Raw genomic sequence first — 50,910 nt, forward strand, 5'->3', positions numbered from 1 at the left:
GCGGCCATGTCGCGTCCTCTGGGTCGGGGAATTCAGGTTGACCCGCTTGATAGCCAAGCGGGACGGGCGGGGCAAGCTGGTGCTTTGGCGAATTTCTGGCTGGCCTTATGCGCCGGCCGGGCCGGACTGGGAAGGATGCTGGGAATGCCGGAACTTGCGCAATTGGTATCGGGTTGGGCCAAGGCGGGACGGATCGAATGGATCGGCGTCAGACCGGGGCGACGATTGGACATGATGGCGCTGGGTCAGGCGATGATCCGGGAAGACGGGTTTGAGGGCGATCGGAGTCGCCCGGGGAAGCGTGCGGTGACCCTGATTCAGCACGAGCATCTTGCCGCGATCGGCAGCTATTTGGGACAAGGTCCGGTCACACCGGACGTACTGCGGCGCAATCTGGTGGTTTCCGGCATCAATCTGGGCGCTCTCAAAGGGCGCGAGGTTCAGGTCGGCACAGCCATTTTGCGGATCACGGTTATCTGCGCGCCTTGCAGCAGGATGGAAGAGGCGTTGGGCAGCGGAGGCTACTCTGCCGTGCGTGGGCATGGCGGCTGGTGTGCCGAAGTGGTGCGATCGGGGATGGTCGGTTTGGGCGATGCTGTGCAACCTGTTGATTGACAAGGCTGCCGAGTTCTGGACTACAGCAGGGGATGTTGCGAAGCGCGATACCATATGCGCGGCCCGGTCAGGTCGTGGGGCTGTTCGGGGGATCGTTTGATCCACCGCATCAGGGGCATGTGCACGTTACACTGGAGGCGATGAAGGCTTTTGGGTTGGATCGGGTCTGGTGGTTGGTGTCGCCGGGGAATCCGCTGAAATCTCGCGGCCCGGCTCCGATCGATCAGCGTGTCGAGGCCGCACGGTCCATTATGCGGCATCCCAAGGTTGAGGTGACTGACATAGAGGATCTGACCGGCACCCGCGCCACGGCTGACACACTTGCTGCCTTGCGGCGGCTCTATCCGCAGGTTCGGTTCGTTTGGCTGATGGGGGCTGACAACCTGGCCCAGTTTCACAAATGGAAGGACTGGCGGTTGATCATGGACACCGTTCCTGTGGGCGTGGTGGCGCGCCCCGGAGATCGGATTTCGGCCCGCATGTCACCGGCGGCGCGTGTCTATGCCAAATACCGGATTGACGGAACGGCGCGGCATCTTTTGGGTCGGGCCGATGCGCCTGCCTGGTGTTTCGTGAACGTGCCGATGGTCGACGTCAGCTCGACTCAGATACGCTCCAAAGGCGGCTGGACCTGACAGGTGTTGCCTGAACAGCCCCGATGGGCACATAATTCTGGTGCATGGTTGTTTGCCTGTGATCTCTGGGATTTTATTTGACCCATGACTGATCGTATTTCGAGACGTTTCTTTCTGGCCGGCGCCGGTTCGCTTCTGATCCCCACCGCGGGTTTTGCCGGGGCGCCAACGGTCTCGTTGCGGCCCGTTGCCCGTGGCGCCGAGTTGAGCGGTGCCGAACGCATCATTCAGGCGGCGCGATTGAAAGGCGAAGTGGTCTTCGCCGTGGCCGACGTGAAAACCGGCGTGCAACTGGAGGAATTCGGCGGAGCCAGCGGCTTGCCGCCGGCCAGTGTCGCCAAAGCCCTCACCGCGCTTTACGCGCTGGACGTTCTGGGCCCGGACCATCGGTTCGAAACAAAGCTGATCGCAGATGGTCCGATCGAAAACGGGATCCTCAAGGGTGATCTGATACTGGTCGGAGGCGGCGATCCGGTATTGGATACCGATGCTCTGGCCACGATGGCCGCCAACCTGCGCAAGGCCGGACTGACCGAGGTTCGGGGTGCGTTCAAAGTGTACAGCGGCGCATTGCCCTATGTATTCAGCATAGACCCCGGTCAGCCTGATCATGTGGGCTATAGCCCTGCGATCAGTGGAATTTCCCTGAACTTCAACCGTGTGCATTTCGAGTGGAAGCGCCAGGGGGCCAGCTATGACGTGACCATGGACGCGCGCAGTGCCAGTTATACGCCGTCGGTGGACATGGCCACGATGCGGATCGAAAACCGCAACCTTCCGGTCTACAGCTATCAACCCAGCGCGCGGCAGGACCGCTGGACAGTTGCCAAGGGCGCGCTGGGCAGCGGCGGCGCCAGGTGGTTGCCAGTGCGCAAACCGGGTTTGTATGCCGGAGATGTGTTCCGCACTCTGGCCCGGGTCAACGGCATCGTCCTGGGGCGGGTTCAAGTCACGCGCGAGGTCCCCAGCGGCACCGTTCTGGTCAGGCATCAGAGCGATGAATTGACCAGCATCGTGAAAGGGATGCTGAAATACTCGACCAACCTGACGGCCGAGATGGTGGGGCTGGCTGCGACCGTTGCGCGGGGTAGGCAACCGCAAACACTGGCAGAGTCCGCGGATGAGATGAATCGCTGGTCGGCTCAGACCTACGGCGCGTCCGGTATTGCGATGGTGGATCATTCGGGGTTGGGCGATGCTTCGCGAATGGTACCGTCTGGTCTGGTCAAGGTTCTGGTGGCCGCACAGCAGCATGAAACGCTGCGACATCTGTTGAAGCCGTTTACCCTGACCGACGCCAAAGGCCAGCGGATCCAAGGGCACCCGATCAAGGTCGACGCCAAAACCGGGACCCTTAACTTTGTATCTGGCTTGGGCGGGTATCTGACCACCGCCGGGGGATCAGAACTGGCCTTTGCGATATTCACTGCCGATCTTCCGCATCGGGCGACCATCGCGCGTGAAAGCCGCGAACGCCCGGAAGGCGCGCGCAGCTGGAATCGCAGGTCCCGCAAACTGCAGCAGGCCCTCATCGAGCGCTGGGGCGCGCTTTACGGCAGCTGAAACCAATCAGACGGTGTGACGCGCCCGTGCGCCGCGCTCGATCGCTGCGGCGTGCAGCCGATCGATCTCCAACTCATACCGGATCTCCTCCAGCAGCCGCAGTTCGGTCTCGGCCAGCGAGCCATCGGCGGCGGCGACATCGCAGGCCAGAGCATAAGCCGTTTCGTTCAACCGCTCAGGCAAGTTGTCCCGGATCAGGCCAAACAATGCGTCCAGACCATCTTCCTGCTCGAACAGGTCAAACACGATCTGCGAAACCCGGCGCATACGGTCGATATCGTAGTCGGCAAAAACAGGCAGCATGTTCACGGCTGTCTCGATCTTGACCAGTTCGACGGTGCGGATGTTCTCGTCCGAGGCTGAAACGGCCACCATGATAGCCACAAGGCAATCCTGCGGCGACATCGGGTGGGAAACGGGTTGGGTCATGGGAACGTCCTGCTTGGCTGTCTTTGATCGCGCACGATATGGGGCGGGGCGCGCGGGTTCAACATATTGTTTCGCCAGCCACCTTAGTCTGGAATTGCAAGTACGGCGAATGCGTTGACCAGCAGAGTTGCGCGTTTGCCGCCTATCGGTCACAACATGGTAAGTGTTTCGTAGTCGGTCCGCGCAGGGGCCAATTCACCCTGAGCAACAGATCTGGCGGAAACGGTTGAACGAACGTCATTGAGCAGCAGAAAAATCAGGAAACTCTTTGGAAAGGCGCCGACGGACCCAAGGCGATTCTTGACTCAATGTATGACTACCAAATCTGCGGGCGCTGAAATCGGCGTCTGGATGGACAATTTTTTCGGAGATGGTTCTGAGTGCGGGCAGCATCGCAAAATATTTTCTGGTTGATCCATACGAGTGCATGCCGCAATTCCCGAACAGGATGTATGGGGGGAAGGTCGCGCAAAATCAGGGCGACATGGACGAAATTTTTGAGTGGACGCAGTCTAGACGGGCACATTTGCCTAACGAAAAGATCTTTGTTCGGAAGAGATCCGCGGAAGCGGCATCCGCGGTGCCCGACAAAAGCCTGGATTTTGTCTACGTTGACGGCAACCACTACTATGACGGTGTTCAGGCGGATATATTGTCGTACTTGAGGAAGCTGAAAACCGGTGGTTTTCTTATCTTCGATGACTGGAACTGGCATGATGACGAGGGGAAAGCCTCGGTGAAGCAGGCCGTCTGCGATTTTATTGCAGCCAATCCTGGATGTCTGCAGTTGGTCGATCTGCAAGCGGGTCAGACCGTGTTTCTGGTCACGAGCAACCGTCTGAAATCGTAGTAGGGGCGGCGTTTCTCGCCTGCGGTCATTGACTCACGCTGCATCTGCACAATAGGAGATGCCGGTCGGTCGCATTGAGCGACCGTCGCTGATTTCCTGATGGAGAACGAACGAAATGTCTGAACTGCGTGAAACCGCCATGACGTCAAAGGCCTGGCCTTTCGAAGAGGCGCGCCGGTTGCTCAAACGCTATCAGAAGTCTCCACCGGAAAAGGGCTTCGTTCTGTTCGAAACGGGATATGGCCCGTCCGGCCTGCCGCATATCGGCACTTTCGGTGAGGTGGCGCGGACCACGATGGTCAAGCGCGCCTTCGAGGCCCTGTCGGACATTCCCACCAAGCTGATCTGCTTTTCGGATGATCTGGACGGGATGCGCAAGGTCCCCAGCAACGTGCCGAACCCAGAGGCCCTTGAAGCCTATCTGCAGCAGCCGCTGACTTCGGTCCCTGACCCGTTCGGCGAGTATCCCAGCTTTGGTGAACACAACAACGCCATGCTACGTCGGTTCCTTGATACGTTCGGGTTTGAATACGAGTTCTATTCGGCGCGCGACTTTTATCGTTCGGGTCAGTTCGACGAGATCCTGAAGCGTGCAGTCGAACGTTATGACGACATCATGGCCATCATGCTGAAAAGCCTGCGGGAGGAGCGTCAGCAGACCTATTCGATCTTCCTGCCGATCCATCCGGAAACGGGCCGGGTCCTTTATGTCCCGATGAAAAAGGTGTGCGCCGAGACTTACACGGTCACCTTCGATGATGAAAATGGCAAGGAGTGGACGCTGCCCGTGACCGGCGGCAATGTGAAGTTGCAGTGGAAGCCGGATTTCGGAGCGCGCTGGGCGGCGTTGGGCGTCGATTTCGAGATGTATGGCAAGGAACATGCGACCAACGAAAAGATCTATGACGCGATCTGCCGCGCGCTGGGCGGCCGTGCGCCCGAGCATTTCTCGTATGAGCTGTTCCTCGATGAAAACGGGCAGAAAATCTCGAAGTCGTCCGGAAACGGTGTTTCGATCGACGAGTGGCTGACCTATGCACCGACCGAGAGTCTGGCCTATTTCATGTATCAAAAGCCGAAGACGGCAAAGCGGATGCACTTTGACGTCATCCCCAAGGCGTATGATGAGTACCATCAGCAGTTGCGTGCCTACCCCGGGCAGGATCTGAAGGCTCAGTTGAACAACCCGGTCTGGCACATTCACGGCGGTGACGTACCGGAATCGACGTTGATCGTACCCTTTGCAATGCTGCTGAACCTCGCGTCGGTTTCAGGTGCCGAGGACAAGGAGACGCTGTGGGGCTTCATCCGCCGCTATGCGCCCGAAGCCACGGCCGAAAGCCACCCGGACCTCGACAAAGCCGCCGGTTTTGCAGTGCGCTACTTCAACGACTTCGTGAAGCCGACACGCAAGCATCGGGCGCCGACGGAGCAAGAGCGCGAGGCGCTTGAGGCCCTGAAGTCCGCGCTTGAAGCGTATGACGGTCCGGTCGAGGACGAAGCTCTGCAATCGGTGGTCTATTCCATCGGGCGCGAGCGCTTTGACCCGATGCGCGGCTGGTTCACAGCCCTTTACGAGGTGTTGTTGGGCGCCAGCCAAGGCCCTCGGTTCGGCGGCTTCATCGCCCTTTATGGCGTCCCCGAAACGATTGCACTGATCGACAAGGCCTTGGCCGGAGACCTGGCCTGATTTGACCACATACTGCATGGGGCTACCTTTCCGGCAGGAGGTGGCCCCATGCGTCGACTTTTGCTTGCAGTTTCCTTGAGCGCCGGTTTGGCAACAGCCGCAGTTGCCCAAAGTGGCGACATCGAAGCCAATATTGCTGCGCAGATTGAAGCCTTCAAGGCCGATGACTTCGCCACGGCCTTCACCTTCGCCAGCCCCAACATCCAGACAATGTTCCGCACGCCTGAGAATTTTGGCGCGATGGTGCGCAACGGCTATCCAATGGTCTGGCGCCCAGCTGAGATCCGATTTCTGGAATTGCGGCAGATTTCTGGTTTCTGGTGGCAGAAAGTGATGGTGGTGGATGCGAACGGCCGGGTTCACATCCTGGACTATCAGATGGTCCAGCTGGAAAACGGCTGGAAGATCAACGGAGTGCAGCTGCTTGGCAACTTCGACCCATCGGCCTGATGCAACACCCACCGTTACGATGATTTGAGCGACGGTTAATCCCTTTTCGATACTCAGACCAGCGTGTCCGGGCGGCTTCCGGATCCGGAATTTGGCATGCGCCATAGCCTGAAGAGTGGGCGCGTTTGGGAAAGGGTATTCAATGAACAAGGCAATCACCGACGGCATCGTTTTCACGCCGCCGCAATTCGCGAATGGTCTGGATGTGTGGTCCAGCGGCGACGGCACTCCGGGCTCACCGACCTATGACGGATCGGGGACTGGAGTGTTCGTGCCTGCTGATGCGGAGTTTGGCGGTTGTCTTGAGATACTGAAGGTCAATGCCACGCAGCAACTGAGGTACATGGGGCGGACGCCGCTTCTGCCGGGCTGCTATTTGCAGATCAAGGCGCGGGTCAAAGCGATCAGCGGGCCATTGCCGCAGGTCCGGATCGCTGGATGGGCCGGAGGGGCCGGCGACGTGCACCTTTCCGGACTGACCGAGAAGGGCCCGGCCATTCAACTGTCGGCCTATGGCGTGGTGCACGAGGTCACCGCCATCGTTGGGATTGGGCAGCGGCCGGGCGTGGACATGCCTTGGGGCATTTCGGCCCTATACGGGCATTTCGGCCTCGATATCGAGGGGGCAAACGGCGCGCTCGTTCGGATTGATGATATCGAAATTACCGATGTCACCGGGGTCTTCTTGCGCGATATGATCAGCCTTGTGGACGTGCGGGACTATGGCGCGATTGGAGATGGTGTGACCGATGACTCGGCCGCGTTCGAGGCGGCAGACCAAGCCGCGGGAGGTCGCCGCATTTATGTGCCGCAGGGAACCTACCACCTGGCACAGGATGTTGGGCTGGACGCGGAGGTCGACTTTGAGGGCACGGTCACGATGCCTGATGACAAGATGCTTCTTCTGACCAAGAATTTCGATCTGCCGACTTACATCTCCGCCTTCGGCGATGAAGCCCTGGCCTTCAAAAAGGCGTTTCAGGCGCTGCTGAACAACTCGGATCATGAATCGCTGGACCTGGGCGGCCGCAAGATCTCGGTGTCCGAGCCGATCGACATGCAGGCCGCCGTGCCCAATCGCGGCAGCTACTCCACTCGCCGCGTGATCCGCAACGGGCAGTTCGACGTCAAGAGCAGCGCCTCATGGGACACCGAGACCTTTACCTCTGTCGCAACATACGACCCGGCGGATCCCTACAAGTTGTCCGGTGTGGCCAACGTGGCCAATATCCCGGTCGGGTCGTTGGTTCAGGGCAGCGGCGTTGGACGTGAGATCTATGTTCGGTCCAAGGATGAAGGTGCCGGTGAGATCACCTTGAACGCACCCATCTATGATGCGGCTGGCACGCAGACCTTCACGTTCGTTGATTTCAAGTACCTGTTGGATTTCTCGGGCTTCAGTGCGCTCCAGAAATTCGCCATGGAAGACATCGAGTTTCAATGCAACGGGCGCTGCAGCGCGATCCGCCTGTCGCCGGGCGGGAACACGTTCGTTTTGAAGAACTGCTTTGTCAGCCGCCCGTTGGACCGCGGTATCACTTCGATCGGGGTGGGGTGCCAGGGCATGTTGATCGACGGTTGCCAGTTTCTGTCCAGCGAGGAGTCTCTGGACGTGCCCGACCGCAGTTCGATTGCCATCAACGCCAATGCCAACGACGTCAAGCTGCGCCACAACAGGGCCGTTCGTTTCCACCACTTCGCGGTTCTGGGTGGAGACAACAACCTGGTTCTGGGCAACCATTTCTTTCAGGGCGACAGCGTGTCGAACGGTGTGCGCAATGCAGGTTTGGTGATGATCGGGGCCTACAACAGCTCTTCGATCGCCGACAATTATGTCGACAACTGTTTCATCGAGTGGAGCAATGAGCGCGATGCCGAGCCCGACTACACCTCGGGCTATTCCTTCAGCGCCATGAGCATCACCGACAACATCTTCTATTCAAGTGATGTTGCCCCGTGGTTCGCCTATATCGTCGTGCGCCCGCATGGCGTCGGGCATTTCCTGAACGGAATGACGGTCACGGGCAACAAGTTCCGAACGGCGAACGGGTCAATCGACCGCGTGGAAAAGGTTGATACAACTTTTGCCGATCTGAATCCTGATCGGCATGTGAATGTCACGTTCGCAGACAACACGTATCACAACGTGACACTCAAGACCGCGAACCCGCTGCGGGTCCGACACGAACAGAATACGGCGGCCTCTGCCTGGACGGTAGACTCGGATGGTGCATTCCCCTTTGGTGGGCAGGCCCGCAGCTGTGACAGCGTCGTCGTGCTGGACGGGCTGAGAACCGCCTTTGGAACCCTGCGCTATTCGGCCCCCTATGTTCAGTTGCAGCAGGGGACAAACCAGGACCAGATCAAGTTGCGTTGGTCCGAGGCCTTGAGCGGTGAAGTTTCGGTGATCATGCGGATCGAGGTCTGATCCGGGTCGGCCGGTCGCTTTTGGAGCGGCCGGCGCGCTGCATTCAGAACTCGCGCCACAGCGCGAATCTCAGGCCTTGCCCGTCCTCGGCGGCGTTACGCTCGACCCCGATTATCCAGGTGTTTGGGCCGCTTTCGGATCGAAACATCGCCGAGGGCCGCGCGCTCCAATAGAGCGGGCGGCCAGGTACATAGGACGTTTCGATCTGGAGCAGGGGATTGACCCGACGGTGCGACGACAAACCCACTGTCAGGTCCAGTTTGCGGATCAGAGCGTCATGGCTTCGGTATTCCAGCGCGGCATCAGCCGCCAGCCAACCACTGCCATATCGGGCCTGAAATCCTTTGCCCCAAGACAGGGTTGCTTTGTACATCGCCCATGCGCGGGTTTCACGGTGATGCGCGCCGACACCCAACTCGGCCGCCAGCCGCCCACCGTTGGAAAATTCGGCAACCGGTAGGCGCGCAAACACCACGGCATGACCGTAGAGGTCCTGATGCTCTTCCGCGTCCAAACCCAGCGTCAGGTTTGGGCGCATGCCCCATTCCCCATAGAGCGAGGACTTGAAGCGGATGTCCTTCCCGGGCTCGGAAAACGCCGTCAGGGCCAACGAGGTGAACGAGGCGCCTTTTTCACGCAGCCACGCCCCGGCGACGGCCGGAGTCGAAAACACAAGGCTTGCACACAGGAAGGCGATTAGGCGGGCCATTGGCGCAGGATCATCAACCTTGGTTAACGGAAGGTTAGCGCTCGGTTCATTTTTCGGAAACTTTTTCGCGCCAGCTCAACGAAAGGCAGGACGTTTGAAAAACCTGTGCTAGGCTTGGGTCAGACAAGGGAGATGACCGATGCCGAAGATATCAAAAGACGCCAGTGTTCAGACCGTTATCACCACTTTCGAAATGACCCCCGGAACCTGCCAGGACCTGCTGGAAGCGTTGACCGACGCCTATGCGAACTTCATTTCCAAGCAGCCCGGTTTTGTCGCGGCCGGACTGCACGTCAACGATGCCCAGACCCGCATCGCGAACTATTCGCAGTGGGAGCGGCGGGAAGACTTTCTGGCCATGCTGCGAACGCCTGAAATGCGCGAGCGTAACCGCAAGATCAACGAATTGTGCAAAAGCTTCGAGCCGGTGATGTACGACGTGGCCGAAACATTTGACTGATCCTGACCTGAATCAAGGTCAGAAGACTTTGACTACTGCTATCTGAACGCGAAACTCAAGGAGGCGCCAACCATGTATCACAATATTCTTGTCCCGATTTCCTTCGATGCCGAGCGTGACACGTCGGGGCCGCTGAAGCTGGCCAAGTTGTTGGCGACGCCAGATGCCAAAGTGACCCTGTTGCATGTTGTCGAGCATATTCCGGACTACGCAATCTCTTACATGCCGGCCGAATACCTGACCGAGGCGCGGCGCGCGATCCAAGATGAACTGAACATTCTGGCCGCCAAGCTGCCGAACGCCAAGGGCGTTGTGGTCGAGGGCCATTCGGGGCGCACAATCCTGGATTGGGCGGAAACCAACAAACCTGACCTGATCATCATGGCTTCGCACCGACCGGGGATGCAGGATCTGTTGCTCGGCTCGACCGCGACACATGTGGTGCGCCACGCCAGCTGCGCAGTTCACGTCGTTCGCTGATCTGATGGTGGGCAAAGGTCTTCGCGTGTCATCTTCCACGCTTTGCCGAACCCGCCATTGAGAAGCCCATCGACAATCTCAAAACGCACAAAACGGAAATCCGCGAAGTCGACATATAGTCCGGCCTTCGGGCGCTGTGACAAGTAGCGTGCCCGAAGCGCGGTATGCTCCTCGGTCGCCCGTGGAATCGGGCGCGCCGTGCAGTGCAGGGTCAGCCGGGGATGGGTCAGTGGATCACCTTTGTCAGCGGGCTCGCCGATCAGCAACGCGCAGGCCGGATTTGCCTCCAACGCGCGTGAGTGCTCCGCCAGATCCGAGATCAGGGTGAGCGGCCATCCAACACTGTCGGTGGCCAATGCGATGCGGCTGATCGACGGCAGTCCGTTGTCCGCATGCACCACGGCAAGCGCCGCAAAACGGGCCTGCGCAATGAGATCAAGGGCCAGTTCCCGCGCAGTCTCGTCGACCGGGCGAAATGGGTTTCGTGTGTTCACGTGGCGCCCTCGCTGGATTGCGTCATTCCGATGCCTCGGCTTTGCCACATAGTTGGTGTATCGCCAAGCTTATGAAGCTGAAGACAACCGTATACAACGAACCCGCGCAAGATCCGCGCTTGGCACGTCGACAGCGCAAGGCTGATGCCCTGCGCCGACATGCGCTGTCCCCGCTGCGCATTCTGCTGATGGTGCTGGCCCTGCCGCTGACGACGGGGATGATCGCGCTGGGCGTATATCTCCGGACCTCGGATCTGGAGCGGACCGAAGCCGTGATGCACCTTGTGGCGCTGGTTGGTTGCGACGCGGCACGCTCCGTTGGTCTTGGACCGATGCGCGAGGGACAGCTTGGGTACCACAAACGCAACGACCCTGACGGCGACGGGATCGCATGCGAGTCCAGTGTCCGGGCCGCGACGCGGTCGGCTGTGCCGGTCCAGGCACCTGCGTCCACGCAAAGCGCGGCGCCCAAACCCCGGGCTGTCGGAAACGCCAAATTTGTCCGCCCCTGAAGGTCCTTGAAGACGCCTATCTTCATGGTTGAACCTTTTCTCGCACATGATCGCGTTGCCTGTGTCCCTGCGTGATTTGGGCAGGACGTGGTAGGATCATACCGTCCGCTGGCAGTTTGCCGCGGTTCGGGGTCTGGACCCCATGTGAGGGAGGATAACTATGTTTGCACGCGTTACCCAGTTCAAGATGAAGCCCGGCACCCGCGAGGCCGCCACGGCCCGAATGAACGATCTTAAGGATCAGATCATGGGCATGCCCGGTATGCACTGCTTTACGAATGTGATGAACGAGGATGGCAGCGGCTATGTGATCTCGGTCGTCGAAAGCGAGGCGGCATCAAACGCAAACGCCCCCAAGGTTGCCGAGTTGTGGGGCCAGTTTGCCGAGTATCTTGAAGGAGCTCCGACGCCGATGGGGTATGATGTCATCGCCCATTGGGACAAGGGGTGACATCGGCCGCCACTCGGGGATGGCCTGATGCCTTACAAGATCACACCGCGTATTGCCGCCGAGCTTATCTCGCACGAAGCGATCGTGCGCGAGGCCTATCTGGATTCCGTTGATGTCTGGACCTGGAGCGTGGGGGTCACGTCGGCCTCGGGCCACACGGTCTGGCCGCGCTATCTGGACAACCCTCAGACCTTGCGGCGCTGTTTTGAAGTGTATGAGTGGGCTATCCGCACCAACTATCTGCCTGCTGTGGAAACGGCCTTTGCCGGCCACGCCCTGACCGAGGCGCAGTTGGGCGCGGCCTTGTCCTTTCACTACAACACCGGGGCCATAGACCGGGCCGTATGGGTGCGCAGGTGGAAGGCCGGGGATGTGGCCGGCGCTCGACGCGCGATCATGTATTGGCGGCGGCCGCCTGAAATACGCCCCCGACGGCGCAAGGAGCGCGCTCTGTTCTTCGATGGCGTCTGGTCGGGCACGGGCACTGGAACCGAGTACCAGGTGCGAAAACCGTCCTATCGGCCAGACTGGTCCAGCGCGGCGACGGTTCAGATCGGCGACGTTCTGCAAGACCTGTTCGGTTAGGCCCGACAGGTCATGCTTGCTTGCGAAATCCTTGCCGGCCGGTCAGGATCGGCGTCATGACCCGAGACGAATTCAACGCCTTCTGCGCCTCTCTCAAGGCCACAAGCCACGTCGTGCAGTGGGGCAATGCGGATGTATGGAAAGTGGGCGGCAAGGTGTTCGCGATCTGCGGCTGGAACGACGGCAAGGACGCCTTTACCTTCAAGGCCACCGATCTGGCCTATGAGGTGCTGCAAGATCAGGCCGGCATCCGCCCCGCGCCTTATCTGGCCTCGCGCGGCATGAAATGGTTGCAGGTTTACGACGAACGCGGGATGAGCGATGCGTCACTGAGCGACCACATCGTGACGTCCTACGAGATGGTCGTGGCCAAGCTGACGAAAAAGATGCGGGCCGAACTGGGGCTTTAGCCCTTCATTGCCTGCAGCAGTTCGATCAGCCGCTTGCGATCATCGTCATCGGCATAGTCGCCCGCGGCCAACCGTTCAGCGATGCGCAGGCGCAGCCGCTCGTGCTGGGTGCGTACCTCTTCGCCCGCGGTTTCGGCCAGGGTTTTCATGATCGTCGCCACCGCCTGCTGGCGCTTGGTGGTGGGGTTGGCGATGTAATCGACCAGGCTCTGCTGTCCAGAATCGAGGATGTTTTCGGCCAGCGCTCGCAACTGTTCGCCATTCGGCAGCAGCGGGGCGGGGGTGCCTTCGGGCGGCAGGATCTCGGGCGCGCTGCGTGGGGTTTCAGCCAGAGCGTTGGCGCCGTCGACGAAGGCCTCGGTGATCATCCGGGTGATCTTGATCGCGCGCGGGTTCTTGAACAGGGTCGAGGCGATGGCCACGCCGTAATCGGTATAGACCCAAGGGTTGACCCGCCGCCCGCCGCGGCCTTTGGGCTTTGAAATCACATTCCGTGATATCAAATCGGCCACCTCGTCGTCGGTCAGTTGAAAGCGGTAGCCCTCGAACAGGTCCTTGTTGCGCGAGACGGCCTGATTGAAGGCGCTGACGGATTTTCCGTAGAACCGAGCCAGATCCTCGGCCAGCACCACGCGGGTTCCGCGCACCCGGTGAATGGCGCTTTGGACCTCATGCGTGGAGGGCAGGGTGTCGGCGTTCGTCATGGCAATCGTTTGGAATCACAATTTGTGATTTCAACCGTGGAGGAGGGAGGGGTGGGGTGCAAGGGATGAGTGAGGGGCATAAACTAAGGGGCGGACAAAACGCAATAACAGAAATTCTAAAGAAAGGGCTCTTTATGGAAGCAATGTCACCTCTATTGCGGGGTGTGCAAAACTTGCTATCAATCTCTGTATGATTGGGTTTGCTTTCTTGTTAATTTTTTCTTTAGCAGCGGTGTTATTGTCGGTGACGGCTTTCGGTCCGGTCATAACACTTCCAATGTTGGCCGGGGTCGTCGGTTCAGTTCTGGCAATTATACTATTATTTAGAACCAAGCTGCGCAAACAAGCCAATTGGGTCGTGATAGACGGGTCAAATGTTCTGTATTGGAATAACGACAAACCGGACCTGGACTCTGTGAGAATAGTAATTGACGAGCTGATCTCGGAAGGGCTTGAACCTGTAATCTGGTTTGATGCAAATATCGGTTATTTGGTTGCCGGCCGTTACCTAGATCCCGCGAAGCTGTCCAAAGCACTTCGGTTTCCCGCACGTCGTATTTGGGTTGCGCCGAAAGGAACGCCTGCTGATCCGCTGTTGATTGCGGATGCTCAAAAACTGAACGCGCGGATAGTATCAAACGACAGATATAGGGATTGGGAACAGCAGTTCCCGAATATATCTCAGAAGGATGTCTTCGTGCGAGGCAAAATAAAGGACAACCGTGTCGAGTTCAGATAAATTCACCGCTTCCGTCGCTTGACATTACCACCCCGCTGCCCCGGCCTGCCAGCCGTTGACCGTCCGCGCGATTTCACCGCGTCTTCCGAGGCTTTCTCGACCGCCCATTGCCGCGCCATGGGGTCGTCGGCGACGGCCAGATCGACAGCTTCCAGACGCTTGATTTCGTCGCGGATGCGGGCGGCTTCTTCGAATTCCAGGTTCTCGGCCGCTTTGCGCATCTGGTCGCGCAACCCGTCCAGATGAGCCTCGAGATTGGCGCCGTGCATCGGTTTGTCGATGGTGGCGGTGACGCGGTTCATGTCCACGTCGCCGGCATAAAGCCCGGCCAGAACGTCCTCGACATTCTTCTTCACCGTCTCGGGCGTGATGCCGTGTTCCTCGTTATAGGCGATCTGCTTGGCGCGGCGGCGGTTGGTTTCCTCCAGCGCGCGCTCCATGCTGCCGGTGATGCGGTCGGCATACATGATCACGCGGCCCTCGGCGTTGCGGGCGGCGCGACCGATGGTCTGGATCAGCGAAGTTTCCGAGCGCAGGAAGCCCTCTTTGTCCGCGTCCAGAATGGCGACCAGACCGCATTCGGGAATGTCGAGCCCCTCGCGCAGCAGGTTGATGCCCACCAGCACGTCGAAGGCCCCAAGCCGCAGGTCGCGCAGGATCTCGATCCGCTCGATCGTGTCGATGTCGGAATGCATGTAGCGGACCTTGATGCCCTGTTCGTGCATGTATTCGGTCAGGTCCTCGGCCATGCGTTTGGTCAGCGTGGTGACCAGCGTGCGGAACCCCTTGGCCGAGACCTTGCGCACCTCGTCCAACAGGTCGTCGACCTGCATCTCGACGGGGCGGATTTCGACCTCGGGGTCCAGAAGGCCCGTGGGGCGGATCACCTGTTCGGTGAAGACGCCGCCGGTCTGCTCCAGTTCCCACTTGGCCGGGGTGGCGCTGACGAAGACCGACTGCGGGCGCATGGCGTCCCATTCCTCGAACTTCAGCGGGCGGTTGTCCATGCAGGAGGGCAGGCGGAACCCGTGTTCGGCCAGCGTGAACTTGCGCCGGTAGTCGCCGCGATACATGCCGCCGATCTGCGGCACGGACACGTGGGATTCGTCGGCAAAGACGATGGCGTTGTCGGGGATGAATTCGAACAGGGTCGGCGGCGGCTCCCCCGGTGCCCGGCCGGTCAGATAGCGCGAGTAGTTCTCGATCCCGTTGCAGACGCCGGTGGCCTCCAGCATCTCGAGGTCGAAATTGGTGCGCTGTTCCAGCCGCTGCGCTTCCAGCAGTTTGCCCTCGCCCACCAGCTGGTCGAGGCGCTGGCGCAGCTCCTTTTTGATGCCGAGAATCGCCTGCTGCATCGTCGGTTTCGGCGTGACGTAGTGCGAGTTCGCATAGACGCGGATCTGCTCCATCGTGTCGGTGCGCTCGCCGGTCAGGGGGTCAAACTCGGTGATCGCCTCCAGTTCCTCGCCGAAGAACGAGAGTTTCCACGCGCGGTCTTCCAAGTGGGCAGGCCAGATTTCCAGGGAATCGCCCCGCACCCGGAAGCTGCCGCGCTGGAAGGCCTGATCGTTGCGGCGGTATTGCTGGGCCACCAGATCGGCCATCACCTGTCGCTGGTCGTATTCTTCCCCGACCTTCAGATCCTGCGTCATCGCCCCGTAGGTCTCGACCGAGCCGATGCCGTAGATGCACGAGACCGAGGCCACGATGATGACGTCGTCACGCTCGAGCAGCGCCCGGGTGGCCGAGTGGCGCATCCGGTCGATCTGTTCGTTGATCTGCGATTCCTTCTCGATATAGGTGTCGCTGCGCGGCACATAGGCTTCGGGCTGGTAGTAGTCGTAGTACGAGACGAAATACTCGACCGCGTTGTCCGGGAAGAAGCCTTTGAACTCGCCGTAAAGCTGGGCCGCCAGCGTCTTGTTGGGGGCCAGGATGATGGCGGGGCGCTGGGTTTCCTCGATCACCTTGGCCATGGTGAAGGTCTTGCCGGTGCCCGTGGCACCCAGCAGCACCTGATCGCGCTCGCCGTCCAGGACACCGGCGGCGAGTTCCTTGATGGCCGTTGGCTGATCCCCGGCCGGCGCAAACTCCGTATGCATGACGAACCGCTTGCCGCCCTCGAGCTTCAGGCGGGCGCGGACATCGTCGACGGTCAGCTGGGTTTTGTCAGAATGTGCATAGGGCATCGGCAGGCTCCGCTTGGGCTTCTTACATTTGTTCTTATTTTGTCCGCATGCAACCCCTGCAGCGCCGGTCATTTGCATGGCCCTGCGGCATTTGCAATCTTGTCCCCGCCCGCACTCTGACGCATAAACGGTCGCGACCAACCGAGTATGGAGAGGCGACATGCGCGCACGGATTTACCAGCCTGCAAGAAATGCGATGACGTCGGGTATGGCCAAGACCCGCAAATGGGTTTTGGAATTCGCGCCTGCGTCGGCGCGCGAGGTTGATCCGCTGATGGGCTGGACATCGTCTTCTGACATGCAATCCCAGGTTCGCCTGAAGTTCGACACCAAGGAAGAAGCGTTGGACTATGCCAAGGATCATGGCATCGAAGTTCTGGTCAGCGAACCGCACAAGCGCAAACCCAACCTGCGCCAGCGCGGGTATGGCGAGAATTTTGCAACAGACCGCCGCGGTCCCTGGACCCACTGAATGATTGACATCCGCGAAGCGGATCCGACTTCGGCTGCCCTGCGGCCGGTGGTCGAGGCGCATTTCGCGCACAGCGAAACCGCGGGACCCGCCGAAAGCAATCACACAATGGATGCCGAGGCGCTTTCTGGGCCGGATATTCGGTTCTGGGCCCTGTTCGACGACGACGAGCTTGTGGGGTGCGGCGCATTGAAGGCTTTGCCGGACGGGACGGCCGAGGTGAAGTCGGTCCATATCCTGGCCAAGGCGCGCGGGCGCGGTTTGGCGCGGACGATGATGAACCACCTGGCCGAATGCGCACGCGCCGACGGAATATCTGCTCTGGTTCTGGAAACCGGCGCGGCCCATCTGGCCGAGTACGACGCCGCACGCAAACTCTATGAAGCGTTGGGATACAGCTATTGCGGTCCGATCTTTGGGTATCACGACGATCCCAACAGCGCGTTCATGCGCTTGGCTCTTGAACCCCGGCTCTAAACCGATCAAGAAGGGCCCAGCGGTCCCGTAGCTCAACTGGATAGAGCAGCTGACTTCTAATCAGCAGGTTGAGGGTTCGAGTCCTTCCGGGATCGCCAGTTCCTGATCCTAGTTGACGTTTGACATCCAAAGTCCGTTTTTGCGACAAAAAACGGTTTTTTGAATTGCCCCCGAATCTACCTTCCTTTTAGCGCAGTTCTTTCAACAACTTGTGTGTCGTGCATCGGTTCGTTCATTCCGGCCGGGTTCGATGGCGCAACCCAACCAGGATGCGTTGACACACAGCACGTTAGTTGTTCCCTAATCGTTCCACAGGTTCCGGAACCTTTCATACCCATCAGCCCGCCCGCCCCGGCGGTGTGGACACCAGCGCGGCAAGCCCTGTCGCGCCTCGAAAGGATTCTGCGATGCCCCGTGCCACGACCACGATTCCATTTCACGCGCTGCGTTTCGAAGACGACCTGCCGACGCTGCACGAGGTCGAGCGGCGCCTGAAGACATTTCTGCGCGGCCTCCGCAGGCAACGCCAGGCGGCGCAGACCGGTGACGATGAAGGCGGCCGCGACAAGATGGATCAGTTTTTCGACTATCTGAATGAGGCCGAGCGGCGGAAGATCCGGCGTCGCGCGCACCGGTACGTGCAGCGGCTGGACGCCCTGTCTGATCTCAGCGAGGAGAACCGTGCGAAGCTGACGCCCATTCGTGGCGGACTGCCGGTTACCCGCGTCACCTCCGAACACGAGGCGGACGAGATCGCCGCCGCGCTCCACGCCGAGATGCCCTGGATAGCGCCCGCCACCGAAGCCGTCTGGCACGGGCTGCGGGCCTCGGCACGCGAAGGCCTGCCCGGTGTCCGGTTCACCCCGCTCGTCCTGATCGGCCCGCCCGGCGTCGGCAAGAGTTTCTGGGCCCGGCGACTGGCCCACCATCTGGAGGTGCCCGGGACAAAGATTGACGCAACGGGCGAGCCGGCGTCGTTCGCGCTCACCGGATCCCAGCGCGGCTGGGGCAGCGCCCATGCGGGCAAGCTGGTCAACACGGTCCTGACCCACCGGCATGGCGGGCCGCTGGTGATCATCGACGAGATCGAGAAGGCCGACGAGGTCCGCTCCAACAAAGGCACGCGGCACACGCTGACGGATGCGCTACTGCCGCTGCTGGAGCGGATGACGGCGGCGACCTGGGAATGCCCGTTCTTCCAGGTCAAGATGGACATGTCCTGGGTCAACTGGGTGATGACGGCGAACAGCCGGCAGGGCCTGCCGGAACCATTCCAGAGCCGCTGCGTGGTGCTGGACTTGCCGGATCTGACCACGGGGCAGTTGAGGGACTTCGCCATGAACGAAGCCGCCCGGCGGCGACTTCCCGCGCCTGCTGTCGACGCCCTCGCCGCCATCTTCGAGACCGGCGCATTGTCCCACCGCCGCCTGAGCCTGCGCACCGTCGCCCGGATGCTCGACCGCGCCGAGGCGCTGGCGAAGCACCCCGTGCTGCACTGAGGCGACCGCCGTGACCCATGTGACCATTCCGTATCAGACCGGTACCCTTGTGGTTCTTGGTGATCTGCATTTCGACGGCTATCAGCGCCATGGGCTCGATCCGATCAAGACCTGGGGGCTCGAGGACATCGTTTGGGAGGCCGATGCGCTCATCCTCGCGGGCGACCTGACCAATGGCCCTGCGCGAAACTGGGCCGATGTGTTTCAGTACCTCTCCACCTTCTTTCCGCCGCAGCAGATCTATGCGCTGCCCGGCAACCACGACTGCTACCACGGCTGCTTTGACGACGATCCGTACCTGGCGGATGCGGCTCGAAAGGCCGGGGCGCAGTTCGTTCAGAAACAGGTTCTGCAGCATGGCCACACGCGCCTGCTCTGCTGCACGCTCTGGACCGACTTTGCCCTGTCGCAGAATCGGCCGGGCGCGATGCGGATGGCCCGGCGGGTGATGCGCGACTACGATCTGATCACGGCGCCGGAGGATCCGCAGCTGTTCCTTGCCAAGGACGGAACCATCCGCCCGCCCCGGCGGATCCGGCCCATCGACACCCTGAACGCCCATCTTGACCACCGCGCCTGGCTCGAGAGTGCTCTTGGTGAACCGCACCCCGCGGGTGCCGCCGGGTGCACCGTTGTCGTCACCCATCACGGTCCGCACCCGGCCGTCGCAGGCAGGATCGATGGTCTGACGGCCAGTTTCCATTCCGACCTGAGCGACCTGTTGAAACGTTTCCGGCCAGAGGCCTGGTTCTTCGGCCATTCGCACCGCAGGCTCCGCGGGCACGTCCACGGCACGGACATTCGCAACGTTTCGATCGGATATGCCGGGGAGTTGATGGATGAACCCATCTCCTATCTGCGTGAGGCGTGCGTCTGGGAGAGTTCTCCTGCGAAGAGTCTGGGGCAGGAATCATGAGAAGTACATCCGGGTCGCGGCCGCATAGCCGCCCCCGCGCAGCGGTGCTCGATCTGAGGTCGCCCGCGCCCCTGAACTATCCATTCCCGATGCCGAAGGAACCGCAGGTTCGCGGAAACCCGGAGTATGACTTCGAAGGCATAGATCCAGCCCGAATATGGATGGGCACCGGAACGGGCGGAAAGTGTGAATTCGCGGCCGTGCAGCGTGTAACAGAGGAGATCGCAAAAGGGGACCTTCATTCCCGCGACCTGTGGCCCGTCCTGCCCAGAGATAGTGCGTACAAGGCACACCCAGAAAGGCCTTCTCGGCTTTCAATCCCTAAGAGCCGACAAAGTCTTTTCTTGTAGTTTCTCCGCCGGGCCAATCTGGGATGCGAGCGGTTGAACGGGCGCACTCCATGATGTGACGAACAAAAGTACTCCGACCACGGTCACACAGGTCGCACCGGCGACTTGGGCAACGCTTTCAAAGCGTTGGTGGGTGGCTGCATTCGCACCGATCCGCTGCGCAACCTTCGCGCGCCCCCAGATGGCCGCGACGCCGATCAGAGACATAGAGATCGCCATGCCCAGCGAAATCGCGGCCACCATGGCGATCGCAGGCAATACAAGGTCATTTGCAAACCCGAACAGCATTACGATCAGCGCGCCGGTACAAGGCACAATGCCCACTGCAGTAGCAAGCCATCCGTCGGATCGGCTGGACGATTTTTCGGCAATTGCGCAGGCAGCGCAGCCGCTGTGGGTATTGTGGTCATGCGGGTGCGTGTGATGCGGACCGTGTTCATGGGTCGCCGAGGCCGTTCTTCGGAGGTCATGAATTGTCCGAAGGCTTTTCCAAAGCATCAAAAGGCCAATTGCAATGATCAGCGCATAGCTGCCCAGCCGGATGAGCCTGTAATCGGAGGGTGCCCCGCCGGTGGTTTGCCGGATCGCAAGGTCGAGCAGGAATACAGCCGCAACGGCCGAAAACACGTGTACGATGGCGATGCGAACCCCCATCCCAACACCGCGGCGCAGGTTACCCCCTTCACCGACGAAATAGGAAATCACGACGGCCTTGCCGTGCCCCGGCCCAAGCGTGTGCAGGACCCCATAAAGAAACGCGACAAGAAGAGCGAACGCTACCGTCGCCAGCGACTTGCCCTGATCCATCGACGTCATTGATGTTGTGAAGAGATTGCTGATCCAGACCTGAGTTCGCGCAACGATATTTCCCTGAACAGGCGCAGCGGCGGACGCCTTGATTTCACCCGGTACGCCCCAAATCTGTGCCTCTTTCAATGAGTAGGATGCTTCGACCATCCTCTGCCCATCGACGAGGAATAGATTGCTGACAGACGGTTCATGTTCCAGAACGCCGCGCAGCCGAATTGCGTGAAACGCTTCGTCTATTTCGATGCCTTCAGGCACATCGACACGGACCATCTGGTTGGGCGGCGGCGGCGGCGTGTGAATGCAGGCCCCCACCCACGGCACCAGCAAAAAACTGAATACGCGCCCTTTATCCCCGCGCAGCGGCAGGACGTATCCATCAAGCGAAACTTCGCGCCCGAGATACTGCCCGGTTACGCCGGTCGCCTCTTCGCGCCGTTTCTCCATCACCACAAGGCGCTGGGTCAAAAGCTCGTCCGCGTCATAGCCTTGGTCGCGCAGCCGCACACGGGCCTCCTGTGCCCGCTGGCCGAGTTCGGCGTCATCCACGCGGCGCGCGGCATCCAGGATCGTTCGCAGGTCATCCTTCTGCTTGTAGGACATCTCGAGGAACGGATCGTCATAAGGCGCCGTTGACGGCGCCAGATCATGCCAATCTACATGCGGGGGCTCATTGGCCAGCGCGGCCGAAGGGTGCAGCCCCAGCGCAAGCAATAGCAAAAGCACCATATGCCTGAAAAAGGTGATGACTTGTTGCGCGTCCATAGCAGGCCTTTCCATGTCACACCGCGTTCTTGAAGTTGACGCTGCCCATCATGATCAGATCAATGTTTCCCCACGGGTTGGCGGCCAGCCTCAAATCCTCGAGAGGGTTGACGACAACCATGATCAGGTCTCCGTCGGTTACGAAACTGGTGATGTCGATCATCTTCGCGGACAACCCGTCATGGACATTTGCGTGTATTATGATGATTGGACCGGGGGGCGTCCCGCGCCCCCGCGACCGAAGCCGCGAGGACGAAAGCAAAGGTAGTCAGCGTTCGGCCACGCATGACCGGTCACTCCATGTCGAACTTGTAGATGGTGCCGTCCTTCATGATCATGCCGAAGTTCGCCTTGGCATCGCTGATCAGTTGCAGATCCTCCAGAGGATTGCCGTTGACGAGGATCATGTCCGCATAGGCGCCTTCCTCGATCACGCCGAGCGGGCCGAGCGGATAAGGGGTCACTTTTTGCGACATCTTCAGCAGTTCGGCATTGTCGCAAGTTGCCATTTTCAGCGTTTCATACGGCGTGAACCAACGTTCCATCTTGGCCAGCACCGCGCCCTGGCGTTTCGCGAGGTCCGCGCTGAACAGCGTATCGGTGCCGAAGGCGATCTTCATACCCAGTTCCTTGGCGGTCTTGTAGACGAAGTCGGTGCCATCGGTGACAAACTTGTACTTGGCCTTCTGGAACTCGTTCAGAGCCGGTGCGTCTTCATCATCCATGAACGGCTGCATGCTGAGCCAGACATCCTTGTCCTTCATCATCTGCAGGGTCTCACGGGTGGCCATGTGGCCGTGTTCGACGCTACGCGCGCCATTCTCGACTGAGTGCCGAACCGCTTCATCATTGATCGCATGGGTCGTCACATAGGTGCCCCAGGCTTCGGTCGCCTCGACGGCGGCCTGGAATTCCTCGTCGGTGAACTGGATGACATGGATCGGGTCATAGGACGATGTCACGCCGCCACCCGCCATTAATTTGATATGGGTAGCCCCCTGCATCAGGTTTTCCCTGACGCGCTTCAGAACCGCCGGAACGCCATCCGCGAGATAGAACATGTTGCCTTCTTCGAAAGAGTGCAACTCACCCAGCGGAGTTGGCACGTCCCGGGTGATGCGGAAATCCTGGTGGCCGGCGGTGATTGACAAGGCTGGCCCTGATGGAAAGACCCGCGGCCCGTCGATCAGCCCCTCGTTCGTTGCACGTGCGATGTCGAACATCGGTCCGGCCACGTCACGCACTGTTGTGAACCCGCGCGACAGCGCGTTGTTCTGGGCCTTGGCGGCCAGAAGGTTCCAGTAGCCCTCGCCCGTCAGGGCCAGTTGCGCGATCGTCGCCTCGGCAAAGACCCCATGCCAGTGGTTGTCGATGAGACCCGGGATGAGCGTATAGCCCTCGGCATCGATCTCGAAAGCGCCTTCGGGTGCCTCAAGATCGGAACCAATGGCGGAGATCAACTGACCGGAAACCAGAACGTCAACATCCGCGAGTTCTTCGTCACACCCGTTGAAGACCTGTGCGCCCCTGATCAGGACATTGTCGAATTTCATCTTTACGTTGGTGGTTTCAATTTCACCGACGACACCGGCCGGGACGACCTCATGGTTGGCCTCATGCGCCAGAACGCTGACCGGAGTCGCGGCGAGCGTCGTGCAGAGCAGATAGGTGAGTGTTCTGTTGGTCATGATGTACATCCTCATTTTCAAGCGATGAATGAATTTGGTTTTGGTCGCGCAAACCTGTTTTTTGGGTGCGCAGCCTGGGTTTTCAAAAATTGCGGATCGCGGTGAGTGGACCCGCTGGGTTTTCTTGTGCTCCCGCGGCACTGAAATGTTCAGTCACATGAGGGCGTGAACAGACCCAAGAAGTCAACAGCGACATCGCCCGCATCAGAAGTTCAGCACCTTGTATCCAACCTGGACAGACCACTCTGCCGGCCTGTCGCCGCCAAACAGAATGCCAGGCTTGATGAACACTTGACCGTCACCGCCAAATGCCTTGCCCGTCAGCATGCCCGCGGTCACCTGTAGGCTGCCGAACGTCGCGTCCGTTTCCCAATCGTGGATGATGGCCGGATCGAAGGTCAGGTAGAAACGCGGATTTTTCAGCTTGGGAACATAGTAGAAGTCGATCGTGGTCGTGTTCACATTCTGACCTTGATCATTTCCGCCCTCCAGTCCGAATGTCTGAACCCAGGCCGGGGCGAAAATTGCTCCGTTGTTGAGAAACCACGCGTAGAAGGCCGAGGTTTCACCGGCAAATTGACCATAGCCGGCGGCTTCGGTTTCTGCTGTGTCCAGAAACAGTTCAAAAGTGAAAGCGGCCCCGTTTTTCTCGGTAAGGTAAAAAACGTCAATGTAGGTAACGCTGATGTCGCCCAGCGTGAATTCAACCCCTGGCTTTCCGCCGAAGATGGGGTTTGCGTTGAACGGGCTGTCCGATCCGGGCACGGTGATCCGGAAGGCCCGTTTCCCACCCTCACCAAAAGGCTGCGTATAGAAGGCCTCGAACAGACCGGTGTTCAGGTCGGAATTGATCTGGTTGAACTGATACTGAAGCCCAAACTGCGTCGTGAGCAGCGTTGGATTTGTTCCGTTGTTGATCTCGCTGAGGTCTTCCTGAGCTTTGGCAGGTGGTGCAATGGTGGCTGCAAAGAGAGCTACCATTGCAGGTAATCTGCGCAGCTTCGGTGCAAGCGATGTGCCCGAGGCTCGATACAAGGATTTGATTTCGACGGTGTCCACTCGGCTGTTCCGCATCTCGAGTTGGTTCTGATCTCGTCAGCCTTTCGACACGCGCTGACACTCTCGCATGAGACAAGCCCAGATTTCGAATTGCAACCTGAAAAAATTTTCATACACCATGAGGGATCATGAGGGATGATGTGCTACCCAACGCGTCCTCGACCGTTGTCAGATTTTCTGCCGATCTGGCCGGAGGTTTCTGTTCCATTGATCTATGCTGCCAGTTCGGCCACAATACTCAAGTCCGTTTCGACGACCTTGGCTGTGAGAATGGTCCTATTGATGGGTTTTAATTGGACACGGCTATCCAAAGCCGGCCTTCACCCATAGCCGGGCACCGGCGGTTGGGTCCGCACTGTGTAATTCGCCAATCCGCAGATTTAGCCGTAGCAGCGAATATCAGGTTCGGCGGGCCGCACCGCAGCATGCCGTGCTACGAGTGAACGGCAGGTCTGGGCCGAAACCTTCTAAACGCCTTTCATGCCGGGCAAGACATTCTGCAACATTGCGATATAGTTGCGCTCAACTTAAACGAACTAGGATAGTGCCTTGACGTCATTGAATGACGAAGACTTGCCTCAGCTACAGCAAGAAGTTCAGCGATTGCTGGGGCGGTGTATGTTGTGGCTGCAGCAGTATGAGCGGCTGATCAAGATCTTGGTCGCGCATCATAGCCTCTCAGGACCGATTCATGACTTGGAGCGGGTTCGCACTGCACGAATTGACGGCACGGCCCGCAAGACACTCGGCTCCTTAGTTAGCGAGCTCATCGGATCGTATGTTGTGCCAGATGAAATCAAGCCGACTGAAGACGCGATGACCGACACGCCTGAGGCCCCTGTGTCGTTCGCCATGTATATGACGGTTCGCTATCCGTTTACAGACTTCGCGCGATTAGAGCGTGAACTGAGGGAAATGGTCGATCTGAGGAACAATCTTGTTCATCATTTCATAGACCAACACGACATCGGGAGCTCAGATGGATGCCGTGGAGCGCAAGATGCCTTGGTGGCGGCCTACAGTAGCATCGACAGGCACCTCACACAGCTTCGGGAATGGGTTGAAGATATGGAAAAGCTACGCTTGGCGGCGGCGGAAGTCATGCAGACCCAAGCCTTCAGAGACTGTTTCATCAATGGTATTTCTTCCGACGGATCCGTAAACTGGTGTGCCTCGGGCATAGTAAATGCTTTGCGAGAGGCATTCCAGGAATTGGCTGGAGATGGATGGGCCTCGCTGGCAGAGGCTGTGAAATGGATCACCGTACGGCATCCCCAGCAACTGCCTTCCAAGTATGGATGCAAGAGTTGGCGGCAGGTTGTGCATGAGGCACCGGCCTTGGAACTCCGGTATTTTGTGGTCGACGGAGAACGCTCTGCCTTCTATCGGCCAAACACAAATCCATAGAAATTACGTTGAAACATGCGCCTCGAATGAACGGCATGCCTCACTCCATGGCAGTTTGCGATTAGCCGCACGGCAGCATGCCGTGCTACGAGTGAACGGCAGGTCTGGGCCGGGCTCCACCGTTGCCAAACAGCGCATGACTGCAGGTCATGCGAGAAATCGTGAAGTAGTCACTCATTGCTGCGCCGCACAAATGTCAGGGCACAACCCAGGGTGATGAGCAACCCTCCACAGGTCCGGTCGATCCAGCGCGCGCCCCGGTGGCTCAGAAATTGCATCGCCTTTGCCCCAAGACCGGCATAGGCCGCCATAGTGGCCACGTCGACCGCGATGAAGACGAGAGCGAGCAGGGCGTATTGCGCCAGAAGCGGTTCGGACGGGTCAAGGAACTGCGGCAGGAACGCAGTGAAAAACAGGTAGCCTTTGGGGTTCGTAACGGCGACCAGAAAGCTCTTGCGGAACAGTGTCAGTCTGCGCCCGGTTACGCCCGAGATTTGTCTATTCGAGTGCGCCGGAAAAGATCCCAACTCCCCCGAGGACCGCAACATCTGAACGCCGAGCCACATAAGATAGCCGACGCCAATCATTTTCACGACGGTGAACAGAACCGCGGATGTGGCTAGTATCGCGCCCAACCCCAGACCAGCCGCGGCGATCAGAACACCGTCGGAGAGTGCGGCGCCCGCGATCCCATAGCCCGCGGACACAAGGCCGTAGCGAGACCCGTTGGACAGGGCCAGCAAAACCGTCGGTCCGGGTGTCATCACGACGACCAAGGCCAACAGGGCGAATGTCACAATCGAAATTTCCATCAGGTCGTCTCCGGTTTCAGGGCATGAATTGCGAGGCCGGTCAGGATCAGGGCCAGTCCGCTGACAAGGGTTCGGGTCGTATTCCAGATCTGCCACGGCGCGGAATAGTCCTTCCAGATTTGGGCGGCGTCCGCCCTGTCCGTCGGTACCGGCACTGTTGCAAGGGCCTCATTCATCGGCACGTTGATCAAAACCGTGACCAGAAATGCCCCGATGAAATACGCGACAGCCCCTGCCGCGAAGAGAGCGGCTGACCTCGTCCTTTCCTGTCGGACCGCGACAAACGCGGTCAGCATCAGCATGACCGGTGTCAGAAAGAAGGCCGGGAAGAACACCGGATTCCGAACAGAGGCGTTCATCGCCTGGATTGCCGTGATTGCGATTCGGGGGTCGGTCGCATCGAGGCCCACATGGTCGAGCAGACCCAAGCATAGAACAAGCATAGAAGAAGCCGAAAACAGCGCCGATGTTCAAAAGGGAGAGCATCGAGATCGGCACGAGTAGTCGGGCCATCAAACCTGTCCCGTAGGTGCGGCCGGGCGTTGGCGTGTTTCATCAGCTTGACGGGACGCATTTAGGACGCGGACAAAGATCACGATGGCTGCAAACTGCCCGAGCACCACGGCGGGCCAGATCAATGCGAACTGCGCGTCGAAATACTTCTGCGGCCCGAACGATACCAGCGCCATCAGCGCAGCCATCACGCTCAGGCCACGCCCGACAGCGTTCGTGAGCGGCTGCACGATCATTGCCGACAGCGCGATTGATACCGAAGCGCCAAGAAACGGGGCGATGCCAAACAGCGGAGTCGCAATCGGCGGATGGGGCCGGATGCCGGCATAAAGCGCGGAAAGCATGATGAGTTGCAGCAGGATCAGCGTGGCCAGTGCTGCAAGGGCCTGTCGGTCGTGGTGAGACATTTTTCCTCCAAAAGCGTAATTTCAGTTACGGTTGCAAATATCCGTAATTGCCGTTACGGACTATGTCAACACGCAGGAGACATGAATGCGCAAAGAAAAGAGATCACTGCGCCAGCGACAGATCGAAGACGCCGCCTATGAGGTGTTGGAGGCCAAGGGCTACGGCGGCACATCGATGCGGGACATTGCGAAACAGGCGCGGGCGTCGAACGAGACGCTTTACAGATGGTATGGCGACAAGCAGGGCTTGTTTCAGGCCCTTGTCGCGCGCAATGCGGAAGAGGTGAAAGACCATCTCGCATCGGAATTGGAGACCGACCACGACGCGCTGTCCATCCTGCGCACGCTTGGCCCGAAGTTGTTGACCCTGCTCACTGGAGACAGGGCCGTTGCACTGAACCGGGCAGCGGCGGCAGACAGTAGCGGAGAATTGGGCGCCGCGCTGTCAAAGGCGGGACGCGAGGCGGTGTTCCCGCTTTTGGAACAGGTGTTTCTGCGCGCCCGGGAGGAGGGCGTGCTCAACTTTGAGCACTCTGGCGAGGCTGTGGCGCTCTATCTCGATCTCTTGATTGGCGATCAACAGGTCAGGCGCGTCATCGGGCGCCTGCCGAGTCCATCGAGAACCTTTTGCCAAGAACGGTCTGAACGTGCCGTCAAACTCCTCTGTAAACTTCTGGGCTAAATTCAATAAAAACCAAAGGAATTCAAAACATGACGACCCTCATCGCGCCCAAGGCCTGCCAGACCATGACCGATCTTCGCGCGCAAATCGACGCAATCGACGTCGAACTCATAAACCTGCTCGCCACGCGAAGCCTCTATATCGACCGGGCAGTGGACCTCAAGAAAATCGAAGGTCTGCCGGCGCGTACCACAGATCGTGTGGCTGAGGTGCTGGACAAAGTTGGCTCAACCGCGTCCGAAAAGGGTCTGGACCCGGACCTCGCGCGCAAGCTTTGGGCCGAGCTGATTGAATGGTCGATACGGCGCGAAATCAGTGAGCTTGGTGAATAGAGCCATTCGGAAAGACCAAGGGCGAAACTGGTGGGGGCGGCCATTTGAAACTATTCCGGAATATCAGAGCCGCGGGTGTCTTCCACAAGGCTGTGAAGTCAATGCAGGCTGGGGATTACCCGGCTGTTCTTGACCGCTTGGATGGGTTCCAAGCGCAACCATATTTCATGGCCAAGGCGGAACTGTTTCGCGCAATGGCGCGGCATCGGCAGGAAAGGTTTGCAGATGCGGTTCACCACTATGACAATTTCCTGATCAATCATCTCGCGGACATGCCGCGAAAGGACCGTCCCTACGTGGAAGAGTATGCGAAATTCTTCAGAAGCCGTGCCCAAGCGAGAATTGATCCGTCAACGCCGCTGTATTCATCTCTTGAAGAACTGAGAAAGCATGCGGCCTCGGCACCATTCCTTACCAGGGCTGAATTCTCAGTCTAAACCCCGGGCAGGTGCCGACGGGTCTTGAAGGAGCCTGACCTTCGATTGAATGCGTCAAAAGGAACCTTTGCCTGCGGGCCGGGGTTCCGCGCTCGCGAACAGGTCTTTTCCAACAGAATCGGCCGTTTATGCCATTTGGTTGCCGATTTCGAAGCAGCAGCTTCGCCTCGTATGAGTGACCATCACAATTTGCGGACAACTCAAGGCTTTTATGCCATCGAAACTGAACGATCGAAGACCACACGAAGAGGCGTGCGTCACGGATGATGCGCTTGACCTGCTCTTCGTCATCTTTATCGCCGAGTACCACAACACGCCGCACCGGGGACTGAATGGAAAACGCCTGCGACGGCTTGGGAAGAACTGACCCAGGATATCGCTTATGATCCAATGCAGATCCCAAGTCCGCAGGACCTTCGTGAAGCTAGTGGGTTCTCGACCACTGCAAGGGTAACGCATGAATGCATTCGCTTCGCCGGTACGACTTACCTCAATGAATTTATTCGGAACGATCGCAAAACACGGGTAGCAGATCGGGTCGCCGCTCCAGATGGAACGGTGGAAATCATCGTCGATCCGATGGACATGGGTGCCATCTCCGTAGTGGGTCATGGTGATACGATTTCCGTTCCTGCATTGGACAGCTCATTGCGTGGGAAGACCCTTCGGCAGTGGCAGGAAGAACGCCAGCTGAGGCGTGCCGAGGCGGCTTTGGACGGCCAACGTCGCAGTGGCGCGCGTGACGAAGCACAGCGGCTTCGCGCGGAACTCGTCGGCAAGATTATGCGTGGCAACGACATGGGCATGACCGGCTACACCCAAACCGAATTGGATCGTGCGAGCCTCGAGTTGTCTTTCGGAAAGGGCTCGAATGAGGAACCTTTCGTCGGACGGGATGAATATCAAGATCCTGTCCACGGGGACTTCGAGATTGCCGCCGATGACATGCATGATGAAGGAGAATTGGCGCAGGAAGATGCCATCGGAGACGAACACAGGGTCAACTCGGTGGTTCTCCCGGACGAGCCCGGAAGTCTTGATCGTTTCCGGACCAGCAAGAAATTCTCCCGGTAGATGTGAGGGGAGGGATAGTCATGCCATCGACAATCGACGCAGAAAAATTCGCCGCACTGAGAAGCAAGGCGCGGTCAAAGATCGACTTTGAAACCGAGTTTTTCGAAACGGAGGACTTCAAAAAATTCAGGGATCGTATTTTTAAGGTTTTGGTCGAACGGGAAAAGCGGCTTAGCCGCGGGTATACCGAATTGCGCGGCGCAGCGTTGATCGGTCCGCCGGGAATTGGCAAGACGCGCATGGTCAGGCGCATTGCCGCCGAATTCAAGGAAGTCGTCGATGCCACAGGCGGGCTGAAATACGGGTCGTTGATTTGGAGTGTCACGGTACCAAGTCGGGCAACTGTAAGAGAGACCTGCGAACTGATTTTGCACGATCTGGGCTATCCGATCTCCGCTCGTCGTGATGAGGGCTACCTTGTCAGTTTGGTTGTAAATAGGCTCCAACAAAAAGGGATTGCAGCGCTTCATCTCGATGAGGTTCAAGACAGCGGTCGCTATGTGACAAGCGATAGCATGAAGCACTTTACCGGTAGGTTCCGCAATTTCATGCAGAAAGAAGCTTGGCCAGTTTCAGTAATCATTACTGGCACAATGGAAGCAAAAACAATCATCAATCAGGATGGGACATTGCTACGTCGGGTCGAGCCGATCGAGGTTCTTCCGATGACCTTTGGCAAAGACGGTCCGCTAATCAAACGCTCCATCAAAGAACTGTTGGAGAAAGCGGGGCTTGAAGATGACGGCTTGCTGGACGAAAGCGAGTTTATCAAGATCCTGATGCATGCATCGGCACAGCGTTTTGGCATGGCGATCGAATTGTTTATCGGTGCGACTGGCATTACGAAGAAATACGAGAGCCAAAGGCTCGGTATCGAGCATTTCGCGGAGGGATACTACGAAAGGATGAACTGCGATGATGCGCTTAATCCCTTCCTCAGCCATGATTGGCGAAGCATCGATACGACGATTGCGATGGACAGACACATCAAAGAATCACGGCAGACCCGCAGGAAACCGCGGCAGAGATAACCCGCCAAGATCAAAGCTATTCAAGCCGCTCAGGGATGAGCGGCTTTTTTCTTGAGAATATCGAAGAAAACGAACGGTTCACAAATGTCGCAAGACAGAATCTAGGTGTCGTGGGGCCGGAAAAGAGAATGACGCACCGAAAATATTATCGTTTTATTACAATGGGGTGATATTTATTAGGAACGGACTTTGGATGTCGAACGTCACCTAGTGGGTGGCAAATGCCCTAGAATCGGTAGGTTGCGCCAATCACCGGGCCGGATTGGTGGAAGCTGAAGTCATTGCCATTGATGTCGTGATCAAAGGAAATGTAGCGGTACCCGCCACGTAGCAGCCAGCGGTCGTTGATCGCATAGTCCGCAGTCAGCAGGACCTGCCAGGTTTCGCTGTCGCTGCGGAACCCGCCATAATCCAGGAACCCGGTTCCCGACCATTTGTCCGAGAACGCGACCCGGGCACGGACGCCGATCACCGGATCGGTCCAGCTGCTGTCGACCGAGGTCTGATTGCCGGGCGCTGTTCCGGGCAACAGGTTGAACTTTGTTTCCGTGCTGAACCATCTGAACCCGCCAGCCAGATCGACGCTGGCTGTTGGCGTTTCGAGGACGCGGTAGCCGACATAGCCACTCAGGAACTGGGTTTTGAACGAGGTGTCCAGACCCGAACTTGCCGGTCCCGGAGTCTCGTTCGAGAAGGACAGGTTCGTATAGTTGTAGTCCGCAAGGAACGACCAACGGCCGTTCGACGCGGCAAACGTGCCCATGAAAGCAAGGTCTAGGTTTTCCAGCGCGTCAGAGAAGCTGAGCGTGCCATCCAAGGTTCCGGCGGGTGTGTCCAGCGACACTTCGGTTTCAGGGGTGAACAGGTAGATCGTGGCCGAATAGGACCAGTCGGATTGCTGAGACAGTGCCGATGTCGCTGCTGAAATCGCCAGCGACAGGCCAAGCATCAGGGGTTTCGCGATCCGTACCGTCTTCATGATGTCCCTCCGGTGAGCCCGTTTTGGCTTTGACCCACAGTAAAGGAGGTTGCCGGCAAACCAAAATAGTATTTTGATTTGTGCATGCGTCGGGGGCGCGCCGGAAATGGCAGGTCATACCCGCACAAATACTGAAGACGGAGAAGAGGTTGGGATGGTGGGTGATGAGAGACTCGAACTCTCATGACTTCACCGAAAAGTCCTTTTTTTAAAGCGCTTTCCAGGCGCCGCCTTGATGATGATGTACTACTCAAATGTACCGACGGTCAACATTCGTCGGCTGGCCAGCATCAACAATCGAAAGCGCGTAACCTAACCAGATAAGACGCTTAGGGGCTTTGTGAGGAACGTAGTTCAGTCCCGAACCCACTGAAAAATGGCTTAACTGAGGGTGTTCCCCAGTATCTTTGCAACTCGAGATTTGCTGCTAAGTATCCATTGCGACAAGTTGCTGCTTGGCTCTGCTTATCAACAATTGTTAGTCTCACTTCGAAACCGTTTGAGAGTTATTGCGATATTGCTTACTTTCAGGTTTCAAAAAGCAAAAAGCAAAACTTGGGATAGTGGAAAATGTTCAAGCGACTAGTTTTCGCCGGGGTACTTCTAGTGCTTTCGGGCTGCGCTGAGTCAATAATGCAATCATATGTCGGGCGAGACATTACAGACGTAATACTCGACTACGGTCGGCCAGATAACGTGGTAAAGCTCCCAGATGGACGTTTTGCGTTTCAGTGGAGCAACACGACGTCTTACACGGCACCAACGACAACAAATGTATACGGCTACGGAAACAGCGCCACTGCCTACACGTACGGCGGCGGAACGACTTATTCGGAGTGTCTTTACACTTTGTTCGCGAAACCAAATCCACAAGATAGCTTTACAGTGATCGGCTATCAAAAACCGACGTTGATGTGCGCTTAGTGCGGGCTGTATCGCTAGAGCGGAACTGCTAAAGTACAGGTGGTCCCATTTAGCTTTTTGGCACTCGCAAAAAAGTGTCAAACATGGTGGGTCGCCTGTGTGGCTGACGCGGGAGGCGCGTTGGAGGAAGGCAAGCCTGTGCTGCGCCAATCACGTATCCGAAGTATCGGCGTGGAGGGCAGTTTCTAGTGTAAGCCTCGGCTACACTGTGAAACCACAGTGTGAAAATTGGTGTCGTCAATACGTCTTAGCAGGCTCAAAGAAATCATCGGTTAAACTCACATAGCAGAGTAACTTGTGGCTTGGAGATCGACGAAGGAGTACTAGCACGTTGGAATACCCTAAGTTAGCGATACTATTGTTTTTTTGGACACTTTTGGCTTCTGCTGCCGGAGCGCAAACTGGCAAGGTGCCGAAATCTAATAATCACATCGCGGGTGGTCTCTCGATAGTTGAGTGGAACGGCGTCAAGGCGCTGAAACTATCTGGCCGAATAGAACATGGAACAACTAAGAAATTCAATGAGCTGTCCGAATTTGCGGAACCCGCGGCGCATGGTCTACCCATACTCTTATTAGACAGTCCCGGTGGAAGTGTGATGGAAGCGCTAATTTTGTCGGCCGCTCTGAGAAATCGCCCATTTCATACTATTATTCCAAATGGTGCGAGTTGCGCATCGGCTTGTGCGTCAGTTGTATTCATTGCCGGCCAATATCGAACGATGGAACCTTTTGGTATGTTTGGTCAGCACTCATGCGCGGTGGACGATTTGCCAGATCAAGAGTGCAACGAATTACTTGCTCAACATGCATTTCAACACGGCGTTTCACATGGTGCGGTGGCTGCATTTGTGACTGCAACTCGACCAGAAGACATGCTTTGGTTTTCAAGGGAAGATATCGATGGATGGGGTATTTCGAGATACCCTGGAACAGAAAATACTGACTTCGAAAAAAGCGAACCAAGAGCGATACAAGCGTTTCTCGGGAAGAAACCTGAACCACAAAAATTCTGGCGACTGGACAATTGGTTCCGAGGGTGGAGAGCTTTCTATCGTCCCGTTGCCGATGACGAGCGAGAAATGCAGATCAATCAGTTCTGCATTGAGGAAGTTCCTGGGACGCTGTTTCTCTCTATGGAGATTCACGGTCCTTTAGAAGCAGTAAAGCAGGCTGTGAATACTGTAGAGTTGAAGTCCAGTGCTTTCGCCCTTCAGTACGATAGGCCCTATGTCTTTGAGATGGACAAGCGTGTAAGCGCAGTCAGTATTGCGATCCCAACTGAGTACGTTAAGAAATGGCTGTTGGAGGTTTCAGATTTTGAGTTTCGTATTAACACTAACGAGCCTTATGATCCGATCGTAGCCTGGGGAAATCTTGAAGGTAGCAGGGAAAATCTCATTTTTGCCGCCAACCATTGTGATTACAAAGAGTAATCAGGACTAGGTGCGCTTGGTATTAGATTTGTTCAAGCTGGCGAAAGACTTTGAATAGTTCCGTAAGAGTAGCTTTGGAGCGTTCCCTTGGGCGGTTATTCTACGGTGATGCGTTACGAGTTCAGGCACGGCGGTCATCGACAGCCATCTTGATTTTCATGGCATAGGCTACCTCAGGCAAGGATCGCTCCTCCTTGCTGGCGCTAACCGTCGCAACTAGCGTTCTGAGCGCCTCCTTTCCCGCCGTCAACGAAGCAGCCCCTAATCCGCCTGACAGATAAGCTGCTCCAATGGTGGGTACTCCTTCCTTCCAGAACGAGTAACCAGCCTTTCGGAGCTGCCGAGTGGTGTGTGAAGATACTGCCTCCTCAATGAGCCGGGCCTTGGGAGCCAATTTAAAAGCAACCTCGCTTTCCGCCCACCTCAGTGCGTCTTCATAATCACCCTCTTTCAACCTATCGTATGCCTGTTGCGCTAGAGCTGACGCTACCTCAAGATACTGTAGTCGTTCGTCACGAAATTCTTCTTTCATCCTTTTGATTTCCTCATCTGCGAGTAAGTCAAAGGACACATTCGGCAGCATGACATCTAACCCGACCGAGGCTAGACAAAGAATAGCAGTTTGCGCGTTAAGCCCGTTGTCCGCTAAGTGCGCTTTATGGATTAACGGTGATGGGGAGAGGACAAACTCTCGATTAGGCACAACCAAGCCTGACATTGCACCCGTCTCAGGGTCTACGGGTTTTTCCCATGCCCCTTCCTCCAAGTAGACTAAAGCGGGTTGCTGGGGGGCATTTGATTTCTCTGGGTAGAGGTTACGCTTTTTCAACAATTCGATCTGCGCCGGCAAAAGATCATCGACGCTAATCCCTGCGTCTTCCAAATTCCGGTGCTTTAACCATTCTTCGTTGAGGTAGAAAACAGCAGGAGTGCAACTGTCGGCGACAAACCGTACACAACTGTAAAATCTGGGGTCTGGCTTTTTGTGTCTATCGCTTATGTCCAACGCCGCTCTGTGGAACATGTAGACTTCCTCATTTCATCTTTCGTTCCAGTTGTCGCAGCTCCCGCACAGACGCTCAACTCCTGACAGTGTAAATAGACGGGACACAAAAAGGCCCCGCTGTCCTCAGTGGAGCTTATCTGCCCACTTTGCCAGCCCAGCCTCGGCTGCCGCAGGGTCTTTCCTTATTCGAAGGACAGTTTGGCGTGTCAATCCGGTGACCTTACTGATCTCTGATGCACCGGCCCCTTGGCCCAGCATTTCCATGACAACTTCAAACATCACCCTGTCATAGCTCGGCTTCTTGCCCCGGTATTTGGTGCCGTCCTGCGTTGCAGCGGCTATGCCAGCCTTCTGGGCCTCCTTGGTTGCTTCCGCTTGCGCCTGTGCGGTCGCGGCCATGAAGGCAATAAGCGCGTCTCTCACAGCTGCTTGCATGGGGTCCTGCGTGGTGCCATCGAAGGTCAGGCCGTTGATCACGGTCTGCACTACGACACCCTGCCTGATGAAATGGCGGATCGTGTCTGTGACGTCTTGGTAGTTGCGACCTAGACGGTCAACCCAGCGCACCACTAGCGTATCCCCATGGCGCAGCTTGTCGTACAATCGCTTGCCCTCTGGTCTTTCCTGCAGCGTCGTACTGACACCTGACACCCCATGGTCGGACACCACCTCGTCAATCTTAAACCCAGCAGCCTCAGCTTGTGCCCGCTGATGGTCAAGTGTCTGGTCAGTAGTCGAAACTCGTGCATAAAGGATGGTCTTGCTCATGTCGCCTTGGTGTCCGTTTAGGTGCTGTACGTTGATAATTGTGTACGTTGAAGTAAGTCAACCCTTACGGACAGTCTTTTTTCAAGACGCGCTGGTGTACGTGGAGGTATACCCGTAAGGACACATGCTGACCGTCGTACTGCTATTAGGAGGATAAGAAGATAGCCTGGTTGTGGTAGCTTATGCTTGCGTCAGATATGCAATGACCGACTGCGTTTTTCAGAAGTGACTTCGAAAGAGTGATACACCCAAAGTCGAGCATGGCATGATGGTTTGGGCAGACCACAACTATGTTGTCGGGAGTGTCCGGCCCATTGTGTGGAGCGCCTAAGGGAATGATGTGATGAGCCTCGACGTACTTCTGGCCATTCGGAAGCTCGATGAAGCCCCCGCACATCTGGCACTCGTTGTTGTGAAGCGCCTTCACCTTCTTCGTCATGTCCGTATCACGGATGATGCGGTTCGTCGTGACTTCGAGCCGTACGGCTTCTCCGGTCGTTTCCGGTAGCTCAATGTCGTGAGCAAGCGGAGTTTCCGATATGAGCGCTCTAAGACCCCAAACGCCCATACCTATCCCGTGAACGCTGTAGAATAGGTCTCTATCGCCTTGCCAATTCGAAGAGTCCGAAGAGTTGTATTCAAGTTCTTTGCGGACGACTGCTTCAAGGGATTTGGGGGTGGTGTCATTGTTGCTCACGCGAATTGCGCGGACTTCTTCATACAAACGATCAAGGCTGGTGCTGCCGCCTAAGTTCTGTAACGCAAGTTCGACTGAATCCCGCCATTTCATTTCAATGTCCTTGTGAAAAAAACAAGTTACCGCAATGTCCTACGCAGATCACAGTGAACGCTGCAGTGTCAACGATGAGTAGGAAGTAGCTGCGCCAGAGCGCCTCAGAGCCTCGGTAACGTGCAGATGTGCATTTGCCGGTTCCTTCAACGTCGCTGTGTGGGGCGATCACCCTCTGTCAAAGGCATAGTTGGTAAACGTGTCGCAACCCATTTCGCTCTACCATACGACCGAAGACCCGGTATGGGGGAACTATCGACGACCACGTTATATGGGTAAGGCTCTCAGATTTTTGCAGCGGTTTTGCTTGGCTGACCGATGCCAGCTCTATCGCTGCTGACACTAGCGTCAATGTCGTCGTGGTGGTCAAACTTCAAGTTGTCTGCAGCAGGCATAGCTTGAGCTTTGAGGATGTGGTTAATGGGTCTTTCCTCCACGACGAGGACGACCCAAGCTTCAGCAATAGCTTAAGCTATCAAAGCTACCTAGCTTCAGATGCATCCCCAGATGCCCCCCTTACCCCCCAAAGCTATCGGCTAAGTGATCGGCAAGGGAGGTCTGGCGACTAGCATCGAAGCTTCAGCTTCAGATTGCAGTTGCCCCAGAGAGGCCCCCGCAGCACGTATTTGTCTGCAATGGTGGCACCCAACTCCAAACCGACTGTAGAGGCTCTGAGCGACTCTGTGAGGCTCGATTGCGGCTCTCGGCACCCTACCCAGCTGAAGCACCTGAAAGGCCACTCAGTGACTCTCTCAGCGGCTCTATTGGGGCAGGAATGAAGGCAGCTTACGCATCTCTGCCGCCAATCCGGGTAGCATAGCGTCGCTCTTGCCATACCCTTCAGCTGACCGCCCAGTCGATCGTCCTGTGATGTATGTCTTCGCGCTATCCGAGATACCCGCCCTCAATGCCAAGTCTTCGAACAGATGCCTCCACCCATGGTTGGGTGCTAGGTCTTTTCTTTTAAGCTCAAGCTTGCCTCGTACCCACCCAGCTACGTTCCCTTGTGATCGCCGGGGGAACAATCTTTGAGTGGGGTTGCCGCTGTGCGTCTGCACGAACTGGATCAATCCCTCAGTTATGAGGTCAGGGTGTACGGGAACAGTCCTCTTGCTGTGTTGGTTCTTCAGTGTTTTCCCGCCCTTCGTCGTGATCCGGTAGAACCAGTCGTCAGCGGACTGGAAGAAGTCATCAGGCGTTAGCTGCGCAACCTCTTCAATCCTAGCGCCCGAGTAGGCGCACATCCACGGCAACCATCTAAGCTCCGGCTTCGTCTCACACCTCGCCGCTTCCAGGACCAACTTCGCCTCACTCAACCGATATGTCCGATCAGCGCTGTTGACCCCTTGTCGCTGCGGTAGCTCAACTAGTTCCAAGGGGTTGCCGTCGGGGAAAAGACTACCGAGGGCATGACGACGCGCCCACTCCACAACCGTCCTTACGTTCTGCAAACGCTGGGCTATCGTCGAGTTAGATAGCTTTCCCTCGTCCAGCATGGTCCACTTCCAATCATCAGCCTGTCGTGCTGTCAAAGTGTCTATTCGTTTGCTCTTTCGGTGTTTCGCAAACTCGTCAACGGCTCTTCGAAACTTACGTTCTGCACTGGAGGACATGGGTTTGGCATCTCTGCCTGTGGATCGGCGACGTACTTCCTGGTCGATCACGTCGTCGAACGTAACTCCTCCGTGCTCATCGCGAACGCCCGGGTGTTGTTTGGGTTTCGGCACGTATTTTGGGTACTTCTTGAGAGTATCTATTTCCGAGTAGTCGCCCAATGCCCTTGCTAAATTGACCCGGCTGACATCTTCCATGGACACAGCTATGCGTTGAATGAGGCGGTCGCGAGACTTTTCATCCACTATCAGACCTCGCCTTGCCAATTGAGCATCCGCTAACCCGCCAAATCGATACTCAATGTCTTTAGCCTTGGTCTGAGGTGTCGGGATTGCCAAGGGATTGCTCATGCCTTTTTTGGCGTGGGCATCTAGGTTTGCCACCCGTTCCCAAATCTCAGGTGATCCGGGTTCTTCTTCCAGTACTTGTAGGAACGTAGCTACGACTTCACCTGCCAACGCAACGGTTTCCTTATGGCTCAAGCTAACTGGCCCGTTTCTCAGGGAATCCCAGTATGTCTCTAAGGCGGCAAGAGCTGCGGCGAAGCGTTTCTTGGCCTCTGGCCAGTCTTTCGTCCGCAGCGAGACTTTGGCGTGAGTCGTTAGCTTTATCTGACAGGCACTATCGCCAATAGGCAAAACAACTGCGGAGCCTGAAGCAAGTTTCACAACGTCCCGTGGGACATGAACTCGTAGATAATATGTCGATCCGATCAGTACAGGCTTAGGCATCGCGTGTCTCATCGTGTACCACCTCTATGTACCAGTTGAGGCGGCGCAAGACCCTGCACAGAAATAAATATTGCAAGATCAATGAGTTGGGATGGTGGGTGATGAGAGACTCGAACTCCCGACATCTTCGGTGTAAACGAAGCGCTCTACCAACTGAGCTAATCACCCGTGAGGGGGGATTTAGCCAAGCTGGTGGGCCGGCGCAAGAGGGTCTTTCAGAATTTCTGCGCCGGTGGCTGTGTGTCTCAGGGATTCATGTCCTTCAATGCGGTCAGCAGCTGCGCAACTTCGTGCTCGGTGTTGTAGTGGCACAGCGAAATCCGGATGCAATCGGACAAGCCCAACGGGTTCAGCACGTTCCCGCTGTAATGGTCGGCCTTGCGGGTGTGGGTTCGGATGCCCTGCGCGTTCAGGCGCGAGACCACGTCGGCCGAGGGCATGTCGCGGACCACGATCGACACCAGTCCTTCGCGGGCGGGGTTGTCTTCTCCGGCCAGAATCGCGACGTGATCCATATCGCGCAGGCCGGGCAGGTTGCCCACGCCGTTGATCATCGCGTTGGTCAGATGGGTCTCATAGGCATGAATCGCCTGGCCGGCGGCCTCGATTCTGGTGCGTTGGTCAGGGGCATCCGACACCTGGCCGCCCAGCCAGTCGAAATAGGCAACCACGTCGGACATCGTGGCGTAGGCGCCGGTATCGCGCGTGCCGAATTCCCAACCATCAGCTGGCGCGTCAATCAGTTGGTCATGGGGCAGGGCGGTCAGCCGGTCGGAGATCCAGGCAATGCCGTAGCCATGCCGGGAAAACACTTTGTAGGGTGAAATCGCATATCCATCGACTTCATAGCTGTCGATATCCAACTGTCCGTGTGCTGCGTGCTGGATGCCATCGACAATGATGAAACAATCCGGCGACACCGCCCGGATCGCGCGCGAGATTTCAGCCACGTCCATTCCCATTCCCGTCACCGGCGAAGCGTGCAGGATCGTGGCGACCGCGACGTCCGGTGTCATGTGGGCCGAATAATCTGCGGCAGTAACCAAACCTGTCGCGTCGTTATGCGGCACGTTCACATAGTCCAATCCGGCAAGGCCCGCCCAGCGGCGCGCGGCGCTGCGGCTGGCGGGATGTTCGATCGAGCTGCCGATCACCTTTGCCCCTTTTGGCGCATTCACGCAGGCCGTGCGGATCATGCGGAACAGCAGCTCTGTTCCGCTTTCACCCACGAAGAACTGCCCCGAAGGCGCATTCATAAACACGGCAAGATCTGCTTTGGCACGGTTGATGATGTCGACCAACGCGTGACTGGCGGGATTGTCCCGCCCCTGATTGTCCGGGATGGCCGCAAAACGGGCCGAGGTTTCGACCACCGAGTTCAGGGTCAGTGCGCCGCCGGCATTCTCGAAAAAGATGCGGGGACCCTGAAAGGGGCAGTTGTCCACATGGGCAAACCGCGCGCGAACGGTGTCGATCAATCCCGGGGTTTGGTGCAGCATGGTGTACGTCCTGTTTGGTTCATGCCCAGACTCGTCTTGCGAGCGCGCGACATCAATTTCATTTGCGACAGATTGCGGGTTTGGGATGCCGCCTTTTTCTCTGGGCTTACTCTTTCGACGCCGGAAAGACCAATTGATTCCGGACTCTGCATAGCACGCCGGCGGGAATACACCTTGCCTGCGGCCCGCTGCCTCCGATATGCCAAAAGCAATGCGACCGCCCGAACAGGAGAGCCGGGGATGCAGTTCGACACATGCCGCCGTCTTGTTGCGGTTGCCGCCCTTTGCGGCGCGTTGGTTGCCCCGGTTCGGGTTGCGGCGGCTGAGGTCCTGGTGTTCGCGGCGGCCAGTCTCAAGACCGCGCTGGACCAGATCGCTCCGGAATTCGAGGCCGCGACAGGTCAACAGGTTACGGTTTCCTTCGCAGCCTCTTCCGTTTTGGCCCGGCAGATTCAGCTGGGCGCGCCGGCCGATCTGTTTATCTCTGCCAATACCGCCTGGATGGATGTTCTTGAGCGGAACGGAGACATCGACCCGGCGTCGCGCGTCGATCTTGTGGGCAACGGGCTGGTGCTGATTGCGCGCGCAGGGCAGCCCAGCGAACAGGAGCTTACGCCGAACTTCGATCTGAGAGGCCAATTGAAAGGCGGCTATCTGGCAATGGCTCTCGTTGATGCGGTTCCCGCCGGAAGCTATGGCAAGGCCGCGTTGACTGCTCTGGGCCTGTGGGACGATGTTCAGGATCAGGTGGCTCAGGCCGATAACGTGCGCGCGGCGTTGGCGCTTGTCGCAAGTGGCGCGGCACCAATGGGTGTTGTCTACCGATCCGATGTGCAGGCCGAGGCCCGGGTGGATGTGGTCGGAGTTTTCCCTGAAGGCACGCACCCGGTGATCGTCTATCCTGCGGCCCTGACCGCGACCGCACGGCCTGAGGCGCAGGTCTTCCTCGACTACCTGCAGAGCGAACCGGCGACCGGCATATTCAAGGCGCAGGGTTTCACCCTGCCGCACGGATAGCGCCATGGGTTGGTTGGGCCCTGCCGAGATCGAAGCGTTGCGACTGTCTCTGCGCGTCTCTTTCTGGGCGACGATCGTTTCGCTGCCACTCGGTATATTCGTGGCCTACGCACTGGCCCGCTGGAGGTTTCCCGGTCGACAAGTGCTGAACGGTCTGGTGCATCTGCCGCTTATCCTGCCACCGGTCGTGACCGGTTATCTGTTGTTGCTGACCTTCAACGTACAAGCCCCGGTTGGTCGGGTGCTGGCTGATCTGGGCGTCGTTGTGGCCTTCCGCTGGACCGGAGCCGCACTGGCCGCCGGGATCATGGCATTTCCGCTGATGGTTCGGGCAATCCGCCTGTCGATCGAGGCGGTTGATCCAAAACTGGAGCAGGCGGGAGCGACGCTTGGGGCATCGCAACCTTTTGTCTTTGTCACCGTGACTTTGCCTATGATCTTGCCGGGGATCATTGCAGGGGCAATCCTTGCCTTCGCAAAGGCGATGGGCGAGTTCGGAGCCACGATCACCTTCGTGTCGAACATTCCGGGCCAGACCCAGACCTTGCCGTCGGCGGTTTATGCTTTCCTTCAGGTGCCGGGCGGCGAGAGCGCCGCGATGCGGCTGGTCATCATCTCGATCGTCATCGCCATGGGGGCGCTGCTTCTGTCGGAATATGTGGGGCGTCGCGCTGCGGCCCGGGTGGCCGGAACATGAGTCTGTCCGTGCAGATAAGACACCGCCTGCCGGGCATTGACCTGGACATCTTGTTTCAGGCGCCGCGGGGTGTGACGGTTCTGTTCGGACGATCGGGGTCTGGCAAAACCACCATCGTGGATGCCGTGGCCGGTTTGCTGCGCCCCCAGGCTGGGCGGGTCGCGGTGGATGATTGGGTGCTGTTCGATACCGAGCAAGGCCATTGGCTGCCGCCGCATCGCCGCCGGCTGGGTTATATCTTCCAGGAAGGCCGCTTGTTCCCGCACCTGACCGTGCGCCAAAACCTGTCGTACGGCCGGTGGTTTGCTCCCCGGGACGCGCGCCGTGAAAACCCCGATCACGTGATAGAGATGCTGGGCATCGGCCACCTGCTGGACCGTCGCCCCGCCCACCTGTCGGGCGGTGAAAAGCAGCGTGTCGCCATTGGCCGTGCTCTGCTGGCAAGTCCGCGGTTGATCCTGGCCGATGAACCTCTCGCTGCGTTGGATGAAGCGCGAAAGGCCGAGATCCTGCCCTATTTCGAGCGATTGAGGGACGAGGTCTCGGTGCCGATTCTCTATGTCACGCATTCTGCGGCCGAAGTGGCCCGCCTTGCCACCTCGGTCGTGGCGCTGCAGGACGGCAAGGTGCTGCGGCAGGGACCGGCCTCCGAAGTGTTGGCGGATCCTTCGGTTGCGCCGACAGGTGTGCGGGCTGTGGGTGCGGTGCTTGAGGTCACTGTGGCCGCGCATCACGAAGACGGCCTGACGGAATTGGCGGCAAACGGTGTCCGACTGTTCCTGCCGCGCATCCCGCATTCGGTTGGCGATGCGCTTCGGATCCGCATCCCCGCCCAGGAAGTCATACTGTCGGACCGAAAGCCCGAGGGCCTGTCGGCGCTGAACGTCCTGCAGGGCACCGTCGAGACCGTGCGCGCGGGCGAAGGGCCAGGGGCGATCGTTTCGGTCCGAACACCGGCGGGCACGCTGCTGGCCCGTGTGACGCGCCGGTCGGTCGATGCCCTGGCGTTGCAGCCCGGCAAACCGTGCCACGCGGTCGTCAAGACCGTAGCGCTGGCACCGCAGGATGTCGGTGGACGGGTCGCCAAATCTTAGGCGGCAGGGTCAATCACCCTGTTCTTTCAGAAGCTGCGAGAACTCTTTTTTCCGGTACAGTTTCATGTGGACCTTGCCGGCCTCATCCCGGGTCCATTCGACGATGCGGTTTCGGGTCATGTCGCTGTCCATGCGGTTCGTGCGCACCCTCGGATGCGGAATCTCGCGTTTCAGAATCTCGACCATCTGGTTGGTCTGTCCGAAAGGTGCGACCAAATCGACGATTCAGAAAGATGAACCGCTGGTGAAATCAGTATCCATCAAAGGCTTTTCCTGCACCGCATATCGGTATTCCGCTTCAGGGCTGAGCCCGGCAAAGGTCACGAAACCGCGCGGGAATCCGTTTTGGCGAAAGATGTGATACTGCCCCAGCCGCAAAGGCGTTTCGAATGCTTACAGAACCTGGGCGAGGCTGCGTTGCTGGTGGGTTTTGGTCAGCCCGGCAAGGTAGAAGAGCGCGCCGAAATCGGCGTATTTCTCGGGAGAGACATCAAACCAGTCCTTTGGAAATTTTCTGCTCAAACCTGACCTCAACCCCTTGGGACATCGGCAGTATATCGGGCAAAGTCTTGAAATGGTACTTGTTTTCTGTCGCCGCCGAAGCTGAGAGGGCGTGTGGGCGCGGCCTGTTTCCAAAGGTGACCGGGTTTGGCTTTACTCAATGGACATGCGGCCTATGATTGGCACAACCCGGTTTTTTGGCGGATAGTTTTGATGAAGCATTTGATTTCAGCCCTGGTTCTGTCTGCAACACTGTTGGCTCCAATTGCCGCACAAGCTGTCGGGTTCGGCATCGGCGTCCGCCCGACCTACCGCACCGAGATAAGATCCGTAGGAGACGGTGTGTACGAGGTCAAGGCAATCGGGTCGTCAGCCCCTGTCAACTACTGGTGCGGGATCGGCGATTTCGCCATTCGGCAGTTGGGTGTCCCCGGTTCGCAACGGATCTACATCTGGAGGGCTTACGAGCCGGGTGTCCGAACCGTGCAATTCTCGTTGAAGCCGCCGCCGGGCGTGGATACCACCCCCGGCTATTCAATCACCGTCAAGCGGGTGGGCGAGAACATGTCAGCGTCCTCAGCGCAGAACTACTGCTACGACAACTTCATGGATTTCGGGTTCTAACGTCTCAGACCCACTTGGCCAGCGGCGGCAGGCTCATCAGCACGGCGTCGGGGTCATGCCCGGTTTCCAGGCCGAATTTCGTGCCCCGGTCATAGACCAGATTGTATTCGGCATAGAGCCCGCGGTGCACCAGCTGGGTGTTTTTGTCTGCCTCGGTAAAGGGTTGGGTCCGCCGCTTTTTGATCAGCGGCAGAAAGGCCGGCAGGAAAGCGCGGCCAATGTCCTGTGTCAGCGCAAAATCCGCCTGCCAGTCGCCGGTGCAGTAGTCGTCCATGAAAATGCCGCCCACCCCACGCGCACGCTTGCGGTGCGGAATGTAGAAATACTCGTCTGCCCATTCTTTGAGCCGCGGATAGTGACCCGGCCCGTGCGGGTCTAGATGCGCTTTTTGCGTGGCGTGGAAATGGGCCGTGTCCTCGGCATATTCGATGCAGGGGTTCAGGTCTGATCCACCGCCGAACCACCAAGCATGCGGGGTCCAGAACATGCGGGTGTTCATGTGAGCGGCCGGTGCGTGCGGGTTTTGCATATGCGCCACAAGGCTGATGCCCGAGGCCCAGAACCGCGGGTCGTCTGTCATCCCGGGGATACCCTTGCGCGCGGCCATTGCCTGTTGCGCCCTTTCGCCGAGCGTGCCGTAGACCGTCGAGACATTGACACCGACCTTCTCGAACACGCGGCCGCCGCGCATGACCGACATCAGCCCACCACCCGCGTCCGAGCCGTCCTCGGACTGGCGTCGGGTCTCCTTGACCTCGAACCGTCCGGCGGGGGCATCGGAAAATGGCCCCACCTGGTGGCTGTCTTCCAAAGCCTCGAAGGCCGCGACGATTTCGTCGCGCAACTGGCGAAACCAAGTCGAGGCGGTGGATTTTTCCGTTTCAAACATCGTCAGGCTCAATGCGCGGGAGCGGCAACCGGGTCCAGAAGGGTCCGTCCACCGTCGATTGTGAGGACTTGCCCGGTAATGAACGCAGCCGCGTCCGAGGCAAGGTATTGCGCCGTTTCGGCCAGCTCGGCCGGGGCGGCAATGCGGGCCAGTGGGGTATGATCCTCAATGTCCCGCCGATAGTCCCGATTGTCTTTCAGGGTGGCCTGCAGTGACGCGCTCATGACCGACCCCAACGCAATCGAGTTCACGCGGATCCGATGAGGCGCAAGCGCCACTGCAAGGGACCGGGTCAACTGGTCCTGCGCGGCGCTGGAAACCGAATAGGCCAAAAGGCCTGGATGCGCGCGCTGACCGGCGATCGAGGACAGGTTGATGATCGAACCATTCGGCCCGTCTTCCTGATCCTCGGATTGTTTGATCATCCGCTTGGCCACAAGCTGGCTCAGCCGCAGGGCTGGCATCAGGTTCTGGTTCAGAAGGGTGCGAACCGAGTCGTCTTCCAGGTCCAGCGGATCCGTCGAGATGACCTGTCGCGCTCCGTTTACAAGAATGTCGACCTGATCGAATGCATCCAGAGTGGCCGAAAGGAGGTTGGCGATCGTCAGCTTTTCGCGCAGATCACCGGCGAAGTAGCGGACGTTGCTGTCATCGGCCTGTTCGCCCAGTTCTTCGGCCAGACGTTTCTCGTCCATGTCGGCGAACATCACGTTGGCGCCCGCGTCGGCGAAGTGACGGCCGATGGCAAGGCCGATGCCGTTGGCGCCTCCGGTGACGATGGCGGTCTTGCCGGCTATGGAAAAGGACATGTGTTTCCTCCTGAGTCGCGGCGCAGGTTAATCGGCTTCACCGCCGAGGGCGAGAGGCGTGGAATACCTTGAACCGGTTGTCGCCTGCAATTTCCTCGACCCGCGCGAAAGCGTCAGTCAAAGTCGTTTCGTAGGGGAGATGCCGGTTGGCGACCATCCACAAGTCGCCCGAGCGGGACAGGTTGCGCGCGGCGGCGGTGATGAACCCGCGCCCCAAGCCGGGATCGGCGCTGCGCGAAGTATGAAATGGCGGGTTCATAACAACGGTGTCCATGGGTTCTGGTGCAGACCATGTCACCGCATCTGCCCAGTGGAACTGTGCCCTTGGGTCGGGCACGTTGATACGTGCGCATGTCAGGGCAGTATGGTCGGCTTCGACAAGATGAATCGTGCGTACAGTGTCACCCTGCAGCAGCCCGGCGGACAAATAGCCCCATCCGGCACCCAGATCGGCGACCCGAGGTCCAAGCCCTGACGGAAGGGTCTCGCGCAACAGTGCCGAAGCAGGATCGACCCCGTCGGCCGAAAACACCCCGGGCGCGGTTTGGAAGCCGTCCGCCATCTGTCCTGCGGGCGCGGCCCAGTCTGCAAATGCGTCGGGGTCGGCCTTGAACCAAAAGATCTTGCCATGCGCCTTGGCGATGGGGCCCTCGATCTCGACCCGCTTGCGAATGTCCTTCAACAAGCTGTCCACGCCATCTGTCTTGGCGCCATCCACGACAACCGTTCCCGAGGCCCGGCTGCACGCATGATGTATCATGGCGCGTGCCTGTGCTTTGGCGCGGGGCAGAAACAGAACCACGTCTTCACAAGCGCTGTCGGTTTCGGGCACAGTTGCAAAGCCGCGGTCCCGGAAATGGTCGTGGAACGGTTTGAAAGGTTGAACAACCTCGACACCGTTCGGCAGCGCCGACAGGTCATGATCCGGCGTCGGTCCAACGACCGATATCGGTTCCGACAGGGTCAGGCCCGAGTCGAGGGCGAGAGACAATCGTGAGGACATCAGAGCGGGTTGAAGGGGGCAGAGTCGCGCGTCGCGGCCCTACTCCTCTTTCTCCATGGTGCACTGAAGCGGGTGTTGATGCCGACGAGCGAAATCCATCACCTGCCCAACCTTGGTCTCGGCAATCTCGTGGCTGAATACGCCGACCACGGCCACACCTTTCTTGTGCACGGTCAACATGATCTCGAAGGCCTGCGCATGGGACATCCCGAAGAACCGCTCGAGCACATGAACCACGAATTCCATGGGCGTGTAGTCGTCGTTCAACAGCAGCACCTTGTACAAGGGCGGTCGTTTGGTCTTGGGCTTGGTCTGAACAAGGATTGACGTGTCGCCATCGTCTTCCGATTTGCCAGCCATCATCCAACGGGCTTCAATCATGTCGCGAGATTTTCCGATTCACACTTCGGGTCGTTTCAGGGCTTATATAACGTCGACCCACCCAGAGGAAAGAGCAACCGGGCGGATTCGAAATGGATGAAAACCTGACCATCGTCGCTTTCGACGCTGACGACACCTTGTGGCACAACGAGCGTTTCTTTCAGCTGACCCAAGCGCATTTTGCTGCGCTACTGGCGGATCATGCGGACCGTGTCCATCTGATGGAGCGGTTGTTGGCGGCCGAGAAGCGCAACATCCGCCACTATGGGTATGGCATCAAAGGTTTCGTCCTGTCGATGATCGAAACCGCAATCGAGGTGACGGAAGACAAAGTCCCGGCCAGGGTCATCCGCGAACTGATCGAAGCCGGGCAGGAGATGCTGTCCCACCCGATCGAGCTGTTGCCTCACGCGCGGGAGACGGTCGAGACAATCGCAGGCACCCATCGCATTGTTCTGATCACCAAGGGTGATCTCATTGATCAAGAGCGCAAACTTGCCCAATCGGGATTGGGTGAACTGTTCGACGCGGTCGAAATCGTGTCGGAAAAGACGCCCGATACCTACCGCGAAGTCTTTCGGCGGATGGGGCAGTCACCTGCCGGTGCCATGATGGTCGGCAATTCGATGCGGTCGGATGTGGTCGCGCCGATCCAGGCGGGGTGCTGGGGCGTGCACGTACCGCACGGTCTGGTGTGGGAGATCGAGCAGGCCGAGATCCCGACAAGCCATCCCCGTTTCCGGGAGATCCGCGATTTGGGAGATCTTCCTGATCTGGTCCGGCAGATTTCCTGACCTGTGACAGATTGGCCCCAGTTTCAAACTTTTACGACGAAGCCGCGCCAACTTTTTGACATCTTCGCCGTTTTGGTGGCGGCCATCCGTTGGGCCGCAACATCTAGACGCCACCGAGCGGAGCCGCTGCCGCGGATTTTTCAGCTTTCGGTTTATTTCAACAGTGCTGTGTGTTAGCCTCGACCAAATAATCAAAAAGGCTGACCGGGAAAACTCGGCGGCGCGAGGCAGACAGAGGCAAAGATCGTGCAGATTCGGCGGATAGTTCCGGCGCGGGCGGGCTTGCTCGTAGCCACAGTGATATGGATGGCGCTGGTCCTGGCGACTCAGGCGCTTGCGGCTCCTTATGCGGCAATGGTCATTGACGCCAGAACCGGTGAGGTTCTGCACTCCCGCAACGCCGATACCAGGCTGCACCCTGCTTCTCTCACCAAGATGATGACCCTCTATATCGCCTTCGAAGCGGTGCGGAACGGTGAGATCACGCTGGACACCCAGGTGCGGATCACCAAGGCCGCGGCGGCCGAGCCGCCCTCCAAGCTGGGCCTGCGGGCGGGCCAGACCATAGCGTTCCGTTATCTCATCCGCGCGGCCGCTGTGAAATCGGCCAATGACGCCGCGACCGCGATCGGCATCGCTCTCAGCGGATCCGAGGCCGCCTTTGCGCGCCGTATGACCCGCACAGCCAAGGCCATGGGCATGAGCCGCACAACCTTCAAGAACGCACACGGGCTGACCGAAGCGGGCCATCTTTCGACTGCGCGTGACATGACCACGCTGGGTCGGCACCTGCTTTATGACTATCCTGAGTATTACAACCTGTTTTCACGCCAATCGACACATGCGGGCATCAAGACTGTTCCGAACACCAACCGGCGGCTGCTGGCAGCCTACCGGGGCGCCGACGGCATCAAAACCGGATACACGCGCGCTGCGGGCTTCAACCTTGTTGCTTCGGCCAAGCGTGGGGACAAACGGATCATCGCAACCGTGTTCGGCGGCAAATCCAGCACCTCGCGCAACGCCAAGGTGGCCGAGCTGCTGGATATGGGATTCCGGCGCGCCCCGTCTCGGGCTCCGATCCGCAAACCTGCCCGTCCGGCATATGCCGGAAATACCGGGCTGGGTGGAGCCACCCAATTGGCCAGTGCGGTCCGCGCACCACAGCGCAGCCTTCGACCTGTGATGCGACCCGGGGCTGGGGTGGCCATTCAGGTTGCCGGCGCCGTGGCTGAAACCGCAGCCAAGAACGGTGCACGTATTCAAGACGGCATCGCCGCGGCGATCGCCGCAGCGGATATCGCGCCGACGGCGCCTCCGGTCGAGAATGCCGACACGCGCCCGGCCCTGCGCCCCGAGAACCTTGTGCTTGCATCGACCGAGCCCGCAGAAGTCGTGGCCGAGCCCGAGCAGGAGGTCGTTACCCGTCTGTCCACGTCGGGCGGGCATCTTTGGGGCGTCAATGTCGGGCGCTACACCACCCGCTACGAGGCCGAGAAGGTTTTGCTGAAAACGGCTTTGTCGGAGATGACGACACTGGAAGGCACTTTGCGCAAAGTGAACCAGAGTTCGCGCGGGTTCGACGCGACCTTCCAGGGCATGACCCGCGAGCAGGCGGATCTGGCCTGTCGCCGCCTGAAGGCACGCAATGTCACCTGTTTCATGATCGGGCCATCATAAGGTCCGACGCTCTCTCCTGAATCGTTGCTGGCCGCGAATGGATTTCGCGGCCTTTTTTTGTGCCTTAAATGGGGTGGTCATTCGGTCCGGCCGGAGGCCAATGGCGCTGTGCGCGTCAAGTACATGGGGGAGGCGCAATACGCTGTGTTCGGCGCACCAACGCTTGTGCGTTCCGAGCCGCCAATCGGGCACAGAGTGAGTCGACTCATGGGGCGCGAGTCGAGTGTTCTTGTGGTGATGTCCGGGCGCTTTCGCTATATATAGTGGTCTAGTGAGGTCGGGCTTAGAAACCAGCGGGTCGGGCTTGATCTACGGGGGTGAAATTCCCAACGGTGGAGCTAGGTGGCTGTTGTCTAAGTATATGACAAGCATTGATAAAAATAAAATCAGCAAAAAAGTTCGGCAGTTTGTCATTTTCTGCTTGCGGTGATTTGTAGTTATCCTTAGAACGCCCTTCACCGGCGCTGCTGAGGCGGTGTTGGTTGGTCGGATGGACGGCCTGACGGACTGGAAAGACGGTTGAGACGCCTGGGAGAGACCGGGGGCATCTTGAG

At 58.3% G+C, this 50,910-nt stretch carries 57 protein-coding genes and 2 tRNA genes (1 of these 59 cut by a window edge); 32 read left to right on the forward strand and 27 right to left on the reverse strand.

Going from position 1 to position 50,910, the window contains the following annotated elements; translation table 11 throughout:
• Positions 1-8 carry the beginning of an energy-dependent translational throttle protein EttA gene (gene ettA / locus ACR0NY_RS17155; RefSeq protein WP_170369687.1) on the reverse strand. It extends 1,660 nt beyond the left edge of the window, so 8 of the gene's 1,668 nt are visible here — the first part of the coding sequence; it begins with the start codon at positions 6-8; the stop codon falls past the left edge of the window.
• A 136-nt stretch (positions 9-144) separates the two neighbouring features.
• On the opposite strand from ettA, the gene ACR0NY_RS17160 reads away from it, so the two are divergent.
• From ACR0NY_RS17160 to dacB, 3 genes are all read left to right on the forward strand, one after another.
• Positions 145-615 (forward strand): MOSC domain-containing protein, encoded by a 471-nt coding sequence (locus tag ACR0NY_RS17160; RefSeq protein ID WP_170369685.1) that lies wholly within the window; start codon positions 145-147, stop codon positions 613-615.
• A gap of 32 nt (positions 616-647) precedes the next feature.
• Complete coding sequence (locus tag ACR0NY_RS17165) at positions 648-1,250, forward strand: nicotinate-nucleotide adenylyltransferase (protein WP_437342522.1); 603 nt, start codon at positions 648-650, stop codon at positions 1,248-1,250.
• Positions 1,251-1,334: 84 nt separating this feature from the next.
• Complete coding sequence (dacB, locus tag ACR0NY_RS17170; protein ID WP_170369683.1) at positions 1,335-2,813, forward strand: D-alanyl-D-alanine carboxypeptidase/D-alanyl-D-alanine endopeptidase; 1,479 nt, start codon at positions 1,335-1,337, stop codon at positions 2,811-2,813.
• A 6-nt stretch (positions 2,814-2,819) separates the two neighbouring features.
• On the opposite strand, the gene ACR0NY_RS17175 is transcribed toward dacB, so the two are convergent.
• Positions 2,820-3,242 (reverse strand): tellurite resistance TerB family protein, encoded by a 423-nt coding sequence (locus tag ACR0NY_RS17175; RefSeq protein WP_093963405.1) that lies wholly within the window; start codon positions 3,240-3,242, stop codon positions 2,820-2,822.
• A 370-nt stretch (positions 3,243-3,612) separates the two neighbouring features.
• On the opposite strand from ACR0NY_RS17175, the gene ACR0NY_RS17180 reads away from it, so the two are divergent.
• From ACR0NY_RS17180 to ACR0NY_RS17195, 4 genes are all read left to right on the forward strand, one after another.
• Entirely contained in the window at positions 3,613-4,092 is a 480-nt protein-coding gene (locus ACR0NY_RS17180; protein WP_170369681.1) for a class I SAM-dependent methyltransferase, read from the forward strand.
• Positions 4,093-4,207: 115 nt separating this feature from the next.
• Positions 4,208-5,782, forward strand: a complete 1,575-nt coding sequence (locus ACR0NY_RS17185) for a lysine--tRNA ligase (protein WP_093963404.1) — start codon at positions 4,208-4,210, stop codon at positions 5,780-5,782.
• Between the two features lie 48 nt (positions 5,783-5,830).
• Positions 5,831-6,232, forward strand: a complete 402-nt coding sequence (locus ACR0NY_RS17190; RefSeq protein WP_170369679.1) for a DUF4864 domain-containing protein — start codon at positions 5,831-5,833, stop codon at positions 6,230-6,232.
• Between the two features lie 142 nt (positions 6,233-6,374).
• The gene (locus ACR0NY_RS17195) at positions 6,375-8,660 is read left to right on the forward strand and encodes a glycosyl hydrolase family 28-related protein (protein WP_170369677.1); all 2,286 of its coding nucleotides are present in this window, start codon (positions 6,375-6,377) and stop codon (positions 8,658-8,660) included.
• Between the two features lie 43 nt (positions 8,661-8,703).
• Here the strand turns inward: ACR0NY_RS17195 and ACR0NY_RS17200 are convergent, their stop codons facing one another.
• Positions 8,704-9,369 (reverse strand): hypothetical protein, encoded by a 666-nt coding sequence (locus ACR0NY_RS17200; protein WP_170342073.1) that lies wholly within the window; start codon positions 9,367-9,369, stop codon positions 8,704-8,706.
• Between the two features lie 139 nt (positions 9,370-9,508).
• Here ACR0NY_RS17200 and ACR0NY_RS17205 point away from each other — a divergent pair, with 139 nt between their 5' ends.
• Together ACR0NY_RS17205 and ACR0NY_RS17210 are read left to right on the forward strand one after the other, a co-directional pair.
• Positions 9,509-9,829, forward strand: a complete 321-nt coding sequence (locus ACR0NY_RS17205) for an antibiotic biosynthesis monooxygenase family protein (protein WP_093963400.1) — start codon at positions 9,509-9,511, stop codon at positions 9,827-9,829.
• A 72-nt stretch (positions 9,830-9,901) separates the two neighbouring features.
• Positions 9,902-10,309, forward strand: a complete 408-nt coding sequence (locus ACR0NY_RS17210; RefSeq protein WP_093963399.1) for a universal stress protein — start codon at positions 9,902-9,904, stop codon at positions 10,307-10,309.
• On the opposite strand, the gene ACR0NY_RS17215 is transcribed toward ACR0NY_RS17210, so the two are convergent.
• Positions 10,294-10,803, reverse strand: a complete 510-nt coding sequence (locus ACR0NY_RS17215; RefSeq protein WP_170369675.1) for a HugZ family pyridoxamine 5'-phosphate oxidase — start codon at positions 10,801-10,803, stop codon at positions 10,294-10,296. The two genes, ACR0NY_RS17210 and ACR0NY_RS17215, sit on opposite strands and share 16 nt — an antisense overlap.
• A gap of 119 nt (positions 10,804-10,922) precedes the next feature.
• Between ACR0NY_RS17215 and ACR0NY_RS17220 the strand changes: the two genes are divergently transcribed.
• The 4 genes from ACR0NY_RS17220 to ACR0NY_RS17235 all read left to right on the forward strand — a co-directional run bounded on the left by ACR0NY_RS17220 (position 10,923) and on the right by ACR0NY_RS17235 (position 12,761).
• Complete coding sequence (locus tag ACR0NY_RS17220; RefSeq protein WP_254432977.1) at positions 10,923-11,315, forward strand: excalibur calcium-binding domain-containing protein; 393 nt, start codon at positions 10,923-10,925, stop codon at positions 11,313-11,315.
• Positions 11,316-11,475: 160 nt separating this feature from the next.
• Entirely contained in the window at positions 11,476-11,766 is a 291-nt protein-coding gene (locus ACR0NY_RS17225) for a hypothetical protein (RefSeq protein ID WP_170369671.1), read from the forward strand.
• A 27-nt stretch (positions 11,767-11,793) separates the two neighbouring features.
• A complete protein-coding gene (locus ACR0NY_RS17230; protein ID WP_170369669.1) occupies positions 11,794-12,351 on the forward strand; it encodes a lysozyme in 558 nt (185 codons plus the stop codon).
• 56 nt (positions 12,352-12,407) lie between these two features.
• Positions 12,408-12,761 carry an MmcQ/YjbR family DNA-binding protein gene (locus ACR0NY_RS17235; protein ID WP_170369667.1) on the forward strand — a complete coding sequence of 118 codons (354 nt, stop codon included), beginning with the start codon at positions 12,408-12,410 and terminating at the stop codon, positions 12,759-12,761.
• On the opposite strand, the gene ACR0NY_RS17240 is transcribed toward ACR0NY_RS17235, so the two are convergent.
• Entirely contained in the window at positions 12,758-13,465 is a 708-nt protein-coding gene (locus ACR0NY_RS17240; RefSeq protein WP_170369665.1) for an ORF6N domain-containing protein, read from the reverse strand. The genes ACR0NY_RS17235 and ACR0NY_RS17240 overlap by 4 nt on opposite strands.
• A 190-nt stretch (positions 13,466-13,655) precedes the next feature.
• On the opposite strand from ACR0NY_RS17240, the gene ACR0NY_RS17245 reads away from it, so the two are divergent.
• A complete protein-coding gene (locus tag ACR0NY_RS17245) occupies positions 13,656-14,204 on the forward strand; it encodes an NYN domain-containing protein (protein ID WP_170369663.1) in 549 nt (182 codons plus the stop codon).
• Positions 14,205-14,206: 2 nt separating this feature from the next.
• Here the strand turns inward: ACR0NY_RS17245 and uvrB are convergent, their stop codons facing one another.
• The gene (uvrB, locus tag ACR0NY_RS17250; RefSeq protein WP_170369661.1) at positions 14,207-16,393 is read right to left on the reverse strand and encodes an excinuclease ABC subunit UvrB; all 2,187 of its coding nucleotides are present in this window, start codon (positions 16,391-16,393) and stop codon (positions 14,207-14,209) included.
• 160 nt (positions 16,394-16,553) lie between these two features.
• Between uvrB and ACR0NY_RS17255 the strand changes: the two genes are divergently transcribed.
• The 5 genes from ACR0NY_RS17255 (at position 16,554) to ACR0NY_RS17275 (ending at position 19,757) form a co-directional block, all read left to right on the forward strand.
• Entirely contained in the window at positions 16,554-16,865 is a 312-nt protein-coding gene (locus tag ACR0NY_RS17255) for an ETC complex I subunit (RefSeq protein WP_170369659.1), read from the forward strand.
• On the forward strand, positions 16,866-17,342 hold the full coding sequence (locus ACR0NY_RS17260) for a GNAT family N-acetyltransferase (protein WP_170369657.1): 477 nt from the start codon (positions 16,866-16,868) through the stop codon (positions 17,340-17,342).
• Positions 17,343-17,363: 21 nt separating this feature from the next.
• Positions 17,364-17,440, forward strand: a tRNA-Arg gene (locus tag ACR0NY_RS17265).
• Positions 17,441-17,749: 309 nt separating this feature from the next.
• Positions 17,750-18,841, forward strand: a complete 1,092-nt coding sequence (locus ACR0NY_RS17270; RefSeq protein ID WP_170369655.1) for an AAA family ATPase — start codon at positions 17,750-17,752, stop codon at positions 18,839-18,841.
• 10 nt (positions 18,842-18,851) lie between these two features.
• Complete coding sequence (locus ACR0NY_RS17275) at positions 18,852-19,757, forward strand: metallophosphoesterase (RefSeq protein ID WP_170369653.1); 906 nt, start codon at positions 18,852-18,854, stop codon at positions 19,755-19,757.
• Between the two features lie 314 nt (positions 19,758-20,071).
• Here the strand turns inward: ACR0NY_RS17275 and ACR0NY_RS17280 are convergent, their stop codons facing one another.
• From ACR0NY_RS17280 to ACR0NY_RS17295, 4 genes are all read right to left on the reverse strand, one after another.
• Positions 20,072-21,679 (reverse strand): HoxN/HupN/NixA family nickel/cobalt transporter, encoded by a 1,608-nt coding sequence (locus tag ACR0NY_RS17280; protein WP_170369651.1) that lies wholly within the window; start codon positions 21,677-21,679, stop codon positions 20,072-20,074.
• Between the two features lie 16 nt (positions 21,680-21,695).
• Complete coding sequence (locus tag ACR0NY_RS17285) at positions 21,696-21,842, reverse strand: hypothetical protein (RefSeq protein ID WP_170342046.1); 147 nt, start codon at positions 21,840-21,842, stop codon at positions 21,696-21,698.
• A 130-nt stretch (positions 21,843-21,972) separates the two neighbouring features.
• Positions 21,973-23,367 (reverse strand): metal-dependent hydrolase family protein, encoded by a 1,395-nt coding sequence (locus tag ACR0NY_RS17290; protein ID WP_217354973.1) that lies wholly within the window; start codon positions 23,365-23,367, stop codon positions 21,973-21,975.
• 204 nt (positions 23,368-23,571) lie between these two features.
• Entirely contained in the window at positions 23,572-24,426 is an 855-nt protein-coding gene (locus ACR0NY_RS17295; protein ID WP_170369649.1) for a hypothetical protein, read from the reverse strand.
• Positions 24,427-24,975: 549 nt separating this feature from the next.
• Between ACR0NY_RS17295 and ACR0NY_RS17300 the strand changes: the two genes are divergently transcribed.
• Positions 24,976-25,833, forward strand: coding sequence for an OST-HTH/LOTUS domain-containing protein (locus ACR0NY_RS17300; RefSeq protein ID WP_254432976.1), 858 nt, complete (start codon positions 24,976-24,978; stop codon positions 25,831-25,833).
• Positions 25,834-26,003: 170 nt separating this feature from the next.
• Here the strand turns inward: ACR0NY_RS17300 and ACR0NY_RS17305 are convergent, their stop codons facing one another.
• The 3 genes from ACR0NY_RS17305 to ACR0NY_RS17315 form a co-directional block, all read right to left on the reverse strand.
• Positions 26,004-26,645 carry a LysE family translocator gene (locus ACR0NY_RS17305; protein ID WP_217354972.1) on the reverse strand — a complete coding sequence of 214 codons (642 nt, stop codon included), beginning with the start codon at positions 26,643-26,645 and terminating at the stop codon, positions 26,004-26,006.
• On the reverse strand, positions 26,645-27,088 hold the full coding sequence (locus tag ACR0NY_RS17310; protein ID WP_254432975.1) for an anthrone oxygenase family protein: 444 nt from the start codon (positions 27,086-27,088) through the stop codon (positions 26,645-26,647). The genes ACR0NY_RS17305 and ACR0NY_RS17310 overlap by 1 nt, the downstream gene beginning before the upstream one ends.
• Before the next feature lie 69 nt (positions 27,089-27,157).
• Entirely contained in the window at positions 27,158-27,565 is a 408-nt protein-coding gene (locus ACR0NY_RS17315; RefSeq protein WP_170369647.1) for a hypothetical protein, read from the reverse strand.
• A gap of 85 nt (positions 27,566-27,650) precedes the next feature.
• On the opposite strand from ACR0NY_RS17315, the gene ACR0NY_RS17320 reads away from it, so the two are divergent.
• The 5 genes from ACR0NY_RS17320 to ACR0NY_RS17340 all read left to right on the forward strand — a co-directional run bounded on the left by ACR0NY_RS17320 (position 27,651) and on the right by ACR0NY_RS17340 (position 31,121).
• Complete coding sequence (locus ACR0NY_RS17320) at positions 27,651-28,247, forward strand: TetR/AcrR family transcriptional regulator (RefSeq protein WP_170369645.1); 597 nt, start codon at positions 27,651-27,653, stop codon at positions 28,245-28,247.
• A 29-nt stretch (positions 28,248-28,276) separates the two neighbouring features.
• Entirely contained in the window at positions 28,277-28,579 is a 303-nt protein-coding gene (locus ACR0NY_RS17325) for a chorismate mutase (protein ID WP_170369644.1), read from the forward strand.
• A 44-nt stretch (positions 28,580-28,623) separates the two neighbouring features.
• Positions 28,624-29,016, forward strand: a complete 393-nt coding sequence (locus ACR0NY_RS17330) for an outer membrane protein assembly factor BamD (protein WP_170369642.1) — start codon at positions 28,624-28,626, stop codon at positions 29,014-29,016.
• A 390-nt stretch (positions 29,017-29,406) separates the two neighbouring features.
• Positions 29,407-30,090, forward strand: a complete 684-nt coding sequence (locus ACR0NY_RS17335; protein ID WP_170369640.1) for a hypothetical protein — start codon at positions 29,407-29,409, stop codon at positions 30,088-30,090.
• A gap of 20 nt (positions 30,091-30,110) precedes the next feature.
• Positions 30,111-31,121 carry a TniB family NTP-binding protein gene (locus ACR0NY_RS17340; protein WP_170369638.1) on the forward strand — a complete coding sequence of 337 codons (1,011 nt, stop codon included), beginning with the start codon at positions 30,111-30,113 and terminating at the stop codon, positions 31,119-31,121.
• Between the two features lie 226 nt (positions 31,122-31,347).
• Here the strand turns inward: ACR0NY_RS17340 and ACR0NY_RS17345 are convergent, their stop codons facing one another.
• Entirely contained in the window at positions 31,348-32,100 is a 753-nt protein-coding gene (locus ACR0NY_RS17345) for an outer membrane protein (RefSeq protein WP_170369637.1), read from the reverse strand.
• Positions 32,101-33,355: 1,255 nt separating this feature from the next.
• On the opposite strand from ACR0NY_RS17345, the gene ACR0NY_RS17350 reads away from it, so the two are divergent.
• The gene (locus ACR0NY_RS17350) at positions 33,356-34,459 is read left to right on the forward strand and encodes a hypothetical protein (RefSeq protein WP_174825054.1); all 1,104 of its coding nucleotides are present in this window, start codon (positions 33,356-33,358) and stop codon (positions 34,457-34,459) included.
• Between the two features lie 121 nt (positions 34,460-34,580).
• On the opposite strand, the gene ACR0NY_RS17355 is transcribed toward ACR0NY_RS17350, so the two are convergent.
• The 6 genes from ACR0NY_RS17355 to ACR0NY_RS17380 all read right to left on the reverse strand — a co-directional run bounded on the left by ACR0NY_RS17355 (position 34,581) and on the right by ACR0NY_RS17380 (position 40,867).
• A complete protein-coding gene (locus ACR0NY_RS17355) occupies positions 34,581-35,483 on the reverse strand; it encodes a hypothetical protein (RefSeq protein WP_170369635.1) in 903 nt (300 codons plus the stop codon).
• A gap of 105 nt (positions 35,484-35,588) precedes the next feature.
• On the reverse strand, positions 35,589-36,233 hold the full coding sequence (locus ACR0NY_RS17360; protein WP_170369633.1) for a recombinase family protein: 645 nt from the start codon (positions 36,231-36,233) through the stop codon (positions 35,589-35,591).
• Positions 36,234-36,378: 145 nt separating this feature from the next.
• Positions 36,379-37,023: an HNH endonuclease gene (locus ACR0NY_RS17365; RefSeq protein ID WP_170369631.1), complete on the reverse strand. Its 645-nt coding sequence runs from the start codon at positions 37,021-37,023 to the stop codon at positions 36,379-36,381.
• A 761-nt stretch (positions 37,024-37,784) separates the two neighbouring features.
• Positions 37,785-39,380: a site-specific integrase gene (locus ACR0NY_RS17370; protein ID WP_170369630.1), complete on the reverse strand. Its 1,596-nt coding sequence runs from the start codon at positions 39,378-39,380 to the stop codon at positions 37,785-37,787.
• A gap of 80 nt (positions 39,381-39,460) precedes the next feature.
• Positions 39,461-39,536: transfer RNA gene (locus ACR0NY_RS17375), tRNA-Val, on the reverse strand.
• 77 nt (positions 39,537-39,613) lie between these two features.
• Positions 39,614-40,867, reverse strand: coding sequence for an aminotransferase class V-fold PLP-dependent enzyme (locus ACR0NY_RS17380; RefSeq protein WP_170369628.1), 1,254 nt, complete (start codon positions 40,865-40,867; stop codon positions 39,614-39,616).
• A gap of 240 nt (positions 40,868-41,107) precedes the next feature.
• Between ACR0NY_RS17380 and modA the strand changes: the two genes are divergently transcribed.
• From modA to modC, 3 genes are read left to right on the forward strand one after another with little or no spacing between them, the layout of a single operon-like run.
• Positions 41,108-41,884, forward strand: coding sequence for a molybdate ABC transporter substrate-binding protein (gene modA / locus ACR0NY_RS17385; RefSeq protein WP_170369626.1), 777 nt, complete (start codon positions 41,108-41,110; stop codon positions 41,882-41,884).
• A 4-nt stretch (positions 41,885-41,888) separates the two neighbouring features.
• Entirely contained in the window at positions 41,889-42,581 is a 693-nt protein-coding gene (gene modB, locus ACR0NY_RS17390) for a molybdate ABC transporter permease subunit (protein WP_170342025.1), read from the forward strand.
• Positions 42,578-43,675: a molybdenum ABC transporter ATP-binding protein gene (gene modC / locus ACR0NY_RS17395; RefSeq protein WP_170369624.1), complete on the forward strand. Its 1,098-nt coding sequence runs from the start codon at positions 42,578-42,580 to the stop codon at positions 43,673-43,675. The genes modB and modC overlap by 4 nt, the downstream gene beginning before the upstream one ends.
• Positions 43,676-43,684: 9 nt before the next feature.
• Here modC and ACR0NY_RS17400 read toward each other — a convergent pair whose 3' ends face one another.
• Genes ACR0NY_RS17400 through ACR0NY_RS17410 form a run of 3 tightly spaced genes read right to left on the reverse strand, consistent with a single transcriptional unit; the run spans position 43,685 to position 44,197 of the window.
• Complete coding sequence (locus ACR0NY_RS17400) at positions 43,685-43,861, reverse strand: hypothetical protein (RefSeq protein ID WP_244952465.1); 177 nt, start codon at positions 43,859-43,861, stop codon at positions 43,685-43,687.
• A 39-nt stretch (positions 43,862-43,900) separates the two neighbouring features.
• Entirely contained in the window at positions 43,901-44,053 is a 153-nt protein-coding gene (locus ACR0NY_RS17405; RefSeq protein WP_244952466.1) for a toxin-activating lysine-acyltransferase, read from the reverse strand.
• A 15-nt stretch (positions 44,054-44,068) separates the two neighbouring features.
• The gene (locus ACR0NY_RS17410; RefSeq protein ID WP_302478027.1) at positions 44,069-44,197 is read right to left on the reverse strand and encodes a hypothetical protein; all 129 of its coding nucleotides are present in this window, start codon (positions 44,195-44,197) and stop codon (positions 44,069-44,071) included.
• A 192-nt stretch (positions 44,198-44,389) separates the two neighbouring features.
• On the opposite strand from ACR0NY_RS17410, the gene ACR0NY_RS17415 reads away from it, so the two are divergent.
• Complete coding sequence (locus ACR0NY_RS17415; RefSeq protein ID WP_170365228.1) at positions 44,390-44,800, forward strand: hypothetical protein; 411 nt, start codon at positions 44,390-44,392, stop codon at positions 44,798-44,800.
• Positions 44,801-44,804: 4 nt separating this feature from the next.
• On the opposite strand, the gene hemF is transcribed toward ACR0NY_RS17415, so the two are convergent.
• From hemF to clpS, 4 genes are read right to left on the reverse strand one after another with little or no spacing between them, the layout of a single operon-like run.
• Positions 44,805-45,689: an oxygen-dependent coproporphyrinogen oxidase gene (gene hemF, locus ACR0NY_RS17420; protein ID WP_170342021.1), complete on the reverse strand. Its 885-nt coding sequence runs from the start codon at positions 45,687-45,689 to the stop codon at positions 44,805-44,807.
• 8 nt (positions 45,690-45,697) lie between these two features.
• Positions 45,698-46,498, reverse strand: a complete 801-nt coding sequence (locus ACR0NY_RS17425; RefSeq protein ID WP_093963056.1) for an SDR family NAD(P)-dependent oxidoreductase — start codon at positions 46,496-46,498, stop codon at positions 45,698-45,700.
• A gap of 37 nt (positions 46,499-46,535) precedes the next feature.
• Positions 46,536-47,501 carry a class I SAM-dependent methyltransferase gene (locus tag ACR0NY_RS17430; RefSeq protein WP_170342019.1) on the reverse strand — a complete coding sequence of 322 codons (966 nt, stop codon included), beginning with the start codon at positions 47,499-47,501 and terminating at the stop codon, positions 46,536-46,538.
• A gap of 39 nt (positions 47,502-47,540) precedes the next feature.
• A complete protein-coding gene (gene clpS, locus ACR0NY_RS17435) occupies positions 47,541-47,882 on the reverse strand; it encodes an ATP-dependent Clp protease adapter ClpS (RefSeq protein ID WP_170342017.1) in 342 nt (113 codons plus the stop codon).
• Positions 47,883-47,974: 92 nt separating this feature from the next.
• Here clpS and ACR0NY_RS17440 point away from each other — a divergent pair, with 92 nt between their 5' ends.
• Positions 47,975-48,676: an HAD family hydrolase gene (locus ACR0NY_RS17440; protein WP_170369622.1), complete on the forward strand. Its 702-nt coding sequence runs from the start codon at positions 47,975-47,977 to the stop codon at positions 48,674-48,676.
• Positions 48,677-48,982: 306 nt separating this feature from the next.
• On the forward strand, positions 48,983-50,356 hold the full coding sequence (locus ACR0NY_RS17445; RefSeq protein ID WP_093963052.1) for a D-alanyl-D-alanine carboxypeptidase family protein: 1,374 nt from the start codon (positions 48,983-48,985) through the stop codon (positions 50,354-50,356).
• Positions 50,357-50,910: the final 554 nt, after the last annotated feature.

The sequence above is a fragment of the Ruegeria sp. BJ5 genome, from assembly GCF_056537865.1.

What these genes read in the sequence shown, in the direction of transcription:
- ACR0NY_RS17200 (WP_170342073.1), bottom strand. Translation starts at nt 9,369, where the DNA reads ATGGCCCGCCTAATCGCCTTCCTGTGTGCAAGCCTTGTGTTTTCGACT.
- ACR0NY_RS17190 (WP_170369679.1), top strand. Translation starts at nt 5,831, where the DNA reads ATGCGTCGACTTTTGCTTGCAGTTTCCTTGAGCGCCGGTTTGGCAACA.
- ACR0NY_RS17210 (WP_093963399.1), top strand. Translation starts at nt 9,902, where the DNA reads ATGTATCACAATATTCTTGTCCCGATTTCCTTCGATGCCGAGCGTGAC.
- ACR0NY_RS17320 (WP_170369645.1), top strand. Translation starts at nt 27,651, where the DNA reads ATGCGCAAAGAAAAGAGATCACTGCGCCAGCGACAGATCGAAGACGCC.
- clpS (WP_170342017.1), bottom strand. Translation starts at nt 47,882, where the DNA reads ATGATTGAAGCCCGTTGGATGATGGCTGGCAAATCGGAAGACGATGGC.
- ACR0NY_RS17340 (WP_170369638.1), top strand. Translation starts at nt 30,111, where the DNA reads ATGCCATCGACAATCGACGCAGAAAAATTCGCCGCACTGAGAAGCAAG.
- ACR0NY_RS17400 (WP_244952465.1), bottom strand. Translation starts at nt 43,861, where the DNA reads ATGGTCGAGATTCTGAAACGCGAGATTCCGCATCCGAGGGTGCGCACG.
- hemF (WP_170342021.1), bottom strand. Translation starts at nt 45,689, where the DNA reads ATGTTTGAAACGGAAAAATCCACCGCCTCGACTTGGTTTCGCCAGTTG.
- ACR0NY_RS17305 (WP_217354972.1), bottom strand. Translation starts at nt 26,645, where the DNA reads ATGGAAATTTCGATTGTGACATTCGCCCTGTTGGCCTTGGTCGTCGTG.
- ACR0NY_RS17325 (WP_170369644.1), top strand. Translation starts at nt 28,277, where the DNA reads ATGACGACCCTCATCGCGCCCAAGGCCTGCCAGACCATGACCGATCTT.
- ACR0NY_RS17310 (WP_254432975.1), bottom strand. Translation starts at nt 27,088, where the DNA reads ATGCTTGTTCTATGCTTGGGTCTGCTCGACCATGTGGGCCTCGATGCG.
- ACR0NY_RS17380 (WP_170369628.1), bottom strand. Translation starts at nt 40,867, where the DNA reads ATGCTGCACCAAACCCCGGGATTGATCGACACCGTTCGCGCGCGGTTT.
- ACR0NY_RS17245 (WP_170369663.1), top strand. Translation starts at nt 13,656, where the DNA reads ATGATTGGGTTTGCTTTCTTGTTAATTTTTTCTTTAGCAGCGGTGTTA.
- ACR0NY_RS17315 (WP_170369647.1), bottom strand. Translation starts at nt 27,565, where the DNA reads ATGTCTCACCACGACCGACAGGCCCTTGCAGCACTGGCCACGCTGATC.
- ACR0NY_RS17430 (WP_170342019.1), bottom strand. Translation starts at nt 47,501, where the DNA reads ATGTCCTCACGATTGTCTCTCGCCCTCGACTCGGGCCTGACCCTGTCG.
- ACR0NY_RS17360 (WP_170369633.1), bottom strand. Translation starts at nt 36,233, where the DNA reads ATGAGCAAGACCATCCTTTATGCACGAGTTTCGACTACTGACCAGACA.
- ACR0NY_RS17335 (WP_170369640.1), top strand. Translation starts at nt 29,407, where the DNA reads ATGCAGATCCCAAGTCCGCAGGACCTTCGTGAAGCTAGTGGGTTCTCG.
- ACR0NY_RS17185 (WP_093963404.1), top strand. Translation starts at nt 4,208, where the DNA reads ATGTCTGAACTGCGTGAAACCGCCATGACGTCAAAGGCCTGGCCTTTC.
- ACR0NY_RS17365 (WP_170369631.1), bottom strand. Translation starts at nt 37,023, where the DNA reads ATGAAATGGCGGGATTCAGTCGAACTTGCGTTACAGAACTTAGGCGGC.
- ACR0NY_RS17370 (WP_170369630.1), bottom strand. Translation starts at nt 39,380, where the DNA reads ATGAGACACGCGATGCCTAAGCCTGTACTGATCGGATCGACATATTAT.
- ACR0NY_RS17225 (WP_170369671.1), top strand. Translation starts at nt 11,476, where the DNA reads ATGTTTGCACGCGTTACCCAGTTCAAGATGAAGCCCGGCACCCGCGAG.
- ACR0NY_RS17415 (WP_170365228.1), top strand. Translation starts at nt 44,390, where the DNA reads ATGAAGCATTTGATTTCAGCCCTGGTTCTGTCTGCAACACTGTTGGCT.
- ACR0NY_RS17285 (WP_170342046.1), bottom strand. Translation starts at nt 21,842, where the DNA reads ATGATCGACATCACCAGTTTCGTAACCGACGGAGACCTGATCATGGTT.
- ACR0NY_RS17255 (WP_170369659.1), top strand. Translation starts at nt 16,554, where the DNA reads ATGCGCGCACGGATTTACCAGCCTGCAAGAAATGCGATGACGTCGGGT.
- ACR0NY_RS17290 (WP_217354973.1), bottom strand. Translation starts at nt 23,367, where the DNA reads ATGACCAACAGAACACTCACCTATCTGCTCTGCACGACGCTCGCCGCG.
- modB (WP_170342025.1), top strand. Translation starts at nt 41,889, where the DNA reads ATGGGTTGGTTGGGCCCTGCCGAGATCGAAGCGTTGCGACTGTCTCTG.
- ACR0NY_RS17180 (WP_170369681.1), top strand. Translation starts at nt 3,613, where the DNA reads ATGGTTCTGAGTGCGGGCAGCATCGCAAAATATTTTCTGGTTGATCCA.
- ACR0NY_RS17205 (WP_093963400.1), top strand. Translation starts at nt 9,509, where the DNA reads ATGCCGAAGATATCAAAAGACGCCAGTGTTCAGACCGTTATCACCACT.
- ACR0NY_RS17440 (WP_170369622.1), top strand. Translation starts at nt 47,975, where the DNA reads ATGGATGAAAACCTGACCATCGTCGCTTTCGACGCTGACGACACCTTG.
- modA (WP_170369626.1), top strand. Translation starts at nt 41,108, where the DNA reads ATGCAGTTCGACACATGCCGCCGTCTTGTTGCGGTTGCCGCCCTTTGC.
- modC (WP_170369624.1), top strand. Translation starts at nt 42,578, where the DNA reads ATGAGTCTGTCCGTGCAGATAAGACACCGCCTGCCGGGCATTGACCTG.
- uvrB (WP_170369661.1), bottom strand. Translation starts at nt 16,393, where the DNA reads ATGCCCTATGCACATTCTGACAAAACCCAGCTGACCGTCGACGATGTC.
- ACR0NY_RS17165 (WP_437342522.1), top strand. Translation starts at nt 648, where the DNA reads ATGTTGCGAAGCGCGATACCATATGCGCGGCCCGGTCAGGTCGTGGGG.
- ACR0NY_RS17280 (WP_170369651.1), bottom strand. Translation starts at nt 21,679, where the DNA reads ATGGACGCGCAACAAGTCATCACCTTTTTCAGGCATATGGTGCTTTTG.
- ACR0NY_RS17425 (WP_093963056.1), bottom strand. Translation starts at nt 46,498, where the DNA reads ATGTCCTTTTCCATAGCCGGCAAGACCGCCATCGTCACCGGAGGCGCC.
- ACR0NY_RS17270 (WP_170369655.1), top strand. Translation starts at nt 17,750, where the DNA reads ATGCCCCGTGCCACGACCACGATTCCATTTCACGCGCTGCGTTTCGAA.
- ACR0NY_RS17345 (WP_170369637.1), bottom strand. Translation starts at nt 32,100, where the DNA reads ATGAAGACGGTACGGATCGCGAAACCCCTGATGCTTGGCCTGTCGCTG.
- ACR0NY_RS17260 (WP_170369657.1), top strand. Translation starts at nt 16,866, where the DNA reads ATGATTGACATCCGCGAAGCGGATCCGACTTCGGCTGCCCTGCGGCCG.
- ACR0NY_RS17355 (WP_170369635.1), bottom strand. Translation starts at nt 35,483, where the DNA reads ATGTTCCACAGAGCGGCGTTGGACATAAGCGATAGACACAAAAAGCCA.
- ACR0NY_RS17240 (WP_170369665.1), bottom strand. Translation starts at nt 13,465, where the DNA reads ATGACGAACGCCGACACCCTGCCCTCCACGCATGAGGTCCAAAGCGCC.
- dacB (WP_170369683.1), top strand. Translation starts at nt 1,335, where the DNA reads ATGACTGATCGTATTTCGAGACGTTTCTTTCTGGCCGGCGCCGGTTCG.
- ACR0NY_RS17235 (WP_170369667.1), top strand. Translation starts at nt 12,408, where the DNA reads ATGACCCGAGACGAATTCAACGCCTTCTGCGCCTCTCTCAAGGCCACA.
- ACR0NY_RS17195 (WP_170369677.1), top strand. Translation starts at nt 6,375, where the DNA reads ATGAACAAGGCAATCACCGACGGCATCGTTTTCACGCCGCCGCAATTC.
- ACR0NY_RS17445 (WP_093963052.1), top strand. Translation starts at nt 48,983, where the DNA reads ATGGCGCTGGTCCTGGCGACTCAGGCGCTTGCGGCTCCTTATGCGGCA.
- ACR0NY_RS17175 (WP_093963405.1), bottom strand. Translation starts at nt 3,242, where the DNA reads ATGACCCAACCCGTTTCCCACCCGATGTCGCCGCAGGATTGCCTTGTG.
- ACR0NY_RS17160 (WP_170369685.1), top strand. Translation starts at nt 145, where the DNA reads ATGCCGGAACTTGCGCAATTGGTATCGGGTTGGGCCAAGGCGGGACGG.
- ACR0NY_RS17230 (WP_170369669.1), top strand. Translation starts at nt 11,794, where the DNA reads ATGCCTTACAAGATCACACCGCGTATTGCCGCCGAGCTTATCTCGCAC.